The 55,693-nt window shown below is 62.0% G+C and carries 55 protein-coding genes, 1 tRNA gene and 2 pseudogenes (1 of these 58 cut by a window edge); 30 read left to right on the top strand and 28 right to left on the bottom strand.

What is annotated here, in order from left to right:
- Both HX807_RS04925 and HX807_RS04920 read left to right on the top strand, forming a co-directional pair.
- Positions 1-415, top strand: partial view of an ABC transporter ATP-binding protein gene (locus tag HX807_RS04925; protein ID WP_177036923.1) — the end only. Its footprint begins 1,205 nt before the window's first position; 415 of the gene's 1,620 nt are visible here — the last part of the coding sequence; its start codon lies beyond the left edge, outside the window; its stop codon occupies positions 413-415.
- A 9-nt stretch (positions 416-424) separates the two neighbouring features.
- On the top strand, positions 425-1,123 hold the full coding sequence (locus HX807_RS04920; RefSeq protein WP_177049406.1) for an NAD(P)H-dependent oxidoreductase: 699 nt from the start codon (positions 425-427) through the stop codon (positions 1,121-1,123).
- Positions 1,124-1,248: 125 nt separating this feature from the next.
- On the opposite strand, the gene HX807_RS04915 is transcribed toward HX807_RS04920, so the two are convergent.
- Positions 1,249-2,325: a 3-deoxy-7-phosphoheptulonate synthase gene (locus HX807_RS04915; RefSeq protein WP_177049404.1), complete on the bottom strand. Its 1,077-nt coding sequence runs from the start codon at positions 2,323-2,325 to the stop codon at positions 1,249-1,251.
- Positions 2,326-2,663: 338 nt separating this feature from the next.
- Positions 2,664-2,798 carry a hypothetical protein gene (locus HX807_RS31585; RefSeq protein ID WP_256349368.1) on the bottom strand — a complete coding sequence of 45 codons (135 nt, stop codon included), beginning with the start codon at positions 2,796-2,798 and terminating at the stop codon, positions 2,664-2,666.
- Positions 2,799-2,943: 145 nt separating this feature from the next.
- Here HX807_RS31585 and HX807_RS04910 point away from each other — a divergent pair, with 145 nt between their 5' ends.
- Complete coding sequence (locus HX807_RS04910) at positions 2,944-3,696, top strand: carbon-nitrogen hydrolase family protein (RefSeq protein ID WP_177049430.1); 753 nt, start codon at positions 2,944-2,946, stop codon at positions 3,694-3,696.
- A 13-nt stretch (positions 3,697-3,709) separates the two neighbouring features.
- Complete coding sequence (locus HX807_RS04905) at positions 3,710-4,144, top strand: GNAT family N-acetyltransferase (protein WP_008436062.1); 435 nt, start codon at positions 3,710-3,712, stop codon at positions 4,142-4,144.
- Positions 4,145-4,208: 64 nt separating this feature from the next.
- Here HX807_RS04905 and HX807_RS04900 read toward each other — a convergent pair whose 3' ends face one another.
- Positions 4,209-4,448 carry a DNA-binding protein gene (locus HX807_RS04900; protein WP_008436063.1) on the bottom strand — a complete coding sequence of 80 codons (240 nt, stop codon included), beginning with the start codon at positions 4,446-4,448 and terminating at the stop codon, positions 4,209-4,211.
- Between the two features lie 81 nt (positions 4,449-4,529).
- Here HX807_RS04900 and HX807_RS04895 point away from each other — a divergent pair, with 81 nt between their 5' ends.
- The 6 genes from HX807_RS04895 (at position 4,530) to katG (ending at position 10,946) form a co-directional block, all read left to right on the top strand.
- Positions 4,530-4,895 carry a helix-turn-helix domain-containing protein gene (locus HX807_RS04895; protein WP_177049402.1) on the top strand — a complete coding sequence of 122 codons (366 nt, stop codon included), beginning with the start codon at positions 4,530-4,532 and terminating at the stop codon, positions 4,893-4,895.
- Between the two features lie 151 nt (positions 4,896-5,046).
- On the top strand, positions 5,047-5,688 hold the full coding sequence (gene uvrY, locus HX807_RS04890) for a UvrY/SirA/GacA family response regulator transcription factor (protein WP_008436066.1): 642 nt from the start codon (positions 5,047-5,049) through the stop codon (positions 5,686-5,688).
- Between the two features lies 1 nt (position 5,689).
- Complete coding sequence (gene uvrC / locus HX807_RS04885; RefSeq protein ID WP_032899474.1) at positions 5,690-7,528, top strand: excinuclease ABC subunit UvrC; 1,839 nt, start codon at positions 5,690-5,692, stop codon at positions 7,526-7,528.
- A gap of 32 nt (positions 7,529-7,560) precedes the next feature.
- A complete protein-coding gene (gene pgsA / locus HX807_RS04880; RefSeq protein ID WP_003208929.1) occupies positions 7,561-8,121 on the top strand; it encodes a CDP-diacylglycerol--glycerol-3-phosphate 3-phosphatidyltransferase in 561 nt (186 codons plus the stop codon).
- A 63-nt stretch (positions 8,122-8,184) separates the two neighbouring features.
- A tRNA-Gly gene (locus HX807_RS04875) sits at positions 8,185-8,260 on the top strand.
- A gap of 415 nt (positions 8,261-8,675) precedes the next feature.
- On the top strand, positions 8,676-10,946 hold the full coding sequence (katG, locus tag HX807_RS04870; RefSeq protein WP_134326248.1) for a catalase/peroxidase HPI: 2,271 nt from the start codon (positions 8,676-8,678) through the stop codon (positions 10,944-10,946).
- 44 nt (positions 10,947-10,990) lie between these two features.
- On the opposite strand, the gene HX807_RS04865 is transcribed toward katG, so the two are convergent.
- A complete protein-coding gene (locus HX807_RS04865; RefSeq protein WP_177049399.1) occupies positions 10,991-12,751 on the bottom strand; it encodes an EAL domain-containing protein in 1,761 nt (586 codons plus the stop codon).
- 215 nt (positions 12,752-12,966) lie between these two features.
- The gene (locus HX807_RS04860; RefSeq protein ID WP_003208925.1) at positions 12,967-13,806 is read right to left on the bottom strand and encodes an EcsC family protein; all 840 of its coding nucleotides are present in this window, start codon (positions 13,804-13,806) and stop codon (positions 12,967-12,969) included.
- Between the two features lie 163 nt (positions 13,807-13,969).
- Here HX807_RS04860 and HX807_RS04855 point away from each other — a divergent pair, with 163 nt between their 5' ends.
- From HX807_RS04855 to HX807_RS04835, 5 genes are all read left to right on the top strand, one after another.
- Positions 13,970-15,097 carry an alpha/beta hydrolase gene (locus tag HX807_RS04855; protein WP_177049397.1) on the top strand — a complete coding sequence of 376 codons (1,128 nt, stop codon included), beginning with the start codon at positions 13,970-13,972 and terminating at the stop codon, positions 15,095-15,097.
- 142 nt (positions 15,098-15,239) lie between these two features.
- On the top strand, positions 15,240-16,109 hold the full coding sequence (locus HX807_RS04850; RefSeq protein ID WP_003208921.1) for an oxaloacetate decarboxylase: 870 nt from the start codon (positions 15,240-15,242) through the stop codon (positions 16,107-16,109).
- A 165-nt stretch (positions 16,110-16,274) separates the two neighbouring features.
- On the top strand, positions 16,275-17,261 hold the full coding sequence (tauA, locus tag HX807_RS04845) for a taurine ABC transporter substrate-binding protein (RefSeq protein WP_177049395.1): 987 nt from the start codon (positions 16,275-16,277) through the stop codon (positions 17,259-17,261).
- Between the two features lie 2 nt (positions 17,262-17,263).
- On the top strand, positions 17,264-18,097 hold the full coding sequence (gene tauD, locus HX807_RS04840) for a taurine dioxygenase (RefSeq protein ID WP_003208917.1): 834 nt from the start codon (positions 17,264-17,266) through the stop codon (positions 18,095-18,097).
- Positions 18,098-18,111: 14 nt separating this feature from the next.
- A complete protein-coding gene (locus HX807_RS04835) occupies positions 18,112-19,125 on the top strand; it encodes a GNAT family N-acetyltransferase (RefSeq protein WP_177049393.1) in 1,014 nt (337 codons plus the stop codon).
- 2 nt (positions 19,126-19,127) lie between these two features.
- Here the strand turns inward: HX807_RS04835 and HX807_RS04830 are convergent, their stop codons facing one another.
- The 13 genes from HX807_RS04830 to paaG form a co-directional block, all read right to left on the bottom strand.
- Positions 19,128-19,679, bottom strand: coding sequence for a GNAT family N-acetyltransferase (locus tag HX807_RS04830; protein WP_177036940.1), 552 nt, complete (start codon positions 19,677-19,679; stop codon positions 19,128-19,130).
- 257 nt (positions 19,680-19,936) lie between these two features.
- Positions 19,937-21,991: a phenylacetic acid degradation bifunctional protein PaaZ gene (gene paaZ, locus HX807_RS04825; RefSeq protein ID WP_177049391.1), complete on the bottom strand. Its 2,055-nt coding sequence runs from the start codon at positions 21,989-21,991 to the stop codon at positions 19,937-19,939.
- A gap of 29 nt (positions 21,992-22,020) precedes the next feature.
- Positions 22,021-23,667 (bottom strand): cation acetate symporter, encoded by a 1,647-nt coding sequence (locus HX807_RS04820; protein WP_003208909.1) that lies wholly within the window; start codon positions 23,665-23,667, stop codon positions 22,021-22,023.
- Positions 23,664-23,972 carry a DUF485 domain-containing protein gene (locus HX807_RS04815; protein ID WP_003208907.1) on the bottom strand — a complete coding sequence of 103 codons (309 nt, stop codon included), beginning with the start codon at positions 23,970-23,972 and terminating at the stop codon, positions 23,664-23,666. Before HX807_RS04815 ends, HX807_RS04820 begins: the two co-directional genes overlap by 4 nt.
- 161 nt (positions 23,973-24,133) lie before the next feature.
- Positions 24,134-25,210: a 1,2-phenylacetyl-CoA epoxidase subunit PaaE gene (gene paaE, locus HX807_RS04810; RefSeq protein ID WP_003208905.1), complete on the bottom strand. Its 1,077-nt coding sequence runs from the start codon at positions 25,208-25,210 to the stop codon at positions 24,134-24,136.
- A 33-nt stretch (positions 25,211-25,243) separates the two neighbouring features.
- Complete coding sequence (paaD, locus tag HX807_RS04805) at positions 25,244-25,777, bottom strand: 1,2-phenylacetyl-CoA epoxidase subunit PaaD (protein WP_003208903.1); 534 nt, start codon at positions 25,775-25,777, stop codon at positions 25,244-25,246.
- Entirely contained in the window at positions 25,764-26,525 is a 762-nt protein-coding gene (paaC, locus tag HX807_RS04800; protein WP_003208901.1) for a 1,2-phenylacetyl-CoA epoxidase subunit PaaC, read from the bottom strand. Before paaC ends, paaD begins: the two co-directional genes overlap by 14 nt.
- An 8-nt stretch (positions 26,526-26,533) precedes the next feature.
- Positions 26,534-26,815, bottom strand: a complete 282-nt coding sequence (gene paaB, locus HX807_RS04795) for a 1,2-phenylacetyl-CoA epoxidase subunit PaaB (RefSeq protein WP_003208899.1) — start codon at positions 26,813-26,815, stop codon at positions 26,534-26,536.
- 27 nt (positions 26,816-26,842) lie between these two features.
- Positions 26,843-27,832, bottom strand: coding sequence for a 1,2-phenylacetyl-CoA epoxidase subunit PaaA (paaA, locus tag HX807_RS04790; protein WP_003208897.1), 990 nt, complete (start codon positions 27,830-27,832; stop codon positions 26,843-26,845).
- Between the two features lie 413 nt (positions 27,833-28,245).
- A complete protein-coding gene (gene paaK, locus HX807_RS04785; protein WP_177049389.1) occupies positions 28,246-29,571 on the bottom strand; it encodes a phenylacetate--CoA ligase PaaK in 1,326 nt (441 codons plus the stop codon).
- A gap of 101 nt (positions 29,572-29,672) precedes the next feature.
- Positions 29,673-30,884 carry a 3-oxoadipyl-CoA thiolase gene (pcaF, locus tag HX807_RS04780; protein WP_177049386.1) on the bottom strand — a complete coding sequence of 404 codons (1,212 nt, stop codon included), beginning with the start codon at positions 30,882-30,884 and terminating at the stop codon, positions 29,673-29,675.
- On the bottom strand, positions 30,877-31,326 hold the full coding sequence (gene paaI / locus HX807_RS04775) for a hydroxyphenylacetyl-CoA thioesterase PaaI (RefSeq protein ID WP_008431049.1): 450 nt from the start codon (positions 31,324-31,326) through the stop codon (positions 30,877-30,879). Before paaI ends, pcaF begins: the two co-directional genes overlap by 8 nt.
- Positions 31,327-31,340: 14 nt before the next feature.
- Entirely contained in the window at positions 31,341-32,132 is a 792-nt protein-coding gene (gene paaG, locus HX807_RS04770; RefSeq protein ID WP_177049384.1) for a 2-(1,2-epoxy-1,2-dihydrophenyl)acetyl-CoA isomerase PaaG, read from the bottom strand.
- Positions 32,133-32,493: 361 nt separating this feature from the next.
- Here paaG and paaY point away from each other — a divergent pair, with 361 nt between their 5' ends.
- The 3 genes from paaY to feaR (HX807_RS04755) all read left to right on the top strand — a co-directional run bounded on the left by paaY (position 32,494) and on the right by feaR (HX807_RS04755) (position 35,060).
- Positions 32,494-33,084 carry a phenylacetic acid degradation protein PaaY gene (gene paaY, locus HX807_RS04765; RefSeq protein ID WP_177049382.1) on the top strand — a complete coding sequence of 197 codons (591 nt, stop codon included), beginning with the start codon at positions 32,494-32,496 and terminating at the stop codon, positions 33,082-33,084.
- 61 nt (positions 33,085-33,145) lie between these two features.
- Positions 33,146-34,069 (top strand): phenylacetic acid degradation operon negative regulatory protein PaaX, encoded by a 924-nt coding sequence (gene paaX / locus HX807_RS04760; RefSeq protein WP_003208883.1) that lies wholly within the window; start codon positions 33,146-33,148, stop codon positions 34,067-34,069.
- A gap of 76 nt (positions 34,070-34,145) precedes the next feature.
- Entirely contained in the window at positions 34,146-35,060 is a 915-nt protein-coding gene (feaR, locus tag HX807_RS04755; RefSeq protein WP_177049428.1) for a transcriptional regulator FeaR, read from the top strand.
- 130 nt (positions 35,061-35,190) lie between these two features.
- Here the strand turns inward: feaR (HX807_RS04755) and HX807_RS04750 are convergent, their stop codons facing one another.
- From HX807_RS04750 to HX807_RS04725, 6 genes are all read right to left on the bottom strand, one after another.
- Complete coding sequence (locus HX807_RS04750; RefSeq protein ID WP_087694284.1) at positions 35,191-35,712, bottom strand: cytochrome C; 522 nt, start codon at positions 35,710-35,712, stop codon at positions 35,191-35,193.
- Between the two features lie 124 nt (positions 35,713-35,836).
- Complete coding sequence (locus HX807_RS04745; protein WP_003208877.1) at positions 35,837-36,358, bottom strand: methylamine dehydrogenase light chain; 522 nt, start codon at positions 36,356-36,358, stop codon at positions 35,837-35,839.
- Positions 36,359-36,377: 19 nt separating this feature from the next.
- On the bottom strand, positions 36,378-36,998 hold the full coding sequence (mauD, locus tag HX807_RS04740) for a methylamine dehydrogenase accessory protein MauD (RefSeq protein ID WP_003208875.1): 621 nt from the start codon (positions 36,996-36,998) through the stop codon (positions 36,378-36,380).
- A gap of 3 nt (positions 36,999-37,001) precedes the next feature.
- Entirely contained in the window at positions 37,002-37,541 is a 540-nt protein-coding gene (locus HX807_RS04735; RefSeq protein ID WP_177049380.1) for a MauE/DoxX family redox-associated membrane protein, read from the bottom strand.
- Between the two features lie 12 nt (positions 37,542-37,553).
- Positions 37,554-38,702, bottom strand: coding sequence for an amine dehydrogenase large subunit (locus HX807_RS04730; protein WP_003208872.1), 1,149 nt, complete (start codon positions 38,700-38,702; stop codon positions 37,554-37,556).
- A 344-nt stretch (positions 38,703-39,046) separates the two neighbouring features.
- Complete coding sequence (locus HX807_RS04725) at positions 39,047-40,171, bottom strand: sensor histidine kinase (RefSeq protein WP_177049378.1); 1,125 nt, start codon at positions 40,169-40,171, stop codon at positions 39,047-39,049.
- Positions 40,172-40,382: 211 nt separating this feature from the next.
- On the opposite strand from HX807_RS04725, the gene HX807_RS04720 reads away from it, so the two are divergent.
- The 9 genes from HX807_RS04720 (at position 40,383) to feaR (HX807_RS04680) (ending at position 48,226) form a co-directional block, all read left to right on the top strand.
- Positions 40,383-41,531, top strand: coding sequence for an acyl-CoA dehydrogenase family protein (locus HX807_RS04720; RefSeq protein ID WP_177049376.1), 1,149 nt, complete (start codon positions 40,383-40,385; stop codon positions 41,529-41,531).
- Between the two features lie 17 nt (positions 41,532-41,548).
- Positions 41,549-41,920 carry a hypothetical protein gene (locus HX807_RS04715; protein ID WP_003208867.1) on the top strand — a complete coding sequence of 124 codons (372 nt, stop codon included), beginning with the start codon at positions 41,549-41,551 and terminating at the stop codon, positions 41,918-41,920.
- A gap of 3 nt (positions 41,921-41,923) precedes the next feature.
- A complete protein-coding gene (locus HX807_RS04710; protein WP_008431069.1) occupies positions 41,924-42,394 on the top strand; it encodes a nuclear transport factor 2 family protein in 471 nt (156 codons plus the stop codon).
- The gene (locus tag HX807_RS04705) at positions 42,391-43,518 is read left to right on the top strand and encodes an amidase (RefSeq protein WP_177049374.1); all 1,128 of its coding nucleotides are present in this window, start codon (positions 42,391-42,393) and stop codon (positions 43,516-43,518) included. The genes HX807_RS04710 and HX807_RS04705 overlap by 4 nt, the downstream gene beginning before the upstream one ends.
- Positions 43,519-43,542: 24 nt before the next feature.
- The gene (locus tag HX807_RS04700; protein ID WP_003208861.1) at positions 43,543-44,826 is read left to right on the top strand and encodes a Rieske 2Fe-2S domain-containing protein; all 1,284 of its coding nucleotides are present in this window, start codon (positions 43,543-43,545) and stop codon (positions 44,824-44,826) included.
- Complete coding sequence (locus tag HX807_RS04695) at positions 44,823-45,314, top strand: aromatic-ring-hydroxylating dioxygenase subunit beta (RefSeq protein ID WP_008431075.1); 492 nt, start codon at positions 44,823-44,825, stop codon at positions 45,312-45,314. The genes HX807_RS04700 and HX807_RS04695 overlap by 4 nt, the downstream gene beginning before the upstream one ends.
- 139 nt (positions 45,315-45,453) lie before the next feature.
- Entirely contained in the window at positions 45,454-46,194 is a 741-nt protein-coding gene (locus HX807_RS04690) for an SDR family NAD(P)-dependent oxidoreductase (protein WP_003208858.1), read from the top strand.
- Positions 46,195-46,294: 100 nt separating this feature from the next.
- Complete coding sequence (locus HX807_RS04685) at positions 46,295-47,245, top strand: PDR/VanB family oxidoreductase (RefSeq protein WP_177049372.1); 951 nt, start codon at positions 46,295-46,297, stop codon at positions 47,243-47,245.
- Positions 47,246-47,305: 60 nt separating this feature from the next.
- Positions 47,306-48,226 carry a transcriptional regulator FeaR gene (gene feaR / locus HX807_RS04680; RefSeq protein ID WP_023658728.1) on the top strand — a complete coding sequence of 307 codons (921 nt, stop codon included), beginning with the start codon at positions 47,306-47,308 and terminating at the stop codon, positions 48,224-48,226.
- Positions 48,227-48,373: 147 nt separating this feature from the next.
- On the opposite strand, the gene HX807_RS04675 is transcribed toward feaR (HX807_RS04680), so the two are convergent.
- Positions 48,374-48,979 carry a response regulator transcription factor gene (locus HX807_RS04675; protein ID WP_003212609.1) on the bottom strand — a complete coding sequence of 202 codons (606 nt, stop codon included), beginning with the start codon at positions 48,977-48,979 and terminating at the stop codon, positions 48,374-48,376.
- Positions 48,980-49,198: 219 nt separating this feature from the next.
- Here HX807_RS04675 and hpaC point away from each other — a divergent pair, with 219 nt between their 5' ends.
- A complete protein-coding gene (hpaC, locus tag HX807_RS04670) occupies positions 49,199-49,711 on the top strand; it encodes a 4-hydroxyphenylacetate 3-monooxygenase, reductase component (RefSeq protein ID WP_003212611.1) in 513 nt (170 codons plus the stop codon).
- Between the two features lie 130 nt (positions 49,712-49,841).
- On the opposite strand, the pseudogene HX807_RS31915 reads toward hpaC, so the two are convergent.
- From HX807_RS31915 to HX807_RS04660, 3 genes and pseudogenes are all read right to left on the bottom strand, one after another.
- Positions 49,842-50,438, bottom strand: a pseudogene (locus HX807_RS31915) (methyl-accepting chemotaxis protein); the annotation flags it as partial.
- A gap of 258 nt (positions 50,439-50,696) precedes the next feature.
- A pseudogene (locus HX807_RS31910) lies at positions 50,697-51,764 on the bottom strand (HAMP domain-containing protein); the annotation flags it as partial.
- Between the two features lie 272 nt (positions 51,765-52,036).
- The gene (locus HX807_RS04660; RefSeq protein WP_177049368.1) at positions 52,037-53,359 is read right to left on the bottom strand and encodes a hypothetical protein; all 1,323 of its coding nucleotides are present in this window, start codon (positions 53,357-53,359) and stop codon (positions 52,037-52,039) included.
- A gap of 226 nt (positions 53,360-53,585) precedes the next feature.
- On the opposite strand from HX807_RS04660, the gene HX807_RS04655 reads away from it, so the two are divergent.
- Positions 53,586-53,975 carry a cytochrome c family protein gene (locus HX807_RS04655; protein ID WP_003212617.1) on the top strand — a complete coding sequence of 130 codons (390 nt, stop codon included), beginning with the start codon at positions 53,586-53,588 and terminating at the stop codon, positions 53,973-53,975.
- A 13-nt stretch (positions 53,976-53,988) separates the two neighbouring features.
- Complete coding sequence (locus HX807_RS04650; protein WP_008431084.1) at positions 53,989-55,479, top strand: aldehyde dehydrogenase family protein; 1,491 nt, start codon at positions 53,989-53,991, stop codon at positions 55,477-55,479.
- Positions 55,480-55,693: the final 214 nt, after the last annotated feature.

Raw genomic sequence — 55,693 nt, 5'->3', positions numbered from 1 at the left:
GCTGGATCCGGCCACCTTCATGGAGCGTCAGCCTCGTGAGCTGTCCGGCGGCCAGAAGCAACGTATCTGCATCGCTCGCGCCCTGGCGGCCGACCCACAATTGATCATCTGCGACGAAGTGACCTCGGCCCTGGATCAGTTAGTGGCCGAGGGTGTGCTGAAACTGCTCAACCGCATTCAGCAGCAGTTGGGCGTGGCCTACCTGTTTATCACCCATGACGTCGCCACGGTGCGCGCCATTGCCGATGAAGTGGTGGTGATGCAGCGGGGCAGGGTGGTGGACCAGGGCAGCCGCAGCGCGATCTTCACCCCGCCGTATCAGGACTACACCGGCTTGCTGTTTTCATCGGAGCCGGAAATGGACCCCGACTGGCTCGACCATTTGCTGGCCGAACGGGCCGCGCTTACTTCTTGAGGAGTTTTTATGAAGGTGTTGATTGTCCATGCCCATCCCGAGCCGCAGTCGTTTACCGCGGCCTTGCGTGACCAGGCCACGGCTACCCTGCAAGCGCAGGGGCATGAGGTGCAGGTCAGTGATTTGTACGCGATGAACTGGAATCCCGTAGCCAGCGCCTCGGACTTCACCTCGCGGGAGAACCCCGACTACCTGGTGTATGCCCTGGAGCAGCGCCTGGGGGTGAAAAGCCAATCCATCGCGCTGGATATCCGGCAGGAGTTGGACAAGCTGCTGTGGGCCGATCTGCTGATCCTCAACTTCCCGATCTTCTGGTTCTCGGCGCCCGCGATGCTCAAGGGCTGGATTGACCGGGTGCTGGTGTCGGGCGTGTGCTACGGCGGCAAGCGGTTTTATGATCAGGGCGGGCTCGCCGGCAAGAAAGCGCTGGTCACGGTCACCCTTGGCGGGCGCGAGCATATGTTTGGCGAGGGTGCGATTCACGGGCCGTTGGAGGACATGCTGCGGCCGATCCTGCGTGGCACGCTGGCGTATGTCGGGTTTGAGGTGCTGGAGCCGTTTGTGGCGTGGCATGTGCCGTATATCAGCGCCGAGGCCCGGCAGACTTTCCTGCACAGTTACCAGCAGCGATTGGAAGGGCTGGCGGATGACCAGCCGTTGGTGTTTCCGAAGCTCGAGCAGTTTGATGAGGCGCTGTACCCACTTTAGTCAAGTGAATGAAGATCCAGTGTGGGAGCGGGCGTGCTCGCGAAAGCGGCGCGCCAGTTGATGCATGTGCTGGCGGAACCACCGCATTCGCGAGCAAGCCCGCTCCCACATTTGGTCTTCATTTGTCAGGCGCGATTGTGTGCCCGCAACCGTTCGGCAGCGCTGCGTAGCAGCTGTTCCGTGCCGTCCCAGCCCAGGCAGCCATCGGTGATCGACACGCCGTATTTCATCGACGGGCTCAATGGCTGGCAGCCTTCGAACAGGTGGCTCTCGATCATCATGCCGATCAGCGAGGTGTCGCCCTGCAGGCGCTGTTCCAGCACGTCGTTGAACACCGCCGGTTGGCGCAGCGGGTCTTTGCCGCTGTTGGCGTGGCTGCAGTCGACCATGATCCGCGGCGCGACTTTGCTCTTGGCAAGGTCGGCGTGAACCTGGGCCACGCTCTGGCGATCGTAGTTCGGCCCACGATGGCCGCCGCGCAATACCAGATGGGTATCGGGGTTGCCCGGGGTCTGGATGATCGCCGGATGGCCCTGGCTGTCGACACCGAAGTGACGGTGCGGGTGAGCGGCGGAGCGCATGGCGTCACAGGCGATGGCCACGCCGCCGTCGGTGCCGTTCTTGAAGCCGACGGGCATGCCGAGGCCGCTGGCCATTTCGCGATGAATCTGCGATTCGGTGGTGCGCGCGCCAATGGCGACCCAGCTCAGCAGGTCATCGAAGTAGCCGGCAGCCATCGGTTGCAGCAGCTCGGTGGCGACCGGCAGGCCCAGGCGCAGCATTTCCCGCATCAGTTCCCGGGACAGGGTCAGGCCGGCGGCCATGTCGTCGCTGCCATCCAGGCGTGGGTCGTAGGCCAGGCCTTTCCAGCCGATGGTGGTGCGGGGTTTTTCGACGTAGGCGCGGATCACCAGCAGCATCTGGTCACTGACTTCATGGGCCAGTTTTTTCAGGTTGCGCGCGTATTCCATGGCCGATTCCGGGTCGTGGATCGAGCACGGGCCGACAATCACCAGCAGGCGTGAGTCTTCGCCCTTGAGAATGGCGCGCACGGCTTGGCGATGGGCGTGGATCTGTTCGTTGAGGAATGGGCTCAGGGGCAGTTGGTGCTTGAGCTCAAGGGCACTGGGCAAACGCTGGGTCAGCGCTTCATTGGCGCAGGACAGGGTGGAAACAGGCAGAGCGGCGATCGAGGAGTTCATATTCGGGCTTCCTGGGCAAGCAGCGGGCTGTTCCCGCACGCTCTGCCCTACTGGGGTGTTCGACAATTGGCCGTATTGGCTACGTGTGTTGGCTTGCCACCAATAGGTGACCGATCGGAGGCGGCAGGCTGTCCCGAACGGAGCTTGCTAAATCGCCAGGCGGTGGAGGTGTCGTAGCGGTAATAGGTGGCGTAGTTCATGGCGTGAGTCCTTTAAGTGTTCGGTGTGTGGCAAAAATAATAAGGGCTGAAAAAACAAAACCCCCGGTCGGGGAGCCGACCGGGGGTTAGATTTCTCTGGTAGGCGACCCCTTGAGTAGTGGGCGCCGATTTCAGGTATCAGGCGCGCCAGTGGCTAAACCAATACCCAAAATAAAAGCTGACCAGTGCGCTCAAACCGCTCACGCGGACAGCCACGACCGAGCGCTGGGCGCTGGCAGCAGGGCAAACCTGGGTGTGGGTGAGTTGCAACATGGTGTGTCTCCAAATGATGGGGGGAGCTTAACTGAGGCGAGCGGGTGGATTCAATCAGTAATTTCTATTGAGGTTGGGTACTTACGGCTATGACCCAAGTGTCGATATGCTGCACGGACTTCACGATGATTGCCTGGATGCGACCATGACGGCCTTGACGATTGCTGCTGCCCAATCCATTTCCATTGCGGGCGACGTACCCGGAAATATCGCGCGTCACTTGGCTTTCATGCGCGTGGCGGCGGAGCACGGCGTGCAGTTGCTGGTGTTTCCGGAACTGTCCCTGACCGGCTATGAACCGTCACTGGCCGCCGGGCTGGCGATCGCGCCCGGCGATGAAGCGCTGGCGCCGCTGCGGGAGATGGCCCGTGAATTGCGCATTACCGCGGTGGTGGGCATGCCGATTCGCCTGGGGGGCGCCAGTGAGGTGTTGATCGGTGCGCTGGTGCTGGGGCCGGATGGCTCGGTGGCGGTCTATACCAAGCAGCATCTGCATTCCGGTGAAGACGTGGCGTTTGCTGCGGGGCAGGGCGGGGCGGCCCTTGAATGGGGGGACGACCGGATCGCCCTGGCGGTATGCGCGGATTTTTCCCACGCCAGCCACCCTCGACAGGCTGCCGAGGACGGGGCGAACATCTACGCTGCGGGTGTGCTGATCAGCGAAGGCGGCTACGCGCCGGACACCGCCTTGCTACAGGGCTATGCCGCCGAGCACCGGATGCTGGTGCTGATGGCCAACCACGGTGGCCCATCCGGTGGCTGGGCCTGCGCCGGGCGCAGCGCAATCTGGGGCGCCGACGGTGGTTTGATCGCGGCTAGCCCGGGTGTAGGCGATACGCTGGTGATTGCACGACGCGACACCGGCGGCCAGTGGCAGGGAGAACAGGTGGCAATCTAGGGAGTTCAGGCACATGGCGTTTCAACTGCAGGCCGCGACCAGCCAACACCTGGCCTTCGCCCGGACCCTGACCCACCAGGCCATGGGTAATTATTATCGCCAATACGACTTGTCGTGGTCCGATGCCGGTTTCGATACCGCCTGGGCCGGACGAGAAAACTGGCTGATCTGTCGCGATAACGAGGTGCTGGGTTTCATCAGCATCAGTCGTGACCCCAAGGCACTGTATATCCGCGAATTGCACATCCTTGAGGCGTTTCGTCATCAAGGGGCTGGCGGCTGGGTTATCGAGCAGATGGTGTACAAGGCGCGCGCGCAAGGGCTGGGTCTTTTACGGTTGACCGTTTTCAAGACCAACCCGGCGCGAAGGCTCTATCAGCGCAAGGGCCTGGAAATCGTTGGAGCGGAGGATTGCTTCTGGCGCATGGAGCGCAATTGCCGGCCGTGATCGGGTGCGAGTACTGCCAGTTCGAGGAAAACAGGCACTTGGTTTTAATAAGCGCATACTCACTTCAAGAAATGACTTCCTGCTCTTGTCTCACGGTTTCGCCCTCAACCGGGATGATTCCGTCCTTCATGCCCAACAGGACCGCCACCTTGTGGGCTTCTCCACGTCGTCCCTTTTTGCGCCCAGCGAGCACTTGATAGGTGGTTGCCGGGTCCACGCCATGTTCCCGGGCGAACGCTTGAACAGACTTACCTTGATGTTCCAGCCAAGCCTTGGCTTGTGCAGCAGTGCGAATACCGGGCATAGTTCAAAACCGTTCAAGTTTGTGTAAAACGAGATGAGTGTGTCACCTCTTGGGGTGTGCCAAATAGGATCATACATCCAAATGAGTGGAATCGGTTTCCGGTTAAGGCAAGAAAGAGAGCGACTTGGCCTGTCGCAGAAAACTTTTGGTGAAATAGGAGGTGTAGAAGCTAACGCACAGGGGAAATACGAAAATGGCGGCCGCGCGCCCAAGGCCGATTACTTGTCCCGCGTGGCAGAAAGAGGTGTCGATATCCTGTACGTGTTGACCGGCACGCCGACGCCGACCCAACTGGAAAACCTGAGCCAAATCGAAGAAAAAGTGCTGGGCAACTACCGTGCGATGTTCAAGGAAGACCAGGATGCAATCCATCGCCTGACTTCTACCCTGGCCGAGCATTCACTCACCACCAATGGAAAAAACCGGTCATCGGCCCCGGATTCCTGACCTTTTACCCAGGAAATTGAGCCGTCCGCCATTCGGCGGCGGCCCGTTGTGCATTGAAACTCTATATATATGACGCTTGCAGCTAGGTCTGCGCCGTGGTTTTTTGCTAAGGTGTTCAGCAACCTATAAGACCATATCGCGAGGTGTCTGCTTGATTAGGGTGCTAGTAGTCGATGACCATGATCTCGTTCGTACAGGCATTACACGAATGCTGGCTGACATCGATGGCCTGCAAGTAGTCGGCCAGGCCGAGTCAGGGGAGGAATCCCTGATCAAGGCCCGGGAGTTGAAGCCCGATGTGGTTTTGATGGACGTCAAGATGCCCGGGATCGGCGGTCTTGGCGCCACTACAAAGTTGTTGCGCAGCCATCCGGATATCAAAGTCGTGGTAGTGACCGTGTGTGAGGAAGATCCTTTTCCTACACGGCTGCTACAAGCGGGCGCGGCGGGCTATCTGACAAAAGGCGCGGGATTGGCGGAAATGGTCCAGGCCATTCGCCTGGTATTTGCCGGCCAACGCTACATCAGCCCGCAGATTGCCCAGCAGCTGGCGATCAAGTCGTTCCAGCCCACCAGCGACTCGCCGTTCGATGCGCTGTCGGAGCGGGAAATCCAGATCGCCCTGATGATTGTCGGCTGTCAGAAAGTCCAGTCTATTTCCGACAAGCTGTGCCTGTCGCCGAAAACCGTGAACACCTACCGTTATCGGATTTTCGAAAAGCTTTCCATCAGCAGTGATGTTGAATTGACCCTGCTGGCGGTACGCCACGGCATGGTAGATGCCAGCGCCTGAAATGACAGCTCCTGAAATAAAGGTCCAATTCGATCCGAGTGCGTTCCTTGCAACCTGCAGTGGCCGTCCCGGCGTGTATCGCATGTTCGACAGCGAAGCGCGCCTGCTCTACGTCGGTAAAGCCAAGAACCTGAAGAGCCGCCTGGCGAGTTACTTCCGCAAGACCGGCCTGGCAACGAAGACGGCGGCACTGGTGGCGCGTATCGCCCAGGTGGAAACCACCATCACCGCCAATGAAACCGAGGCACTGCTGCTTGAGCAGACGCTGATCAAGGAATGGCGGCCGCCCTACAACATCCTGCTGCGTGACGATAAGTCCTACCCGTACGTATTTCTCTCGGACGGCGACTTCCCGCGCCTGAGCATCCATCGCGGTGCCAAGAAGCAGAAGGGCAAGTACTTCGGGCCTTACCCCAGCGCCGGCGCCATCCGCGAAAGCCTGAGCCTGCTGCAAAAGGCGTTTTTCGTGCGCCAGTGCGAAGACAGTTTCTACAAGAACCGCAACCGCCCGTGCCTGCAGTACCAGATCAAGCGCTGCAAGGCGCCGTGCGTGGGCCTGGTTGAGCCTGCGGAATACGCCGAGGACGTGCGTCACTCGGTGATGTTCCTCGAAGGCCGCAGCAATGCCCTGGCCGATGAGCTGTCCGGCGCCATGGAGCAAGCGGCCAGCACCCTGGATTTCGAGCGCGCCGCAGAGCTACGCGACCAGATCTCCCTGCTGCGCCGCGTACAGGACCAGCAGAGCATGGAAGGCGGCACCGGCGACGTCGACGTCATCGCCGCCTTCGTCAACCCGGGCGGCGCCTGTGTGCACCTGATCAGCGTGCGCGGCGGCCGGGTGCTGGGCAGCAAGAACTTCTTCCCCCAGACCGGTATAGAAGAGGAGGTCGCCGAAGTCATGGCGGCGTTCCTCGGCCAGTACTACGTCAGCAGCCCCGAGCGCGACCTGCCGAGCGAACTGATCGTCAACGTGGTGCACGAGGACTTCCCGGCGCTGATCGAAGCGATTCACGAACTGCGTGGCCGCGAGCTGGACATCAGCCACCGCGTGCGCGGCACCCGTGCGCGCTGGCAGCAGTTGGCCGTGACCAACGCCGAACAGGCCCTGGGCGCACGCCTGGCCAACCGCCAGCATGTCGCCGCGCGGTTTGACGCCTTGGCCGAAGTCCTCAACCTTGACGAACCGCCCCAGCGCCTCGAGTGCTACGACATCAGCCACTCCAGCGGCGAGGCTACCGTGGCTTCCTGCGTGGTGTTCGGGCCGGAAGGGCCGATCAAGTCCGATTACCGGCGCTACAACATCGAAGGCGTCACCCCGGGCGATGACTATGCCGCCATGCACCAGGCCCTGACCCGCCGCTTCAGCAAACTGAAGGACGGCGAGGGCAAGCTGCCGGACATCCTGCTGGTGGATGGTGGCAAGGGCCAGCTGTCCATGGCCCGCGACGTACTCAACGAACTGGCGGTACCCGACCTGATCCTGCTCGGCGTGGCCAAGGGTGCCACCCGCAAGGCCGGTTTTGAAACCTTGTACTTGAATGATGCAGCCCATGAGTTCACCTTGAAGGGCGACTCCCCGGCGCTGCACCTTATCCAGCAGATCCGCGACGAAGCCCACCGTTTCGCCATCACCGGCCACCGTGCCCGACGTGGCAAAACCCGGCGTACCTCAACCCTGGAAGGGGTGGCAGGGGTCGGGCCGACACGGCGGCGGGACTTGTTAAAACATTTTGGTGGCTTGCAGGAGCTGTCCCGTGCCAGCATCGAAGAAATAGCCAAAGCTCCCGGTATCAGTAAAAAGCTCGCAGAGTTGATTTATGCAAATCTGCACAGCGAGTAGAATGCCTTCTCACCTCGTAGCCAGTTGTGCCGATGAATATCCCTAATCTGATCACCGTACTACGCGTCCTGCTCATACCGATTTTCATATTGCTGTTTTACCTGCCGTACGAATGGAGCTACATGGCATCCAGTTCGGTGTTTGCCTTCGCAGCCGCCACCGACTGGCTGGACGGTTACCTGGCCCGTCGCCTGGAACAGAGCACGCCGTTTGGCGCGTTCCTGGACCCGGTGGCCGACAAACTGATGGTAGCGGTCGCCCTGGTGCTGCTGGTGCAGGAACACGGCAACCTCTGGCTGACGTTGCCGGCGGCCGTGATCATCGGTCGCGAGATCGTCGTCTCCGCCCTGCGGGAGTGGATGGCCGAAATCGGCGCCCGAGCCCACGTGGCCGTTTCCAACATGGGCAAATGGAAAACCGCGGCGCAGATGCTTGCCCTGGTGATCCTGCTGGCCAACCCGTCGGATTTCTCCTTCTGGGTATTGCTGGGCTACGCCTTGCTGCTGATCGCCGCGGGCCTGACCTTGTGGTCCATGCTGCAATATTTGCGCGCCGCCTGGCCGCATCTGCGCACCGAGGTTGAAAAGAAATAAAACTTTTTTGAATCAAGGGGTTGACGGGTGATGAGGATTCTATAGAATGCGCATCACCAAGACGCGGGAATAGCTCAGTTGGTAGAGCACGACCTTGCCAAGGTCGGGGTCGCGAGTTCGAGTCTCGTTTCCCGCTCCAAACACAAAGAAAAAGCCACTCTAACGAGTGGCTTTTTTTTGCCTGTGATTTATGCAATAGACGCTTCGGCGTCTTTTTTCGTTTCTGCGAGACGCTTGGCGCCTGCAGGCTCCAGTGCGCTACCTACTCTTTATCGAAGAACTCGGATTTGTCGGGTTGCCATTTCTCACACGCATCGGTGGTCGCCCTCCTGTGGACGTTCAACCCGACCTCTCTCTGAAGTGAATGGCCATTCTGCACGCCCGATCCGCAGGTAAAGATGGCTTCAACGCAAAGAGGCTGCCTATCAAGCGATAACGTTCTGACTATTAGAGTTTTCCGCGATCGAAGCTAATCTCAGCACTCAGCCATCAATGTCTGAGGTGCGCCAGTGGCGCGATGGTACGGATGAACATGACTAAAAGGTGTGCCAAGCATGTCAACTGAATCGAAATGCCCTTTCAACCACGCTGCGGGTGGCGGCACCACGAACCGAGACTGGTGGCCCCAGCAACTGAATCTGAAGATCCTGCATCAGCATTCCTCCCTCAGCGACCCTATGGGTGAGGGCTTCGATTACGCCAAGGCGTTCCAGAGCCTTGACTTTGAAGCGGTCAAGCAGGATTTGCGCGATGTCATGACGCAATCCCAGGACTGGTGGCCGGCGGACTTTGGCCATTACGGCCCGCTGTTCATTCGCATGGCCTGGCACAGCGCCGGGACCTACCGTACCGCCGACGGTCGCGGCGGTGCCGGTTCCGGTCAGCAGCGCTTTGCACCGCTCAACAGCTGGCCTGACAACGTCAGCCTGGATAAGGCCCGTCGCCTGATCTGGCCGGTCAAGCAAAAGTACGGCCGGCGGATTTCCTGGGCCGATTTGATCGTACTCACCGGTAACGTCGCGCTGGAGTCCATGGGGTTCAAGACCTTCGGGTTCTCCGGCGGTCGCCCGGATGTCTGGGAGCCGGACGAGGACGTTTACTGGGGCGCCGAGACCACGTGGCTGGGGGGAGAAGAGCGTTACGGCGTGCAAAAGAAAATGCAGCAGCCGGGTGATGGTCCGTTGGTGGCTGAGCCGCAGAACCATGGCAACGAAGAAAGCCGCACCGGGGGCGGTGAGCGCAACCTGGAAAATCCCCTCGCCGCTGTGCAGATGGGCTTGATCTACGTGAACCCGGAAGGGCCTGAAGGTGTTCCGGATCCGGTCGCCTCGGCGAAGGATATCCGTGAAACCTTCGGTCGCATGGCGATGAATGACGAAGAGACCGTAGCCCTGATCGCCGGCGGTCACGCCTTCGGCAAGACCCACGGCGCAGGTCCGGCGGATAACGTCGGCCCGGAACCGGAAGCGGCTGGCCTGGAAGAGCAGGGGCTGGGCTGGAAAAACAGCTTCGGCAGCGGCAAGGGCGGTGACACCATCACCAGCGGGCTGGAGGTGACCTGGACTTCGACGCCGACAAGATGGAGCAATGAGTACCTCGAAAACCTCTTCGGCTTTGAATGGGAACTGACCAGGAGCCCGGCGGGCGCCCATCAGTGGACACCGAAGAACGGTGCCGGCGCCGGCAAGGTTCCGGATGCCCATGATGCCGGCAGGCGGCATGCGCCGAGCATGCTGACCTCGGACCTGGCGCTGCGTTTCGATCCGGCGTACGAACAGATCTCCCGACGTTTCCTAGCCAACCCGGACCAACTGGCAGACGCCTTTGCCCGTGCCTGGTTCAAGCTTACCCACCGCGACATGGGCCCGCTTGCGCGTTATCTCGGCCCGGAAACCCCCGCGGAAGAGTTGCTGTGGCAGGACCCGATTCCTGCGGTCGATCATCCACTGGTGGATGAGCAGGATGTGGCGGCGCTCAAGCAAAAGATTCTCGCCGCCGGGCTAACGGTCTCACAGCTGGTTTCGACGGCATGGGCAGCGGCGTCCACCTTCCGCGGCTCCGATAAACGCGGGGGAGCCAATGGCGGGCGCCTGCGCCTGGCTCCGCAGAAGGACTGGGCGGTCAACCAGCCTGAGCAACTGTCGGGCGTACTGAAGCGTCTCGAAGCTATTCAGGGCGACTTCAATACCGCACAGACGGGAGGTAAAAAGATTTCCCTGGCCGATCTGATCGTGCTGGCGGGCATTGTGGGGGTTGAGCTGGCGGCCAAAAATGCCGGCCGCCAGACCACGGTGCCTTTCACGGCAGGGCGCACGGATGCTTCCCAGGAGCAGACGGATGTCGAGTCGTTCGGTTTCCTTGAACCGGTCGCCGACGGCTTTCGCAACTACCAGAAGGGGCACTACAAGGTGTCGGCCGAAGCGTTGCTGATCGACAAGGCGCAACTGCTGACATTGACCGCACCCGAAATGACGGTGCTGTTGGGCGGACTGCGGGTCTTGGGTCTAAATGTCGGGGAAAGCAAGCACGGGGTGTTCACCGAGCGCCCGGGAACCCTGACCAATGACTTCTTCAGGAACCTGCTGGACATGGGCGTTGAATGGAAGCCAGTCACCGGCACCCACGATACCTTTGAGGCGCATGACCGCAAGACCGGTGCCGTCAAGTGGACGGGCACCCGGGTCGACCTGGTGTTCGGTTCGCATGCCCAGTTGAGGGCGCTGTCCGAGGTCTATGGCAGTGCCGACGCCGAGGAGAAGTTCGTCGAGGACTTCGTGGCGGCCTGGACCAAGGTGATGAATCTGGATCGCTTTGAACTGGCCTGACACTGGCGCCTGACGTTTACAGGCCCACGCTGTGGGCCTATTCGCTAGCGGCCTGGGCTTATCCAGGTTTCCAGGTCCGTTGCGGTCATGGGCTTTGCTATCAGGTAGCCCTGCGCTTCGGAACATCCCCACTGTATCAAGAGGTCGAGGATTTCCTGGTTTTCTACGCCTTCGGCAACGACTCGGTAGCCGAGCCCTTTCGCCAGGCCTATCAGGGTTTTAACCAACTGCTTGTCATTTTGATTGCTGCCCAGCCCGCTGATCAATGATTGATCCAGCTTGACGGTAGTGGCCGGCAGTTCCTTCAGGTACGCCCAGTTACTGTAGCCCGTGCCGAAATCATCAACCGCGACTTCTATGCCAATCTGCCGAACGCGCTGCAGTTGCCGGATGACTTCCTCAGGGTTGGTCATCAACATGCTTTCGGTAAACTCAAGTTCAAAGTCGGCAGGGTCAAGGTCGTGCCGGTGAAGCTCATGAATCATCGCGTCCACGAACTCGGAGCTTTCCAGATCGCTGACGGTAATGTTCATCGCTATTCGCAGGCGCACGCCTTGTGCTTTCCAGGCTGCAGCTTGCCGGATGATTGCCTTGAGCACCCATAATCCAACGGACGGTATCAACGCGGTTTTTTCGGCCAGGGGGATGAACTCGGCAGGGCTGATGGGGCCAAGCAACGGATGGTTCCAGCGTAGCAATGCCTCTACTGAATCACAGCTTCCCGAGGGCAGTTTGACTTTGGGCTGATACACCAGGCTGAACTGTTTGTCGCAGCTGACCGCTTCCGGCAACGAACTCAGCAACATGAACGCGCGTTGTTGAGCTGCATCAAACTGGGGTTCATAAAGAGACCAGCCCAGCTTGCGGTCACGTGCCTCATCTGCCGCACTCACCAGCAGGCGCAGCCAGTCTTGCTGGCCGGAGTGGTGAATGGGCAGCACGCCAATCCCGACTTGCATGAGGATGGGGATGCCGTGGCATTCAACAGGCTTTCTGAAGTCCTTGAGAATACTTTCGCAGATGTGCTCGGTGGTTTGATTCTCCTCAAGGATGAAGCCAAACCGCGTCGGGCTGATTTTGTAAAGCAGGCACTGCGCGGGTAACAGGTTTTGCAGGCGAGATTTGATCGCCAGAACCAGGTCTCCGGCAAAGCTGTAGCCCAGGGCCTTTACAATATCGTTGAGAAACTTCGGCGAGATAATGTCAACTGCGTACACATGGCACGCGTTTTCAAGCTTAAGCGCTTGACGTATATCTTCCTCAAGCCTGAGTCGATTGAATAGCCCAGTCGGTTGGTCTACGAAGTTGCGGGACCGCATGCCCTGTATGCGCATCATGACCAGCTCGGCAAAGTCGTTGAGCATTGCACTGTCACGCTCGCTCATGGGAGGGCGGGGGACAGTATCAATGATGCAGAGACTTCCCAGGGTAAAGCCATCCTCCGTGATCAATGGCGCGCCCGCGTAATAACGAATATGCGGCGGCCCCGTGACCAGGGGATTGTCTTTAAAGCGGGCATCCAGCGTTGCGTCCGACACCTCCAGCAGGGCGTTGTCCAGGGTAGAGTAGGCGCAAAAAGACACTTCTCGCGGTGTCTGCGTTTCTGTAATTCCCACGCGTGCCCTGAACCATTGCCGGTGTTTATCGACAATTGAAATCAGTGCGATGGGGGCGTTGTAATAGGCAGACGCCATCTCGACGATCTTTTCAAATACATCATCACTATCGCTGTCGGTTGGACAAAATTTCGCGACCTCTTTTAGCCGTTCAATTTCATTCGGCGGAATAGGAGCGCCTTCGCCCATGACAATCCTCAAAGTGGTTATGTTCGTACAACAAGGTATCAGACAGTGCCATCATTATGATGTTGTTTTTCTATTCATCAGATAGCTCAAGGGTATGGCGTCCGGTGATCTCTTCCTGCGTATCTCCCTAATTCTTGCGCCCTGCGGATGAATGTACGCGCGGGGCAGCGAAGTGGATGCACGGCATTAAAAATTTTTCCGGCATTTCCGCGCTTCTAGTTCACCCGGGGCGCCGCCTTGATGGCCATGTACGCATCCTTGATGGGCTCAAAACCATATTTCTCTTCCAGCCGTTTCACGATGAAGTGCCCCCGCGCCATGTCCTGGTAGAAGTGGGTGAACAGCGTATTGATCGTCGCCCCGGTAAAGGCGCCCATCACCGGAACGGCCTGGGCTGCGAACTTGCTGGAAATGGTAAAGCCAAAACGTGTCGCGACTTTATCGATCAGGATCGCCAGCCATTTCCCGGCTTGGCCCGGGGACAAGCTGCTGATGGCCTTGGAGCCCTGCTTGGCGGCGATCCCCGCCAGTTCCTTGGACAGTTGTTGCATGGCCTGGGTGGTGAAGCTGCGGGTCATGTAGTAACCGGTCTCCGTTGCATCGTCGGCCTGGCTGGTGCCACCCATGGCAAACACCTCGATGCAGGCTTGTTTGGTCGAAAAGTCGCCCAGGTCGAAACCCTCGCTGCGCGCCACGTCGGCGACCGCGCGCATCATGATGGTGGTGGAGATCGGCAGCTCGATAAACAGCGCCGCGAAACCGAAGGCCCCGCCGATGGCGCCCGAGGTGGCCGCAAAAGCCTTGTGCAGCCGGGTCGAGGCCGGTTTTCTCGGACTGTTGTCCAGGCTTTTCAGCGCCGCGCCGGCGGATGAATGCAGCGCTGCCGCCACCGCGCCATTGATCCGTTTGGAAACCACCCCCGGCAATGCCTTTACCGCGCTTTCAATCGGGGAGCCGATCATGCCGGACAGCCTGGCCGTCAGGGAGGGTGACTCCAGTAAACCGACGGCCCGCTTGAGATCCTGATAGTCCTCGGGATTGTCTCTGATGCTCACAGGCGTCTCCTTGAAATTTTTCCGGCTTTGATAAAACAAAGACCCGCGAAGAGGGCCATCGTGCCGTCACGCTTTACCCATTCTTTACCTGCGCGGGTGCTGCGTTCGCCGGCGGGTCGGTTAGGCTGCCAGTTACCTTGAACTGAACGGCGGTGTGAATCGAATGAACCTTCAACCTCGGTACTGGCTGGCGGTGAGCGCCCTGGTGGGCAGCCTGGGATTGATTGCGGGGTGTGCGGGCGATCCGCCAAACCCGCGGGCCGAATTCAGCGAGCGGGTCAACAAGGAACTGAGCACCGCGTATCAACCGTCCCATTATGAAACGTCCGGCTGGGGCGCGACCTGGCAGCTCGACAAGCAATCGGTGAACGTTGCGTGGCTGGCACCGGTGACCCATGAGCGCCTGCCGCTGATTATCTACTTGCCGGGTTTGGGTGAGCCGGCCTCGGGCGGGGTGGCGTGGCGCAAGGCTTGGGCGCAGGCCGGTTATGCGGTGTTGTCGGTTCAGGAACCCGCCCATGATCAGTCGATCTTTGCCTCGCAGCAGGCGTTATATGGCGACTTTCGCGGGATGGCGAGCAGTCATTACTCCGCCGCCGCCCTGCGTGACAGGCTGTCGACCTTGCAGAAAGTCCTGAGCGAAGTTCGGGCACGGGCCGCCAAAGGCGACGCGCAACTGGCGGCCATCGACTGGAACCAGGTGGTGGTGGCCGGCTTTGATTTTGGCGCGCAGACCGCTGAGGCACTCGCCGGGGCGTTGGAGCCCGGGGCCACCCCGGGTGTCGGGCTTCAACCCAAGGCGGTGTTGCTGCTCAGCCCTTATGTGGACGCCGATGCCCGGCCGGACGTGTTCGCCCGGATAACGGCGCCCGTGCTGTCGATGACCGGCCAGCAGGATGAAGACCCGTTCAACTGGGTCAGCTCTTACCGTCAGCGAGAGGTGTTGGGCGAGTCGGTGACAGCGGCGGGCAGTGTTCAGCTGGAGTTGAACAGTGCGACGCACAAGACCTTGTCCGGGAGCGAGCTGTTCAGCCGGCCGGCGAAAAGGGCCGACAAGGGCAGTGCTTCGTCTGGCGACGCGCCCAAGGGGCGGGGGCACAAGCACGGCGCCAAACCTGGCGGCGGCGGCCCGATGGCGGGCGAACCGGCGCCGGACCCCAAGCAGGTGGCCGCGATTCAGGCCATGGGTGTGGCGTTCCTGGATAGCCGGGTCAAACACAATCCCGCCGCCACCGAATGGTTGCAACAGGGCGCGTCAACCTGGCTGGGTGAGGCGGGACGGTTGAAGTAATGGCGGCGGGCTTCCCCCCGCCAAGCGTGATGTATAAGTTTCTCAAACGTCATCAACCATCTTTTTCCGGCGTGATACGCTAGCCTTACTTTTGAATTGGCACTGGTCGTTCCCGCGTATACGGCGACAGTGAGGAGTGAACATGTCGAAAATTTCCCACCAGGATCTACGGCGCTCGTTTCGCGAGCTGCTGGCCTCCCAACACTGCTTTCACACCGCCTCGGTGTTCGACCCGATGTCCGCCAGGATCGCTGCAGACCTGGGCTTCGAAGTCGGCATCCTGGGAGGCTCGGTGGCGTCATTACAGGTCCTGGCTGCACCGGACTTCGCGCTGATTACCCTGAGTGAGTTCGTCGAGCAGGCCACCCGCATCGGCCGGGTGGCGCAGCTTCCGGTGATCGCCGACGCCGACCACGGCTACGGAAATGCACTGAACGTGATGCGCACCGTCCAGGAACTGGAGCGTGCTGGCGTCTCTGCGCTGACCATTGAAGATACCCTGCTGCCCGCGCAGTTCGGGCGCAAATCCACCGACCTCATCAGCACGGAAGAGGGCGTGGGCAAGGTCAAGGCGGCCCTGGAGGCCCGGGTCGATCCGCAGCTTTCGATCATCGCGCGGACCAACGCCGCCGTGTTGCCAGTGGAAGACGTTATCCATCGCACCAAGGCGTATCAAGAAGCTGGTGCAGACGGCATCTGCATGGTGGGTGTCCGTGACTTCGACCACCTTGAACAGATCGCCGAAGGCCTGACGGTGCCGTTGATGCTGGTGACCTACGCCAACCCGCATCTCAATGACAACGAACGCCTGGCCAAATTGGGTGTGCGGATTGTGGTTGCCGGCCACGGCGCGTACTTCGCCTCGATCAAGGCCACCTACGACAGCCTTCGCGAACAGCGCAACCTGACGCGCAGCACGTCAAACCTGACCGCCAGCGAACTGACCCACACCTACACGTTCCCCGACACCTACGTGAGCTGGGCCAAAGAGTTCATGGATGTCCAAGAGTGACATGACCCTGCAGGAGCGAGCTTGATCGCTCCTGCAGAAGCTCTAAGCTAATTCCATAAAATTATTTATTTTATTTTTTATAGATCAATATCATCTAACTGAGTTGACCCTTGGAGAGCCGGAGTCCGCGCTGTTCAAGTCTTATCCGCTCAGGAATCTATAAAAATGAACACGCTGAAACTGGCCCGCAACCTCCTCTCGGCCGTGGGCCTCGCTGTCCTCTCCCTAAGCGCTCAATCCGCTGACCTCACCATCGGCTACATCAACGGCATCGACCCGATCAAACGCGCCATCGCCGATGGCGAATATGAAAAAGGTATCGGCCAGAAGATCGATTGGCGCAGATTCGACGCGGGCCCGGCCGTCCTGGCCGCCATGGCTTCCGGTGATGTGCAGATCGGCAACCTGGGTTCCAGCCCGTTGGCCGCGGCGGCTTCGCGAAACATGCCGCTGGTGGCGTTCATTGTCAGCGCGCAGATTCGCAGTTCCGAGGCCCTGGTGGTTCGCGACGGCAGCGGGATCAAGACCCCTGATGACCTGATCGGTAAAACCATCGCCGTGCCCTTTGTGTCGACCTCCCATTACAGCCTGCTGGGTGCGCTGAAGCACTGGAACCTGGACCCGCGCAAAGTCAACATCGTCAACCTGACACCGGCACAAATCACCGCCGCCTGGGCCCGCGGCGATATCGACGGGGCGTTTACCTGGTCGCCTGCCCTGGGTGAAATCCGTAAGACCGGCAAGATCCTCACGGATGCTGCCGAAGTTTCCAACTGGGGCGCCCCGACCTTTGAGGTGTGGGTAGCGCGCAAGGATTTCGCTGAAAAGAATCCGCAGGTCGTTGCCGATTTTGCCAGGGTCAGCCTGGCGGCGATTGCCGATTACGCCGCGCATAAAAAAGACTGGACCGCTGATTCTGCCCCCGTGAAAAGCATCGCCCGACTCACAGGCGCCAACGCTGCGGACATTCCCGAGCTGCTCGAAGGCTCGTCGTTCCCGACGGCCGCCGAACAAAAAAGCGCGCAATACCTCGCCGGTGGCACCGCCAGGGAAATCGGCAAGACCGCCGAATTTCTGAAAGAGCAGGGAAAAATCGAAAAGGTCCTGCCTGACTATTCTGCCTTCGTCAGCGACAAGTTCATCGGAGAATAATCATGGGCCTGACGCTTCATCCCCTTGGCCCTACCATCGGCGCGGAGGTTGAGGGGCTGGATATGGCCCTGCCTCTGACGGATCAACAACACGACTGGGTGGAGCAAGCACTGCTGCAGCACCAGGTGTTGTTCTTCCGTAACCAGGCCATTACCCCCGGGCAGCACGTGGCATTTGCCGCGCGGTTTGGTGATTTGCACCGGCATCCGATTTACCCGCACGTTGACCGGCACCCGGAATTGCTGCTGATCGACACCGCCGTGACCGATGTCCGCGACAACGCCATCTGGCACACCGATGTGACCTTCCTCGCCGCACCGGCGATGGGCTCTGTGTTGGCGGCCAGGCAAGTGCCTGCGTTCGGCGGGGATACGTTGTGGGCCAATGGCGTGGCTGCGTTTGAAGGGTTATCGGCCCCCGTCAGGCAACTGCTCGACGGCCTGACCGCCACCCACGAATTGACCAAATCATTTCCCACCGAGCGCTTCGGCAGCACGCCCGAAGCATTGGCGCGCTACGAAAAAGCCCGGAAGGATCACCCGCCGCTGTCACACCCGGTGGTCAGGACGCATCCTGCCACCGGGCGCAAGGCGTTGTTTGTGAATGAAGGCTTTACCACGCGGATCAATGAGCTTGAGGCGGCGGAAAGTGATGCGTTGTTGCGGTTATTGTTCAGCCACGTGAGCCGTCCGGAATTCACCGTGCGTTGGCGATGGAAGGCGAATGATGTAGCGTTCTGGGATAACCGCATTACCCAGCATTACGCGATTGATGATTACCGACCGCAAAGGCGGGTGATGCACCGCGCGACGATGTTGGGCGACGTGCCTTTTTGATGGAGGATCGGTCGATGGACTTGCCCTTGGTGATCAACCCTGACGACTATCTGGAAACCGAGTTCGGCAGGGAATTCACGCCTGAACGAAATCGACAGGCATGGCAGCTCGCGTATGCGCGGTTGAGGCAAGAGCTGTCACAGGCGGCAAAGGGCACTCATGTGTACGTGGTCATGGGCGTGCAGGGGGCGGGCAAGTCTCGCTGGGTGGCGGAAAACCTTGAGCGGTTGGGGCACGGCGCAATCGTCTTCGATGCTGCTTTGCCGGCGCGGCGTCATCGGCAGGAGCTGCTGTCCATCGCGAGGGACTATGCAGTCCCGGTGATCGGCATCCTGGTGAGCGCACCGCTGGAGCTGGCGTTATCGCGAAATGCCCAACGCAATGCTGACAAAAAGGTGCCGGAGGACGCGCTGAAAAGCGTGTTCAGCATGCTCGAGCCACCCAGTGAAGACGAAGGATTCGTGTGGGTGCAAACCATTGAACAGCAGGCGCCGCTGCCCACAACCCTGCAAACTGATCGGATGACCCTGGTTGCGCCTGATGTGGCGCTCGCTGAAAAACTCGCCGATGCCTTGAACGCCAGCTACGCACTGCACCGCCGGTTTCTCGTATGGAGCAAGCCGCACTGGACGCTGGAGGACACGCAGGAAAGCCTGCAGCGCGCGGCCAAAGACTTCGATGCGCCTGTCGGGGAGAAACGGTATTTCCTGTTATCTCGCGACGATCCCCAGGCATTGGTGGGCTGTATCGGCCTGCTGCCGCTGGCCGATGAGATTCACAGCTACGAAGTTGGCTATTGGGGCAATCAGGCACACGCCGGTCATGGGCTGATGAGGGAGGCATTGACCGCTCTGGTTTCGCAGTTGAGCGGGCACACACTGCGCCTGACCACTTCTTCGGCGAACATATCCAGTCAACGACTGGCTGAGGCAACGGGGTTTGAATGGGTGGAAACCCTTCAAGGTGCGCGGCGCTGCGAGTACTTCGGCGTACGCGATACGCTGGTTTACCGCCGGACCGCGCGCTGACACTAAAGGTACTCACACTCCCCACGCAGCAGCGAAAGCTGAACCAGGTCTTGATGAGCTGCGTTCCAGTAACCCGCCTGCCTCAACGTTCCTTCACGCACGAACCCGGCTTTCTCAAGCAGGTTCAGTGACCGAGCGTTGTCAGGATGAACCAGCGCCTCGATCCTGTTGAGTTCCATGTGCTGGAACGCCCATCGAAGGGCGGCGTAAACCGCCTCCTTCATGAGCCCCTGTCCCTGTGCCGATTGCGCCATCTCAAACCCGATGGCACAACTGCGCCACATACGATTCCATTTGAAGAAACCACAGGTACCGATCAGCGCTGCCGTGGCTATGTCTTCAATCCCCCAGCGAATCCCCGGATTGGGTGAGGTGCGCCAACTGGCAAACAGCTCGATCAGTTGCTCCGCTTGATGAGGCTCGGTAATTGGGTCGGCACCGAACCACTTCATTGCTTCAGCGTCGCTATGAATCGCAAACAACCCCACCGCATCCTCCTGTGTAAGTTCTCTGAGGGTCAGGCGTTCGGTTTTGAGCGTCGGAAAATCGGACACTGCGGGCGTCACCTTTTGGAAAAAGATTCGCTAAGGTGTGTCGTGCGGAATAAAAAATCAATCTGTTCAGTGGTGACGCAGGGCGTCACGGGATACGAATACACGCTCCTGATCAACTGAGATCAACTGAGACCAACTGTGGGAGCTGTCGAGCCCCAGCGAGGCTGCGGTGCAGGCGCCGCGGTCTGGCAGGTACGGCGCGGTGATCCCATCGCAGCCTCGCCGGGGCTCGACAGCTCCCACATTGGTCTCAGCACTCACTCCTCGCGTTTGACCACCAACGTCAAGATGTCATAACTGGCCACCAGCTCACCCAACTGGTTGGTCACCTCCACATCCCACGCCACCACGCCTTGCGGAATGCCCTGGGGGCTCTTCTTGCCCTGGTCGATCTTGCGCTTGCAGGTCAGCCGCGCCTGGATGGTGTCGCCAATGCCCACCGGGTTGATAAACCGCAGGGTGTCCAGCCCGTAGTTCGCCAGCACCGGCCCCGGTGCCGGAGACACAAACAGCCCGGCCGCCGCCGACAGCACAAAGTAACCATGGGCAATGCGTTTGCCGAATTGCGATTCCTTGGCGGCGATGTCATCGAAGTGCATGTAGAAGTGATCGCCCGACAGGCAGCCGAAGTTCACCAGGTCGGCCTCGGTGACGGTGCGGCGGTGGGTCAGCAGCGATTCGCCAATCTGCAGGTCCTGGAAGAAGCGGCGGAACGGGTGCACTTCGGTCTCGATGACCTTGGCGCCGCGTACGTACTCGCGGGTGACCGCCGCCAGCATGGTCGGTGAGCCCTGTACTGCTGCGCGTTGCAGGTAGTGTTTCACGGCGCGCAAGCCGCCGAGTTCTTCGCCGCCACCGGCGCGGCCCGGGCCGCCGTGCTTGAGTTGCGGCAGGGGCGAGCCGTGGCCGGTGGATTCGGCGGCGGATTCGCGGTCGAGCACCAGCAGGCGGCCGTGCCACGCGGCAGCCACCGGGATGGCTTTGGCAGCGATCTGCGGGTCTTTGGTGATCAGGCTCGCGACGAGGCTGCCTTTGCCGCGTGCGGCCAGGGCCAGGGCTTCGTCGAGGTCGTCGTAGGCCATCAGCGTGCTGACCGGGCCGAAGGCCTCGATGTCGTGGGCGCCGCCTTCCGCATGCGGGTCGCGGGCTTGCAGCAGGGTCGGGGCGAAGAACGCGCCCTGGCTGACGTTTTCACCGCGGGGTTCAAAGCCGTCGCGGGCGCCGAACAGCATGTCGCTGCTCTGCAACAGGCTTTCCAGGCGTTCGGCCACGTCTTTCTGCTGGTCGTGGGAGGCCAGTGCGCCCATGCGCACGCCTTCCACCGACGGGTCGCCCACCACAACTTTTTTCAGGCGGTCCCGCAGGCGGGTGGCGACGGCGTCGATATGTTTGGCCGGCACGATGGCGCGGCGAATGGCGGTGCATTTCTGCCCGGCCTTGGTGGTCATTTCCCGGGCGACTTCCTTGATGAACAGCTCGAACTCTTCGTCGTCCGGGCTTACGTCCGGGGCGAGGATCGCGCAGTTCAGCGAGTCGGCCTCGGCGTTGAACGGCACCGAGTTGCGGATCAGGTTCGGGTTGACCCGCAGCTTGGCGGCGGTGTCGGCTGAGCCGGTGAAGGTCACCACGTCCTGGCCTTGCAGGCGGTCGAGCAAGTCGCCGGTGCTGCCGATCACCAGTTGCAGGCTGCCGGGTGGCAGCAGGCCGGATTCGTCCATCAGGCGCACCACGGCTTCGGTCAGGTAGCTGGTGGCGCTGGCCGGCTTGACGATGCATGGCATGCCCGCCAGGAAACTCGGGGCGAATTTTTCCAGCATGCCCCAGATCGGGAAGTTGAACGCGTTGATGTGCACCACGAGGCCGCCACGAGGCACCAGGATATGGGTGCCGGCAAAGCTGCCGAGCTTGCTCAGCTGCATCGCCGGGCCTTCGTGGACGATATTGCCCGACGGCAATTCCCGCGAGCCCAGGCTGGCGTAGGTGAACAGCGTGCTGTTGCCGCCTTCGATATCGATCCAGCTGTCGGCACGGGTCGCGCCGCTGTGGTGGGAGAGGGCGTAGAGCTGTTCCTTGCGCTCGCTCAGGTACAGCGCGATGGCCTTGAGGCGCTGGGCCCGCTGCTGGAAATCCAGGGCCATCAGCCCGCTGACACCCTGGCGGCGCCCGTGTTCGATGGCTTCGGCGAAGTCCGGGCGCTCCTCGTGAGTGCGTGCCAGCTCGTGGCCGTCAATGGCGCTGCGCAGCACCTGGGCGCCGTGTTGGCCGATCCAGCGGCCAGCGATAAAACTTTGCAGGGTAGGGGCGTGAGACATCACGATTCCTCCGGGTTGGAAAATGAGAGTTAGTGTTTGCTGGCGCCTGCGGCACCAATGCCGGTCATGGAGCGAATGAACTGCGCCAGGTAACGCCCGCGTTCAACGGCAGCGCGGGGCGAGCGGTCGGTGACGGAAAAGACCCAGGCGCTGAAAAACGCCAGGCTCATGGAAAACAGGGCAGGGTTGGAATAGGGGAACAGCGCCTTGTCGTAATGCAGTACGTTGACCCACACCGCCGGGCTCAGCACCAGCAGCACGATGGCCGAGACCAGTCCCGCCAGGCTGCCGGTCACCGCGCCACGGGTGGTCAGGCCCTTCCAGTACATCGAGAGGAACAGCACCGGGAAATTCACCGAGGCGGCGATTGCCAGTACCAGGCCGGACAGGAACGCGATGTTCTGCGACTCAAACAGCAGGCCGAGGATGATCGCCAGCACGCCGATGCACAGCGTGGCGATGCGCGACACGCGGATTTCCTGCTGCTCGCTGGCCTGGCCCTTGCGGATCACGCAGGCATACAGGTCGTGGGACACCGCCGACGCGCCGGACAACGCCAGCCCGGCGACCACGGCCAGGATGGTCGCGAAGGCCACCGCCGAAATGAACCCGAGGAACAGGTTGCCGCCCACGGCCTGTGCCAGGTGCACGGCGATCATGTTGCCGCCGCCGATGATCGCGCCGTTGGCATCCCGGAAGCTTGGGTCAGTACCCACCATGACGATGGCGCCGAAGCCGACGATGATCAGCAGCAGGTAGAAGTAGCCAATGAAACCGGTGGCGTAGAACACGCTCTTGCGCGCTTCCTTGGCGTCGCTGACGGTAAAGAAGCGCATCAGGATATGCGGCAACCCGGCGGTGCCGAACATCATGCCCAGCCCCAGGGAAATCGCATCGATCGGGTTCGACAGCAAGCCCCCCGGCGCCATGATCGCGCTGCCCTTGGCATGCACGGCGGTGGCCCCGGCGAACATCGCCTCGGTGCTGAAACCAAAGTGCTTGAGCACCATGAATGCCATGAAGGTGGTGCCGAACAGCAACATCACCGCCTTGATGATCTGCACCCAGGTGGTGGCGAGCATGCCGCCGAAGGTCACGTAGAACACCATCAGCACGCCCACCAGCATCACCGCGTACAGGTAGTCGATGCCGAACAGCAGCTCGATCAGCTTGCCGGCGCCCACCATCTGCGCCACCAGGTACATCAGCGCCACGGTCAGGGTGCCGAAGGCCGAGGTCAGGCGCACCGGGGTCTGCTCCAGGCGGTAGGACACCACATCGGCAAACGTGTACTTGCCCAGGTTGCGCAGGCGCTCGGCGATCAGGAACAGGATGATCGGCCAGCCGGCCAACACGCCCAGGGCGTAGAGCAGGCCGTCATAACCGTTGAGGAACATCATCGCCGAGATGCCGAGGAATGACGCCGCCGAGATCATGTCGCCGGCAATCGCCAGGCCATTCTGGAAGCCGCTCATGCCGCCGCCGGCGGTGTAGAAGTCGCTGGCGGAACGGGTGCGCAGGGCGGCCCAGCGAGTCACGCCGAGGGTGAACAGCACGAACACCAGGAACATGCCGATGGCGTTCCAGTTCAGTGGCCGGGATGCGCCGTCGGCGGCGACTGCAAGGTCCGTGGCCAATGCCAGCGGCAGGAGAAACCACGCTACCAGCCGGCTCATGCTGTGCACTCCTGCTTGAGTTTGTCGTTCAGCGGGTCGATCACATGGTTGGCGCGGTACACATAAAAGCCGGTCAGCGCGAACGCCAGCAGCACAATCACCACACCCACCAGCATGCCCACGGTGGTCACGCCACCGCTCAACGACTGCCCGAGGGTAGCCGGGGAGAACGCCACCAACAGCACAAACCCGAAATAGATCACCAGCATGATCAGCGACAGCGACCAGTACAGGTTCTGTTTGCGGCGTACCAACTGGATGAAATCGGGATGTCGACGGATGCGCTCGATATCGTCGGGGGTCATGGTGGTGTGCTCCTTTTTATTGTTGTTGTGGTTAAACCTGCGTCCTGTAGGAGCGAGCTTGCTCGCGAAAAACCTGAGGGCGCCGCGTTGATTCAGGCTACCCGCGTCATCGTTAACGATCTTCGCGAGCAAGCTCGCTCCTACAGGGGAGCGGTGTGTCCTTAAAGCTGATCGAAATCCAGTACCACCTTGTCGCTGACCGGGAATGCCTGGCACGACAGCACATAGCCGGCGGCCACTTCGTAGTCTTCGAGGGCGTGGTTGCTGTCCATCTCCACTTCGCCTTCGATGACTTTGCATTTGCAGGTGGAGCACACGCCGGCCTTGCACGAATACGGCAGCTCGGCGCCCTGGGCATTGCCCGCGTCGAGGATGCTCTGAGTGTTGCGGGGCAGGTCGAAGGCGAGGGCGCGGCCATCGCTGATCACCGTGATCTGGCTGACCGCCGCATCCACTTGCCGCGCCGCTTCGCGGGCCTCGCGCTTGTGCTGGCTGCCGGCGGCGGCGAACAGTTCGAAATGGATGCGCTCCGGCGCCATGCCCTTGGCCTTGAGGCTGTCGCGCACGGTCTCGGTCATCTCCTGCGGGCCGCAGATAAAGGCCGCGTCGAGGGCTTTCACGTCGAGCCAGCGGGAGAACAGTTGCTCGCACTTCTCGGCATTGATGCGGCCGTTGTAGAGGTCGACATCCTGCTGCTCGCGGCTGAACACGAAGATCAGGTTCAGGCGCTGCAGGTAGCGGTTCTTCAGGTCTTCGAGCTGTTCGCGAAACAGCGCGCCGGAGCTGGAACGGTTGCCGTACAGCAGCGTCACGCGACTGTGGGGCTCGGTTTGCAGGGTGGTCTTGATGATCGACAGGATCGGCGTGATACCGCTGCCGGCCGCCACTGCCAGGTAATGGCCGTGGCGAGCCGGATCAAGGTCCACATGAAAATGCCCGGCGGGCGGCATCACTTCCAGGCTGTGCCCGGCCTTGAGCTGCTCATTGGCAAAGGCGGAGAACCGTCCACCGGCCACGCGCTTGATGGCGATGCGCAGTTCACCGTCATTGACCCCGGTGCAGATCGAATAGGAACGGCGCACTTCCTCGCCATCCAGCTGGGTGCGCATCACCAGGTGCTGGCCCTGGGTGAAGTGGAAGCTGTCTTGCAGGTGCTGCGGAATCTCGAAGGCGATGGACACCGCGTCACGGGTCTCGTTGCGCACATCCTTGATGGTCAGGCTGTGAAATTTGCTCATTGTTGTTCTCCAACCAAGCGGGCCGCTGGCCCCTCAGATGCACTTGAAATAGTCGAACGGTTCCAGGCAATCGCGGCAGCGGTGCAGCGCCTTGCAGGCGGTGGAGCCGAATTCGCTGAGCACTTCGGTGTGGGTGCTGCCGCATTGCGGGCAAGCAATCACCGGGCTTTCTCCCAGCAGGCTGCGTTTGCTGCTACTGCCTTGGGGCGGTGCGATGCCGTAGGCCCGCAGGCGTTCGCGGCCGCTGCTGGTGATCCAGTCGGTGGTCCAGGCCGGGGTCAGCTTGCGTTCCAGTTGCGGCGCGCGGAAACCTGCCAGCTCCAATGCATCGCGGATGTCGCCCTCGATCACTTCGGTGGCGGGGCAGCCGGAGTAGGTCGGCGTGACCACCACATGCAAGTGGCCGGCCTGCCAGTCCAGGTCGCGCACTATGCCCAGGTCGACCACGCTCACCACCGGCACTTCCGGGTCCATGACCTGCGCCAGGGTGGCCCACGCGGCAGCCAGGTCGGTGGGTTGCGCCGGGCGTGCGCCCTGGTCGCTGGCGATCAGTTCACCAGGTTGCATCGGGGTACGCTCGGGGCAAAAACTGCATTTCCGCCAACAAAATTCCCAGGTGCTCGCTGTGCAAACCGCGGCGTGCATCCAGGTAGAAATAGCTCGCAGCAGGCGGCAGGGGCAGGGTGGCGCTGGTAAAGATTTCGCTGACCTGGGTCTGCCACGCTGCGGCAACCTGAGCGGCGTCCGGCGTAATGCCGGCGGCGTGCAGGCGCTGTTCACTGTCGTCGGCGCCGGTCAGTTCCACGGTGAACCGCCACAGCTCGGGGATCGCCGCGAGCATGCGTTTATGGCTTTCCTCGGTGCCGTCTCCCAGGCGCTCCACCCACTCGCCGGAGCGGCGCAGGTGATAGGTGACTTCCTTCACCGCCTTGGCCGCGATGCCGGCGATGCGTTCGTCGCTGGATTGGGCCAGGCCGCTCAACACCGGCAAGTGCCAGGCGTCATACAGGAATTGCTTGAGGATGGTCACCGCGTAGTCGCCATTGGGTTGTTCCACCAGCAGCAGGTTGCGATAGGCCCGCTCATCCCGGCGGAAGGCCAGGTGATCGGCGTCGCGCCCGTCGTCCAGCAGCTCGGCGGCGTATTCCAGCCAGTTGCGCGCCTGGCCCACCAGGTCGAGGCCGACGTTCATCAGCGCCAGTTCTTCTTCCAGCGCCGGCGCATGGCCGCACCACTGGCACAGGCGTTGGCCCTGGATCAGGGCGCTGTCGCCGAGGCGCAGCAGGTATTCGATCAGATCGGTTTCAGGGTTCATGGTCGACCTCACATATGCCCGACTTCGGCCGGCAACTCGTAGAAGCTGGCGTGGCGGTAGACCTTGTCATCGGCCGGGTCGAACAGCGGGTCTTTCTCGTCCGGCGACGAGGCGGTGATCAGCGCGGAAGGCACTACCCACAGGCTCACGCCTTCACTGCGGCGGGTGTACAGCTCCCGGGCATTCTCGATGGCCATGGTGGTGTCGGCGGCATGCACGCTGCCCACATGCTTGTGATTCAGGCCGTGCTTGCTGCGCACGAAGACTTCAAACAGGGTCCATTCAGACATAACGGTGACTCCACATCAGGTGGCCGATCAGGCGGCGTTCTTGTTCTGTTTTTTACGGGCGTGGGCGACGGCGGCTTCGCGTACCCAGGCACCGTCTTCAATCGCCTTGCGGCGGGTGGCGACGCGTTCCTGGTTGCACGGGCCGTTGCCCTTGAGCACTTCGTAGAACTCGCTCCACTGGATCTCGCCGAAATCGTAATGGCCGCGTTCGGCGTTCCACTTCAGGTCCGGGTCGGGGCAGGTGCAGCCCAGCAGCTCCAGCTGCGGGATGGTCTGGTCGATGAAGCGCTGGCGCAGTTCGTCGTTGCTCTGGCGCTTGATTTTCCAGGCCATGGACTGGGCGCTGTTGGGGGAGTGTTCGTCGCTGGGGCCGAACATCATCAGCGATGGCCACCAGAGGCGGTTGATTGCGTCCTGGACCATGTCTTTTTGCGCCTGGGTGCCCTGGCGCATCATGGTCAGCAGCAGTTCGTAGCCCTGGCGCTGGTGAAAGCTTTCTTCCTTGCAGATGCGCACCATGGCCCGGGAGTAGGGGCCGTAGGAGGTGCGCTGCAGTACCACCTGATTGACGATGGCGGCGCCGTCTACCAGCCAGCCTACTGCGCCCATGTCGGCCCAGTTCAGGGTGGGGTAGTTGAAGATGCTGGAGTACTTGGCCTTGCCGCTGTGGAGCTTGGCGATTTCTTCGTCGCGGTCGGCGCCCAGGGTTTCCATGGCGCTGTAGAGGTACAGGCCGTGGCCGGCTTCGTCCTGGATCTTGGCCATCAGTTGCAGCTTGCGTTTGAGGGTGGGGGCGCGGGTGACCCAGTTGCCCTCGGGCAGCATGCCGACGATTTCCGAGTGGGCGTGTTGGGAGATCTGGCGGATCAGGGTTTGACGGTAGGCGTCGGGCATCCAGTTCTTGGCTTCGATCTTGATTTCGGCGTCGATTTTTTCCTGGAAGGCGCGTTCCTGGTCGGACATCTCGGAGAGGTCCTTGATGCGCTTTACTCCGGTTTCTACAAGCTGTGCGTACATGGGGGGTCTCCCGCCTTGTGTTTTGTCGTAGGCATGGAGGACTTTATAAGCGATACGGAAATTAATATCAAACACAAAATTACGTGTCGTTATTTGATTTTGTATCGCTTTGCGGGAAGGGAGCAGATATCTGTCGCTACGGTAACGGCGGCATAGGGTTCCCGGTCATCGTGGTAAGCAGGGCCAGTAGGCAAAAAACAGGGCCGCTTTATGTGGGAGCGGGCTTGCTCGCGAAGAACCTGAGTGCGCCGCGTTGAATCAGGATGCCCGCGTCATCGTTAACGACCTTCGCGAGCAGGCCCGCTCCCACATTTGAACCGTGTGCGCCTTTGATTTTGCTGGTGCTCTACCCCCCACCCCAAAAAACGAGCAAAAAAAAGCCCCGCAAATGCGGGGCCAAAAAGGTGCAGCAGTCATGCCTTAGGGCGACGATCCATCACATGGCAAGCCTTGCCCTCAGACCGCTTGATCGAATGCAGCGGCTGCAAAACGATGCGCGAGCTGATCCCGATATACGTCTTGATGTGCCTGCTCAGTTCGCTGGAAACGGCTTTCTGTTGTTCATCATTGAGGTGCTGATGCTCAGCCTTGAGCTCCACATGCACATCCACACTGTCCAGGTTGCCATTACGATACAGATGTATCTCATAACACTCTGAAAGCTGTTTTATTTTAAGCACCTGCTCCTCGATCTGCGTGGGAAACACATTAACCCCGCGAATGATCAGCATGTCATCACTGCGCCCGGTGATCTTGTCGATCCGCCGCATCGGCCGCGCAGTCCCCGGCAGCAACCGCGTCAAATCCCGGGTGCGGTAGCGAATCATCGGCAGCGCCTCCTTGCTCAAGGAGGTAAACACCAGTTCACCCATCTGCCCGTCCGGCAGCACCTCACCCGTCACCGGGTCGATGATCTCCGGGTAGAAGTGATCCTCCCAAATGGTCGGGCCATCCTTGGTTTCCGCACACTCCATGGCCACCCCAGGCCCCATGATTTCCGACAGCCCGTAAATATCCAGCGCCGTAATCCCCAGTCGCGCCTCGATTGCACTGCGCAGCTCGGCAGTCCACGGCTCGGCCCCAAAGATCCCCAGTCGCAACGCCAGCTTCTGTGGATCAATGCCCTGGCGCTCGATTTCATCGGCAATGTTCAGCATGTACGAGGGCGTGACCATGATGATGTCCGGCTGGAAATCCTTGATCAGTTGCACCTGTTTTTCCGTCTGCCCGCCGGACATCGGAATCACCGTACAACCCAGGCGTTCCGCGCCGTAGTGGGCACCAAGGCCGCCGGTGAACAGCCCGTAGCCATAGGAAATATGCACCTTGTCGCCACGCCGCCCACCGGCCGCGCGGATCGAGCGGGCCACCACATTGGCCCAGGTGTCGATGTCGTTCTGGGTGTAACCCACTACCGTCGGCTTGCCGGTGGTGCCGCTGGACGCATGCAGGCGCACCACCTCGTTCATCGGCACGGCAAACATGCCGTAGGGGTAACTGTCCCGCAGGTCGCCCTTGGTGGTGAACGGGAACCTGGCCAGGTCGTCCAGGGACTTGATGTCATCCGGGTGCACCCCCTGCGCGTCGAAGCGCTGACGGTACAGCGGCACATTCTGGTAGGCGTGGCGCAGGCTCCAGCGCAGGCGCTCCAGTTGATGGGCGCGCAGTTCGTCGACGCTGGCGGTTTCCAGCGGGTCCAGCACAGGGTTAAGCACGGCGTTTGGAATAGGCATGTTCATGAGTTCACTCGAATTATTTTTGTGTATCAGCCCACCGCACACCGTGGGCTTTGAGTGCATGCCCCAAGGATACCGCTAGGCTCCCCGGGAATCGCGAATCTTTAGTCGGACAGGCGCTCGATGATCAGCGCGATGCCCTGGCCCACGCCGATGCACATGGTGCACAGGGCGTAGCGGCCGCCACGTTCCTCCAATTCATGCAGGGCGGTAGTTACCAGCCGTGCGCCGCTCATCCCCAGTGGATGGCCGAGGGCGATGGCGCCGCCGTTGGGGTTCACCCGTGGGTCGTTGTCCCCCAGGCCCAGCTCGCGCAGCACCGCCAGGCCCTGGGCGGCGAAGGCTTCGTTGAGCTCGATCACGTCCATGTCCGCCAGGCTCAGGTTGGCCAGTTCCAGCACCTTGCGGGTCGCCGGCACCGGGCCGATGCCCATGATGCGCGGTTCCACGCCGGCGGTGGCCATCGCCACCACCCGGCCGCGGGCGACCAGGCCGTGACGCTTGGCAACTTCCGCGCTGGCCAGCAGCAGGGCGCAGGCGCCGTCGTTGACCCCGGATGCATTGCCGGCAGTGATGCTGCCACCCTCGCGGAATGGCGTGCCAAGTTTCTGCAGTTGCTCAAGGGTGGTGTCGCTGCGGGGGTGTTCGTCGTGTTCCACCACCTTGGCCGGGCCTTTGCGCTGGGGGATCTGCACCGCGACGATTTCCCTGGCCAGGCGCCCGCTGGCCTGGGCGGCGGCTGCACGTTGCTGGCTGCGCAGGGCAAACGCGTCCTGGTCGGCACGGGAGATATTGAACTGCTCGGCGACGTTTTCAGCGGTCTCCGGCATCGAGTCGATCCCGTAGGCCTTTTTCATCAGCGGGTTGACGAAGCGCCAGCCAATGGTGGTGTCGTATAGCTGCGCATCGCGAGAAAACGCCTGTTCCGCCTTGCCCATTACCAGCGGCGCACGGGACATCGATTCCACGCCGCCCACCAGCATCAAGCCAGCCTCGCCACAGCGAATCGCCCGGGCCGCGCTGCCGATGGCGTCCAGCCCCGAGCCGCACAAACGGTTGAGGGTGGTGCCCGGCACGCTCACCGGCAGCCCGGCCAGCAGCGCCGACATGCGCGCCACGTTGCGGTTGTCTTCGCCGGCCTGGTTGGCGCAGCCGTAGATCACATCGTCGACGCTGCTCCAGTCCACTTGCGGGTGGCGGCGCAGCAGTTCGCGCAGCGGCACCGCTCCGAGGTCGTCGGCGCGCACGCTGCTCAAGGCGCCGGCGTAGCGGCCGATCGGGGTGCGGACTGCGTCGATGATCAAGGCGTCATTCATTCGGATTCTCCTGCGCCAGCACCGTGCCGCGCACTTTGTAGGATTTGCCATGGAACAGCGCAATCAGCTGGCCCAGTTGGTTTTCGATACGGACGTCGTAGTTGCCGGTGCGACCCGAGCGGCTTTGCTCGCGGCAATCGGCACTCAAGGTGTCGCCCAGGTGGGCCGGGGCGATGTAGTCGATGCTGCAGCCGAGCGCCACGGTGGCGTCGTTGTAGCTGTTGCAGGCCAGGGCGAATGCCGAGTCCGCCAGCGCAAACAGGTAGCCGCCGTGGCAGGTGCCGTGGCCCTGGATCATGTCGGCGCGCACGCTCATGCCCAGTCGTGCGCAACCCGGCGCCACCGAGAGCAGGCGCATGCCCATGCCCTGGCTGGCGGCATCGCGGCTGAACATGGCCTGGGCGCACTGGTTGGCCAGGTTCATGGCTTCATGGTTGGTCATGTGGTGCGCTCCTTTCAGCGGCCCTTGAAGCTTGGGCTGCGTTTTTCCATGAAGGCGGCGACGCCTTCGCGGTAATCCTCGCTGCGCCCGGCCAGGCGTTGCAGGTCGCGCTCCAGCTCCAGCTGTTGGTCAAAACTGTTGCTCAGGCTGGCGTTCAGGCTGCGCTTGATCAGCGCCAGGCCGTAGGTTGGTTGCGTGGCCAGGTGGCGGGCCAGGGTCAGGGCTTCGCTGCGCAATTCGGCGTCGTCCACGCAGCGGTAGATCAGGCCCCATTGCTCGGCCTGCTCGGCGCTCAGGCGGTTGCCCAGCAGGGCCAGCGCCTTGGCGCGGGCCATGCCCACCAGGCGCGGCAGGGTCCAGGTGCCGCCGGAATCGGGGATCAGGCCGATCTTGCAGAAGGCTTGGATGAAGTTCGCCGAGCGTGCTGCCAGCACCAGGTCGCAGGCCAGCGGGATGTTCGCGCCGGCACCGGCCGCCACGCCGTTGACCGCGCAGATCACCGGCAAAGGCAGGTCGCGCAGTTGGCGGATCAGCGGGTTGTAGAACTTCTCGATGGATTCGCCCAGGTCCGGCACCGCGCTGCCGGGTGCCACGTTGCGGTCGCTGAGGTCTTGCCCGGCGCAAAAGCCGCGGCCTTCACCGGTCAGCAGCAGCACGCGCACGTCGGGGTTTTCCTGGACTTGCTTCAACGCCTGCTGGACTTCGCCGTGCATCTGCGTGTTGAAGCTGTTGAGCTGGTCGGGGCGATTGAGGCTGAGCAGGGCGACGCCGGCCTCGATGGAAAACAGGATGTGTTCGAAGTTCATGGTCGTGAGGCCCTCACGGTGCACGCTCGGCGGTCAGCCGGCTCATTATTGGATCGGCGTGGTCAGCCGGTTTTGCCGGAGTATAGCTTTAACGTGATACATAAATGCAACGATAAAATTGATTTGGTGTGTCTTGTTTTGAGTTTGATGAAAATGAACTGCTCGCTGTGCTGGTCGGTAAATACCTGATAAATCCCCTATTTTATTGGCTTTACGTCGATTATCAGCGGCCCCGTATCAAGCCACGGCGACACATGATTCAAGCGATACGCTTTTTCAGCTTTGTGCTTGTAAAAATGATGTGATACAAAATAAGCCAAGATCGGCATCGCTTTGCGAATACGCCATAAAAGGAATCCCCATGACTTGCTACAGCCTCGACGGCCTGACCCCGGTGGTCGACCCCACGGCCTACGTCCATCCCTCGGCGGTACTGATCGGCGACGTGATCATCGGCCCCCATTGCTATGTAGGGCCGCTGGCGAGTTTGCGCGGCGACTTCGGGCGCATCGTCCTCGAAGAAGGCGCCAACCTGCAGGACACCTGTGTGATGCACGGCTTCCCGGACAGCGATACGGTGGTCGAGCGCAACGGCCATATCGGCCACGGCGCCGTGCTGCACGGTTGCCGGATCGGCACCGATGCGCTGGTGGGCATGAATGCGGTGGTGATGGACAACGCCCGTATCGGCGCTCGCTCATTCGTCTCGGCGGCGGCGTTCGTCAAAGCCGGTTTCGAGTGCCCTGAGCAGTCGTTGGTGATGGGCGCGCCGGCCAGCGTCAAGCGCAGCCTCAGTGATGAAGAGGTGCACTGGAAACAAACCGGCACCCGTGAATACCAGCGCCTGGCTCAGCGTTGCCTGGAGCAGATGCAGGAATGCCCACCCCTGAGCGCACCGGAAGCCGATCGCCCACGCATCAGCGACAGCGGCCTGCGGCCCAAGGGCAGATGAATTGCCTGCATCCCGACGCCGCTAAAAACGGTATATTTTCTCTTTTTGCCTCGGTACGCCCATGTCGTCACTGACACCCCTGAACCAACTGATTACCCGCTTCCAGGAGCAGACGCCGATTCGCGCCAGTTCCTTGATCATCACCTTGTACGGGGACGCCATCGAACCCCACGGCGGGACGGTGTGGCTGGGCAGCCTGATCCAGTTGCTCGAACCCATCGGCATCAATGAACGGCTGATCCGCACCTCGATCTTCCGCCTGACCAAGGAAGGCTGGCTGACCGCCGAAAAAGTCGGGCGCCGCAGCTACTACAGCCTGACCGGTGCCGGGCGTCGGCGTTTCGACAAGGCCTTCAAGCGGGTCTACAGCTCCAGCGTGCCGGCATGGGATGGCTCGTGGTGCCTGGTGATGCTCACGCAGTTGACCCAGGACAAGCGCAAACAAGTGCGTGAAGAGCTGGAGTGGCAAGGTTTTGGTGCGATTGCCCCGACCGTGCTGGCCTGCCCACGCAGCGACCGCGCCGACGTCAACGCCACCTTGCTCGACCTCGGCGCCCAGGAAGACACCATCGTCTTCGAAACCACCGCCCAGGATGTACTGGCCTCCAAGGCCCTGCGGGTGCAGGTGCGCGAGAGCTGGAACATCGAGGAGCTGGCGGCCCATTACAGCGAGTTCATCCAACTGTTCCGACCGCTCTGGCAAGCGCTTCGCGAGCAGGAACAGCTACAGCCTGCGGATTGTTTCCTGGCACGGGTCCTGCTTATTCATGAGTACCGCAAACTGCTGCTGCGCGACCCGCAATTGCCCGATGAATTGCTTCCCGGCGATTGGGAAGGCCGCGCCGCCCGCCAGTTGTGCCGCAATATTTACCGGTTGATCTACGCCAAGGCCGAGGAATGGCTGAACAGCGCGCTGGAAACTGCCGACGGCCCGTTGCCGGACGTTGGCGAAAGCTTTTACCGGCGGTTCGGAGGCCTGAAATAAGGAGCGACGCTGTTCAGGAGAACGGGTGGAGTAATGTGGCGTAGAGAATAAAAATAAGCCTGCGTGAGGCCTGAACATTATGTCTTCAATTGCACAGCGCTGTGATGGGTTCGACCAATGGATCCATCAGATCAATCAGATCTGTGGCGCATTCGATGGGCAGATCCTGGGGGATGGTTTTTCCGGGCAGATCCGCGAGTACCAGAGCGGCGCGCTGAAACTCAGCTTTGTCGACGCCTGCCAGGCGCGGCTGTTTCGTACCTCCAGCCAAATCGCGGCGGGCGAGGGCGGCAAGTACTTTGCCGTGTTCCAGCTCGACGGCACGGCCGGCATGGCCCAGGGTGACAGCAAGGCGCTGTTGCGCGCCGGCGACATTACCCTGATCGATGCGGCGCACCCCAGCGACTTCACCTACAGCGAGAATTCGCGGCAGTTGTCGTTGATCCTGCCGTCGTACCTGGTGGAGCAGACCTCGCGTTTCAACCCGGTCAAATGCGGGCACCGGATCGAGGCGGCGTCGCCGATGGCGATGCTGTCCCGGCAGCTGATTCTGGAGGCCACCCGGCAAGACAACCTGACCTTGCAGGAAAGCGAGGCGACGCTGGAGGCGATCATCAACCTGCTGCGCCCGGCGATCAGCCAGGCGGGCGAGGGCAGCGACGCCCATGAGCGGGTGTTCCGCAAGACGCTGGAGTGCATTGACCAGCACATTCGCTCCGAAGAGCTGTGCCCCGAGTGGCTGGCGCGGGAGGTGGGGATGTCGGTGCGCGGGCTGTACCGGATCTTTGCCCGCAAGGGCCTGGTGGTGGCGCGGTACATCAAGAACCGACGGCTGGATTTGTGTGCTGAATCCCTGCGCCAATCCAGGGTGGAGGAAAAGCTTTCGGTGCTGGGGTACTCGTGGGGGTTTTCGGATTCGAGTTATTTTTCGACGGCGTTCAAGTCACGGTTCGGCATTGCGCCGGGTGAGTACCGCAAACAACACGCCTGATCAGGGGATACGCCGATCAAAAATGTGGGAGCAGGCTTGCTCGCGAATGCGGTGGTTCAGTTGATGCATTGGGTGACTGACACACCGCATTCGCGAGCAAGCCTGCTCCCACATTTGGATCGCGTTTCGTTCAGTTGGGCATTCCGTCTTCAATCGCAATCCCTTGCGCCCGCATCTCCTTGATCAACCCCGCCCTTGTGCCCGGCAGATTGAGCATCGCTTTGTGCCGCAATTCAGTGACTTCCTCGGCGCTATAGGGCTTGTAATCCACCGGCGTACTCTTGCCCGCCATCCCGTCCGGGCGCATCAGCCAGTTCAGCAAATCCGCCAGTTGCCCATCGTTCAGCGCCGACTGCGACATCCCCGGCACCCGTACCAAAAACTCCCGCCCGCCTGGCACCTTCAGAAAGTTGCCGACAAACCCGGTCATCCTCGGTGTGTCGTTTGCCGCCGAGCCCATGCCGCTGCCCAGATGGCAGCCGGCACACTGCAGCTGATAGTTGGTCGCCACGCTGTACCCGGCCTGGGCGATCGGCGTTTGCGGCGACTCATTCCCCGGTGCGTGCTTCTGGTTTGGATTGGGAATGGCCCGAGCCTGGGCGAGCGGGGTGGCGAAGACACACATCAAGCTCAGCAAAAACAACGTACGCATGACAAGCCTCTTGCACTGACCTGTGGCGAGGAAGCTTGCTCCCGTTGGGCTGTGCTGCGGCCCCAAGATCTTTGGGAGCGCTTCGCACTCCAACGGGAGCAAGCTCCCTCGCCACAAGGGTGGGTTAAACTGCGACGCCGCGAATGATCGAGACCGTGCAGTGGTAGATGTGGGATTTGGCCGCCAGGCACCAGTTCACATCGTTGTTGTTGAACGGCCGGTATGCCGGTTCCTCACTGTCGTTACGCGTGCACGCGCACTGGGCGCAGCTTTGCTTACCGCAGCAGTCGTTATAGGAAATGATGTAGTCCTTGCCATCCGCCGGGTTGCGGCAGGTGCCGATCCAGGTCACCTGGGACGCCTCGGTGCCCGGTGGGCAGGAGGTCACCGAACCGCCACAGCAACTGCACAGGAAACCGTCGATGGAGCAGTAGCGCCAGTAGTCGCAACTGTTCGGGTCGCCCGGGTCACCGGCTTTCGGATTATCGGCAGCCAGCGCCTTGCTGGTACGGTCCAGGGGCAGCAGCAGGGGCAACGCGGCGCCTGCGACCATCAGCGAACCCATACGGGCCAACAGTTTGCGTCGCGACGTGGTGTCGGCCAGGCGACGGGTCGAGCGCTCGAATAACAGATCCAGCAATTTCATGAGAGTCTCCCTGCCTTAATCAGTGGCTATGGCCGTGGCTGTGGTCGTGGGGCTGCGGCTGGCTGTTGAGGTATTCCTGCAGCGTCGCGCTTTTCAGGTGTTCGACTTCGAACAGGCTGTCCAGGTGCTCGCGGGAATTGACCAGGCCCTTGGCGCGCAAGGTGCCGCTCTTGTCGATCAGCGCGGCATACGGCAGCTTGCCGATCTGGTAGGTCATGCCGACTTCCGGGCCGACCACGTAGGTGACGTCGTCCAGTTTGTGTTCGGTGATCAGCGCGTGCTGGGCTTCCATGTCGCCGTCGCTGATAAACACCACATCGAGTCGGTCAGCCTGTTCCCTGGCGATGGACTTGATCGCCGGCAACAGGGATTTGCAGATCGGGCAGGTGGGCGAGAGGAAGAACAGCAACTGGTTCTTCTCACCGGCATAGCCGAAGTTCACCGGGCGGCCTTTACGGTCGGAAGCGGTGACTTGCGGGGCCGGCTCATTCACCGCCACGCCCTTGTCGACCATCAGTGCGCCGGCCGGGGCGATGCGCCCGTGCAGCACACCAATCTGGCGCACCAGGCCCATCACGGCAAACGCCAGCGCCAGCAGCAGTACCCACAGCAGTACGTTGGAAACAATAAGGCCTTCCATTGATCACCTACCAATCAGTTTGAGCAGAAGAGGGGAGTTCGCCAGCAGGCCATCGGCTGCGGCGTAAATCAGCAGCGCGACGGCGCTGGCGGCGACGGTGACGAAGCCGTCGAAAAAACCCAGGTCACGGGCAATCGGCAGCACGCTGGCCAGCAGGGCCACGGCCACCAGTGCGCCGTTGCGCAACAGCAGGATCGGCCGCAATGGCTGCGCCTGGTCGGGGCCTGCGCAGCCGCAGTCGATGTCCCGGCGGCCGCGCCACAGGTTGATGCCAATGGCGGCGGCGTACAGCGCAATCAGGCCGGCGGCGCCGAGGGCGGCCCAGGAACGGCTGGCCGGCACCAGCAGGGCAAAGGCAATCACCAGTTCCAGCACCGGGATTACCCGGGCGGTGGGGCGAGTCACTGCCTCTGGCAGCAACTGGTAATCGGCCAGTTGCCGGGCGAAGCGTGCCGGTGCGCGCAACTTGTGGGTCGCGGCACTGGCCAGCAACACCGCGATGGCGAGGGCGCTGGCAATGATGAAGATCGGGTCGATATGCATGGCCGAACCTCTTTAGTAGCTCATGATCTGGGTCGCGGTCTTCGCTACCTTGGCCATGCTACCGGTGAGTTTATTGGTCTTGAGGTCGAAGATCTGCAAGCCGCCTTCGACGTCGGCGCCCAGCAACAGGGGCTTGTCGTCGCCGGTGGCCTGCATGCTCCAGACCGGGGTCGGGGCTTCCAGGGTGGCTATCTTCTTCATGGTCTTGAGGTCATAGGCCCAGATGATGGTGCTCGGGTCTTCCCACTTCATCGGCTCGTGGTTGTCGTGCATCAGCACGTACATGCGGTTGAGCTTTGGTGCCACAGCCATCAACTGCCAGCCACCCGGGGCCCAGCCGGTTTTCTTTTCCGCATCGGTGGTGAGTGACCAGGACGGCAGGATTTTCGGCTCATCGCCGGAGAAATCTACCGGGCGGATGGTGCCGGTGGTGGTGGTGAAGTAGTAGGTGTCGCCCACGTTCACCGCGCGTTCGTTGAGCTTCTCGGCGTTGGGGTCGAAGAAGTGCGTGCGGTTGCGCGAGGTTTCCTGGCCCTGCTCGTTCAGCGTCACCACTTGCAGGCTGCCGTCGCCGCACAGGGAGGCGAAGCGGCGAGTGCCGACCGGGTAATTGAGTACGCAGCCCGGGATCGCGATTTCGGCGGTGACGGAGCGGGACTGTGTGTCGACCACGGTCACCGAGGTGGAGGGTGTGAAGTTGTAGACGTAGACGAAGCGGTCATCGCCGCTGGTCTTCAGGCCATAGCGCTGGGTCAGGGATTCGGCGCGTTTGTTCGGGATCAGCACTTCCCAGGCGGGCGACAGGCTGGAGCTGTCCCAGGCGGTGAGCACATCGGTGCGATCGCCCCGGGTGCCGCGGGAATAGTAGATGTCGGCGCTGTACAGGGTCTTCTGGTCGTGGCTCAGGGCCGAGGGCGCGGCGAAGCCGGTGGGGACCATGCCGAGGACGCGCTTCTTGTCGGGATCTACCACGGTGACGCGGCCGACCACGAAGCTTTCGAATTCGACGTCTACCACGAATGCGCGGTGGGCTTCCGGTGGAAAGGCCAGGGTGGTCTGGCCGATGGTGTCTGGCGGTAAATCCGCCTGGGCGCTGTTCAAGCCGAGTACAAGCAGGCCCAGACCCAGCGCTGACTGTACGTTGATCCTGTTGCTTCGCATTAGGGGCACTCCCTGAATTATTGTGTTTTGCTAATCGCGGGTGCTTTGGCAGATTCTTGCAAGTGGATTCTGCCTTGTGGGGCGATTGCAAGAATTGTTGTGTCTGCCAAGTGGTTGTGTGTCTGTGCCAATGGTTTGGGGTAGGGTGTATATCCGTTATTTTTGTTATGGCAGAAACGGGTTCCGCTCTTGCAGCGGCTCACTTTTGAACAGCCCTGTAGGCGCTGGCTTGCCGGCGATGGTCGTTAACGATGACGTTGGCATCCTGAATAAACGCGGCGACCTCACGTTTTTCGCCGGCAAGCCGGCTCCTACAGAAAAGCCGCTTCGCAAATGCCCCAATCTCACGACCCCACCAAAGGCAACGAAAAACTGAACACCGCCCCACACGGCTCCAGATTCTGCGCCCAGATATCCCCCTGATGCCGACCAATGATGTTCTTGCACAACGCCAGCCCAATCCCGTTACCACCCACCTTCGACGAAAAGAACCCGTCAAAGATTTTCTCCCGCGCCACGGCCTGAATCCCGCGCCCACAATCCTCGACACTCAACCGCGCCACGTTTCCATCCCGGCAGGCATGCAACCGCAGCACCCGACGCTCCACGGGCAGCTCACTCATCTCTTCAATGGCATTGAACGCCAGGTTCAGAATCACCTGCCCAATCAGCACCCTCTCGCACTGCACCATCAGCGGTTGCGCGCTCGGGACGATCTCCAGCCGCACCTGACTCGGCTCGGCCCGCAGGCTGATGAAATATCGGGTTTCCTGCAGCAACTCATTGAGGTCCACCCACTCCGCGCTCTGCTCCAGCTTGACCACATAATCACGCACACTCTTGATGATCGTTGACGCATGCTCGACCTGCCGCACGGCACTTTGCAGCCCCCAGTTCACCCCCTGGTCGGCACTGCGGGTATCGCCCAGGCGAATCAAAACCCCCTCGATAAAATTGCGCGTGGCCGCCAGTGGCTGGCTCAACTCATGAGCAATCGCCACCGCCATCTCGCCCATGGCGTTGTATCGGGCCAGGTATTCAAGCTGCTGTTCACTGACACGCCGGGCTTCCTCGGCGCGGATCAGGTCCCGCTTCACCTTGTCTTCCCGGGAAATATCCCGGAACTGCACCATCAGCACGTCGCGCCCGTCCAGGTGCACCAGCGTCGCGACCGCTTCCGAAAGAATCTCCACCCCGGCCTTGGAGCGATAACACCACTCGATGGTGCGCTGGCCACTGCGGGCCGCGCGCTCGAGCCAACGCAGGCCGATGGAGCGCTTGTACTTCGGTGCGTCCCGGGTCATGTCCGGGGCCTTGAGCGGGATCAGTTCTTCCAGGGTAAACCCCAGCGCCGACAGCGCCGCGGTGTTGGCCCAGAGGATGTCCTTGCTCTGCGCATCGTGAAGGATGGTGCAGATCGGCATGGCTTCGATCAGGGTGTGGAAATCATTGTTATTGGGTAGGTACATCGCGTAGCCCTTGGCGGTGGAGGGGACGACTACGGTGGCAAGTTATACCGGTTTGCATCCGCGGGCACGCTCAGAAGTAATCGGGGGCGCACTAGGGGATTTCTTTAGCCGGTGGGCTGCACGCCCCAATAGTTGACGGTGGTCGGGCTTTTTACACTGGACCTATCAACGCCCGACACGGCGTCCATAACAACTACAACGGAGAAAGCCCATGCTGCGTTCGGCCCTCGTGCAACCAGACGCTTTACCCGACGTGCAGCCCACGCTGTTCCAGCAGGTGCTCGATGAAGTGCGCCAGCGCCGCGACGAGTTCGACGCCGGCTCCCACGTGCCACGGGACATGATCGAACGCTTCAAGCAGGTGGGCATCTACCGGGCGGCCACGCCCCGTTGTTTCGGCGGCGATGCCCTGGCCCCCGCAACGTTCTTGCAGATGATCGAGCGCATATCCGAAGCCGATGGCTCTGCCGGCTGGGTCGCCAGCTTCGGCAGCGCCGGCGTCTATCTTGCGGCCTTGCCCCAGGAAACCCTCGCCGAACTGTACGCCGACAGCCCCGACCTGGTGTTTGCCGGTGGCCTGTTCCCGCTGCAGCCGGCGGAAACCGTCGAGGGCGGCTGGCAGGTCAACGGCACCTGGAAGTTTGCCAGCGGCTGCAAAGGCGCCGACCTGCTGGGCGTGGGCATCGGTGCGTCGGGCGGCAAGCCACGCACTGCCGTGTTCAAGCCCGGCCAGGTTGAAATCATCGAAAACTGGGACGTGGTCGGCCTCAAGGGCACCGGCAGCCATGACCTGCGAGTTACCGACCAATACATCGACGAGCGCTGGACCTTCATCCGTGGCGGCGCCGCCACCATCGACGAGCCGCTGTTTCGTTATCCCTCGATTGCCTACGCCGCCCAGGTGCTGGCGGTGGTCAACCTCGGCCTGGCCCGCGCGGCCCTCGATGAAATCAGCGCCATGGCCAGCGGCAGCGGCATCACCGGCGCACCGAAACTGGCGGACCGCGCCTACGTGCGCATCGAAATCGCCAAGGCCGAAGCCCGGCTGAGCGCCGCTCGGGGCTTTTTCTACGGCGCCACCGAACAAGTGTGGAACTCGATCCTCGCCGGCAACCCGGTCACGGCCGAGCAAACCAGCTTGCTGCGCCTGACCGCCATTCACGTGTCCCAGGCCGGCGCCGCCGTGGTGCAGAGCGCCTACAGCCTGGCGGGCACCACCGCGATCTACCTGCGCCACCCGCTGCAACGCTACCTGCGCGACGCCATGGTGGTGACCCAGCACGCCTTCCTCAGCGAAGGCCTGTACGACGGCGCGGGCTCGGTGTTCCTCGGCGTTCCTCCATTTCCTGGCTACATCTGACTTTCAAGGATCAACCCATGTCCCAAGCCACTCAAGAACCGCTGCGCGTCGTCTTCTGCATCGGCATCACCCAGAACTTTTTCGACCTGCCTACCGGCGAAGGCCTGAGCGTGTGGAAAGGCTTCAGCCAGATGATGGGCGACCTCGGCGCCATGCCGGGCATCAACGTGCTGGGGGCGATGGATGACGACCGCTTGATGGTCGGCCCGTCGACCACCTCGCCGTGGACCGTCTACATCATGGCCGACGTCGACTGCCACCAGTCGGTGATCGACGCCTGCAACCTGTTCCGTACCACGCCGGTGGGTGAATACAGCCTGTGGCGCTACGCCAAGGTCGAAGCACGGATCGGCCGCCCGCTGACCATTCCCGAAGCGGCCAGGGTGTGAGCCATGGACCTGTTGCAGCGTGTTGAAACCCTTGAAGGGGAGAGCCAGGTAAGGCGCTTGATGGCGCGCTACATGGACCTGTGCGACGTGCCCCGGGCGGCGACCAACGTTCGCGAGTTGGCCGAGTTGTTCACCGTGGATGCGGTGTGGGAAGGCATTGGCACAAGTACCGCGCAGACCTTCGGCCAGCATCGGGGGCGCGACGCGGTGGCGGCGTTTGTCGGCAGCTACCTGCCACCGTCGGAACACTTTGCGCTGAACCTGCATTACCTCACCAGTGAGTCGATCCAGGTAGACGGCAGCGCGGCTGCAGGGCAGTGGATCATGCAACAGATTTCCACCTACGCCGACCAGCGCAGCGAGTTGTTCGGCACGCGGCTGACCATCGATTTTCGCCGTGTCGACGGCACCTGGCTGATAGCGCATTTCCGTACGCAGCGCCTGTTCAATAGCATGTTGGGGGTGAACCCATGAGTACCTTCGTCAGCGAATTTTTACTCGGTGGCAGCGGCCGACGCGTGGCCATCAAGGATTCCATCGACATCGCCGGGTATCCGACCCGCTCGGGCAGTCGTGCCTTTGCCGATGCTCCGCCGGCGACGCGGCATGCGCACGTGGTGCAGGCGGTCCTGGATGCCGGCTGGCAGATCGTCGGCAAGACCAGCCTGCATGAACTGGCATTTGGCGTCACCGGCATCAACGACTGGAGCGGTACGCCCGTCAATCCCCAGGCGCCAGACCGCGTGCCGGGCGGCTCCTCCAGCGGTTCGGCCGCGGCGGTTGCGGCGGGCCTGGCGGATATCGCCATTGGTACCGACACCGGCGGCTCGGTGCGGGTGCCGGCGGCGTGCTGCGGGATTGCCGGGTTGAAACCGACCTATGGCCGAGTCAGCCGCATTGGCGCGCAACCGGCGGTATCCAGCCTCGATTGCGTCGGGCCGTTCGCCGCGAACATGCAGGACCTGATTGCCGCGATGCAGGTGATTTGCCCGGGTTTCCAGCCACAGGCGGCGCCGTCCGGCAGCGTGCCGGTGGGCTTTCTGGATGTGGCCTGTGAGCCATGGCTGAAGGCGAGCCTGATGGCTGCCGTCGACGCGGCCGGCTGGCGTCAGCAGCGTCTGCATCTGGACGACTTTGACACGGCGTTCGGCGCCGGCCTTACGGTGATTAACGTCGAAAACTGGGCAGCCTTCGGTCACCTCACCGGCAAGGGCCTGATCGGTGCGGATGTCGAACAACGCTTGTTGGCTGCCAGCCGCACCAGCGCTGCTGATTTGGCCGCAGCCGAAGTCGTGCGCACCCGCTTCAGTCATCAGGTGGACGCCGCGCTCGAAGAATTCTCCGTGTTGCTGCTGCCGACGATGCCAGACCTGCCGCCGACCCTGGCCGAAGCCCGCAACGGCAGCCAGGCCGTGGCCCGCATGACGCCATTGGTGCGGCCATTCAACCTCAGCGGCCACCCGGCGTTGACGGTGCCGGTGACCCTGGCCGCCAGCGAGCTGAAGGTGGGGCTGCAGATTGTCGGCCGCAAGGGCCAGGACGAATGGGTGTGTGCCCTCGGCGCACAACTGCAACAGAGCATCACGGCTCGCCAATAAGAACAACGCCTTGAGGAGGGCTCCATGAGTACCCATGAATACCGGCTGATTGCCAAATCGAAAAGCCTCGACGAGTTGGTCAAGCACGATCGCGTCGACGTCTCGCTGTACAACGACCCGGCGCTGTTCGAGGCCGAACTGGAAAAGATCTTCTACCGCACCTGGGTCTGGGTCGCCCATGAAAGCGAAGTGCGCAACAGCGGCGACTTCAAGACCGCGACCATCGGCCGGCGCCCGGTGATTGTGGTGCGCGACAAGAAAGGCGCGATCAACGTGCTGGAAAACCGCTGCCGCCACCGTGGCGCCACGGTTTGCGAGAAGCACAAGGGCAATGCCACCGGCTTCACCTGCCCGTATCACAGCTGGTCCTATGGCTTGGACGGCAAGCTGCGGGCGCTGCCTTACCCGGACGGCTACGAAGGCATCCTGGAAAAGTCCGAGTTACCCCTGACCAGCCTGCGGGTGGACAGCTACGCCGGGATGGTATTCGCCAGCTACAACGACGATATCGAACCGTTGGCCGACTTTCTCGGCGGCGCCAAACACTGGATGGACCTGTTCATGAAGCAGGGCGCCGGCTACCCGATCAAGACCCAGGGCGAACACAAGTTCAGCTTCAAGGGCAACTGGAAGATCCAGCTGGAAAACACCACCGACGGCTACCACTTCCCGATCGTGCACAAGTCGTTCATGTCGTCGGTGGACGCCGAGACCTCGGAAATGCTCTCGTTCATGACCGACGAGCAGGCCGTCACCCATTCCCTGGGCAATGGCCACAGCGTGATGGTGATGGTGCCCGAGCATGTCGACCTGGACCACGACGACGGTACCGAGCAGTTGCAGGAGCGTTTCGCCCACGTCACCGAAGAACTGTCGAAAACCATGGAGCCGGCCCAGGTGCGACGCATCGTGCGCTCGCTGCACGGCGCCGGGTTCAACCTCAACCTGTTTCCCAATGTCGCCATGTCGATGTCGTTCTTCCGGGTGCTGCGCCCGGTGTCGGTCACCGAGACCGAAATCCGCCACGTCGCCCTGGGCATGGAGGGCGGCCCACAGGTTGCCAACCGCGAGCGCCTGCGCATCCACGAACACTTCCAGGGCCCGTTCGGCTTTGGCAGCCCCGACGACGCCGAAGCCTGGGACCGGGTGCAACGCGGCTCGTATGCCGGCGTGGACGCACCGATCCTGGTCAACCGTGGCCTGAACCGCGAAGTGCTGGCCGACAACGGCGACAAGGTATCCCACGCCACTGATGAAGGCGGCATGCGCGGGGCCTATGACATGTGGAAAAGGATGATGAGCCAATGAACACCCTGACTGGTTTTACCGCACCGCTGGCCCAGGCCATCGAATTCATCTGGCGTGAAGCCGAACTGCTGGACCACAAGGACTACGTGCAATGGGCCGCGTTGTGGAGCGAGAGCGGGCGCTACGTCGTGCCGATCGACCCGGACACCGAGGATTTTGAAGCCAACCTCAACTATGCCTATGACGATGCGCGCATGCGTGACCTGCGCATCGAACGGCTGACGGCGGGGTATTCACCGTCAGCGGTGGATGCGGCGAAAACCGTGCGCAGTGTCTCGCGATTCACCCTGGTGGAAGCGGCGGGCGAGGTGGTGGAGGTTAACTGTGCGCAGCTGCTCTATGCCTACAAGCGCGGGGTGCACACGCCGTTCGTGGCCGACCTGAATTACCGCATCCGGTTCAGCGCCGGGGTCGCGACCCTGGAGCGCAAGGTGGTGCGGCTGATCAATTCCACCGACAGCCTGAGTGCACTCGGCTTTCTGTTGTAAGCACGATTCAAACAACGACACAAAACCAATGTGGGAGCGGGCTTGCTCGCGAATGCGGTGGATCAGTCGCCACATGCATTGACTGACACACCGCATTCGCGAGCAAGCCCGCTCCCACAGTTGAGATGAGGACATCCTGATGAACCGAATCGCGCTTGTAACCGGCGCCTCCCGTGGCCTCGGCGAATGCATCGCCCGGCGCCTGCACGCCGCAGGCTACCGCGTGGGCCTGGCGGATGTGCACCTGGACGGCGTGCAGCGCCTGGCCTCTGAACTCGACAACCGCGGCGAAACCGCCGTCGCCATCGAGCTGGATGTGCGCAACAAGGCCGATTTTATTCGCGCCCGGGACCTGCTCAGCGAGCGCTGGGGCGGCACCGATATCCTGGTGAACAACGCCGGGGTGTCGAAAGTTGCGGCGCTGATGGACATCACACCCGAGGAATTCGACGAATCGATGGCGATCAACCTGCGGGGCACGTTCGTGGCCTGCCAGGTGTTTGGTGCGCATTTCGCCGAACGAGGGTTCGGGCGCATCGTCAATATCGCCTCCCTCGCCGGGCAAAACGGCGGAACTGCCACTGGCGCGCATTACGCCGCGGCCAAGGGCGGCGTGGCTACGCTGACCAAGGTCTTCGCCCGTGAACTGGCGCCCCGGGGCGTGACGGTCAACAGCATTTCGCCAGGCCCGCTTGATTTGCCGGTGGTGCGCGAAACCGTGGCGCCGGAGCGCCTGGAGCAGATCCTCAAGATTATCCCGACGGGCACCCTCGGCGACCCGCACACCATCGCCGACACCGTGCTGCTGTTGATCGCCGACCACGCCGCCTCGATCACGGGCGCGTGCTGGGACATCAACGGCGGGCTGTTCATGCGCTAGTCATCGCCGAAGAGAGTGGGCCTGCTGCGCAGTCCAGCGGGAGCAAGCTCCCTCGCCACAGGTTAGCGTTCAACCGAAACAACAGGATTCAGGTGCTGCAATGATGAAGGTGAAGATCGAACGCATCGTCGATGAAGCGCTGGATATCCGTTCCTTTCGCCTCGTGCGCAGTGACGGCCAGCCCCTCGACAGTTATGAGCCCGGGGCCCATGTGGACCTTACCGGGCCAACCGGCGTCACCCGCCAGTATTCGCTGTGCAGCCCGCCCCACGATGGCCGCGCGTACCTGGTGGCGGTGAAGAAAGAGGCGCAATCCCGTGGCGGCTCCCTGGCACTGCATGAGCAGGTGCAGGAGGGCATGGAGCTGGAGATGGGCGCGCCGCGCAACCTGTTCCGCCTCGACCCGGAGGCGCCGGCCCATGCGCTGTTTGCCGCCGGTATCGGGGTGACGCCGCTGTTGAGCATGGCCTATCGACTGGCCGACAGCGGCCAGCCGTGGCGCCTGCACTATTTTGCACGTTCGGCGCAGTACGCGGCGTTTACCCAGCTGTTGGCCGATACATTCGGCGAGCATGTGCAGTTTCACTATGGCGTCGAGCCGGACGCGCTGGATGCGGCCTTGAGCGCCTGCCTGGACCAGGCGGGCGCGGCTGCCCACGTCTACACCTGCGGCCCCGCACCGTTCATGCACAAGGTGGTGGAAGTGGCGGCCTGCAGCCGTCCCGAGGAAGCGATCCACCTGGAGCACTTCCAGGCCGACCCAGCGGTGAATGTCGGGCCCAGCGGTGGTTTCGAGGTGGAGCTGGCCAGCTCCGGCGTGGTGCTGCAAGTACCGGCGAATACCAGCCTGGTGGACGTATTGCAGGCCCACGGTTGCGACATCGACACCGAGTGCCGCGAAGGCCTCTGCGGCACCTGCATTGTCGAGGTGCTGGAAGGCGTGCCCGAGCACCGTGACAATTGCCTGTCGACCAAGGAGAAGGCCGCCAACCGGCAGATTTGCGCGTGTGTTTCCCGGGCGGTATCCGCTCGTCTGGTATTGGATATTTGATCGGCGCTACCCGTAAGATTGCTGGGACCAAAAAAATAAAAAACGTGAGGCCTTGCGGTCATGATGAGTTCAACGGTGCAACGTAACGAATCGTTCGAGCGTTGGTTACAGCAGGTTAACCAGGCCTGTGGACGCTTCGATGCCAGGGCCCTGGGCGCGGGGTTTTATGGGGAGTTGAGCGAGTTTCGCAGCGGCGCGATCAAGCTCAGCGTGGTCGATATGGCCCAGGTGCATCTGTATCGCAGCAGCAAGGAGGTCAGTACGGGCAATGAAGGGCACTACTACGCGGTGTTCCAGTTGCAGGGCAGCGCACAGCTGGAACAGGGCGACAACCGTGCGCAACTGGGCTGCGGTGACATCGCCCTGATCGACGCCTGCCGCCCCAGTGACATGACCTACCACGACAACTCCCGGCAATTGTCGCTGATCCTGCCGCGCCAGGTGGTGGAGCGCGGTTCGCACTTCACGGCGGTCAACTGCGCGACGCGGATCTCGGCGCGCACGCCGTTGGCGCTGATGGCCAGCCAGATGGTGCTCGACACCCGCCAGCAAAACGACCTGGGCATGCAGGAAAGCGAAGCCGTGCTGGATGCATTGGTCAGCCTGCTGCTGCCGGGGATCAGCGCCCGGGACAACGGTGTGGACACCCAGGAACGGCAGTTTCGCAAGACCATCGCCTACATCGATGCGCACATCGGCGCCGAAGAACTCTGCCCGGAGCTGATCGCCCGGGAAGTCGGGGTATCGGTGCGCGGGCTGTACCGGATGTTTTCCAAGCGCGGGCTGGTGGTGGCGCAATACATCAAGCACCGACGCCTGGATTTCTGCGCCGAAACCCTGCGCCATTCGCCGGCGGAGCAGAAGCTGTCGGCACTCTGTTATGCCTGGGGCTTCTCCGACTCCAGCTACTTCTCATCGGCGTTCAAGTCGCGCTTTGGCGTGTCACCGGGCGAGTACCGCAAGCGCTATAGCCATCATTGATGCGTGCCGCTCCCGAACCTGGAATGCATTTTCCTGTGGGAGCCGGGCTTGCCCGCGATGCAGGCCACTCGGTCTGACAGGTACACCGCCGCGATCCCTTCGCAGCCTCGCCAAGGCTCGACAGCTCCCACATTCAATCATCGCGCCCTAGGGATACAGCACCTCGCGGACCAGCATGGCGATGCTGGTCACGCCCATCTTTTCCTTGATCTTGGTGCGGTGCACGTCAACGGTCTTCACGCTGATGTTCAGCTCGCGGGCAATCACCTTGCTCGCCTTGCCGTCCACCACCAGCATCAACACTTCTCGCTCCCGGCTCGTCAGCAGCGCCAGCTTGCCTTGCAGGTGCTCGCGCTGTTCCTGGTCGGCCTGGGCCTGTACAGCGGTCTTCAGCGCGGCCTGGATGCGGTCGATCATCTGTTGCGGGTTGTAGGGCTTCTCGACGAAATCCAGCGCGCCGTTTTTCATTGCGGTGACCGACATCGGTATGTCGCCGTGGGCCGACACGAAGATGGTCGGCAAGGTGCTGCCGCGCCGGTTGAGGATCTCCTGCAACTGGAAGCCGCTGGTCTGCGGCATGCGCACGTCCAGCACCAGGCAGGCGGGCTGGCGCGGGTCGTAGTGCGCAAGGAACTCTTCGGCCCCAGCGAAACATTGGGCCTTTACGCTGACCGACTCCAGCAGCCAGGCCAGCGAGGTACGCAGGTCTTTGTCGTCATCAACGATGTAAACAATCGGTGTGCGAATTTCCATCAGGGACTGCCACGAGAATTTCTAATTATTGTTTTCGCACGCGGGCACGCTGCGGCGGACATTGGCTCATCTGTGGAGCCTTGCCAGCAGAATACCCAGTGTGAACGGCCCTGACGATAAAGAAACCACCTAGTCGGCATGGGGATCGTCTGAATGGTCGCGCCGCACGGGGCGTCTTAGTCTTGTGGCATCACCCACGGACCGTAAAGGGGCACCGACATGGCCGACCTGAGCCAGCAGCAAATCGACTTTCGCAACGCCATGGCGCAACTGCCGGCCGCGGTGAACATCATCACCACCAACGGCCCCGGCGGGCGTTGCGGGATCACGGCGAGTGCGGTGTGCTCGGTGACGGATTCGCCCCCCACGGTGTTGGTGTGCGTGAACCGCGGGAGTGCGACCCATGATGTGTTCCGTACCAATGGGCAGCTGTGCGTGAACGTGCTGTGCGGGGAGCAGGAAGAGCTGGCGCGGCACTTTGCCGGGATGACCCAGGTGCCCATGGCGGAGCGGTTTGCCTGGGACCTGTGGGACGGAGGCGAGGCGGGGGTGCCGGTGCTGCGGGATGCGCTGGTGCAGCTGGAAGGGCGTATCAGTGAGTGCAAGGAGGTAGGGTCGCATTCGGTGATGTTCGTGGAATTGTCGCGGGTTGGGGTGCGGGGGCAGGGCGACAGCCTGGTGTATTTCAACCGGCTGTTTCACCGGATTGAGCATGCTGGCGCCCATTGCTGAAGATGCAGGGGACCAAATGTGGGAGCGGGCTTGCTCGCGAAGGCGGTGTATCAGAAACCTATTCAGTGGCTGACACTCTGTCTTCGCGAGCAAGCCCGCTCCCACATGGGGCCTGCGGGGCAGTTGTTGGTCAGATGCGAAAGCTGCCCACCAGCTGATTCAAGCGTTCCGCTTCACGCTCAAGCTCGGTACAGGCCAGCAGCGTCGACTGCAGGTTTTCCACCCCGGCCTGGTTCAGCATATTGATCTCGGTAATGTCCATATTCAGCGCTTCCACCACCGACGTCTGTTCCTCGGTCGCCGCCGCCACCGACTGGTTGACGTTATCAATCTCGCCAATCCTCTGCGTCACACTGGCCAGCCGCGTACCCGCCAGGTTGGCGATACTCACGCTTTCCTCGCTGTGCTGCTGGCTCTCGGTCATGGTGCTGACGGATTCCCGTGCGCCCACCTGCAACTCTTCGATCATCTGCTGAATCTCCAGCGCCGACTCCTGGGTGCGATAGGCCAGGCTGCGCACCTCATCGGCCACCACCGCAAACCCGCGCCCGGCCTCACCGGCCCGGGCCGCTTCAATGGCGGCGTTCAGTGCCAGCAGATTGGTCTGCTGGGAGATGCCCTTGATCACCTCCAGGATTTGCCCGATGTTCACCGTCTTGTGATTCAGCGCATCGATGTGCACGCACGAGGCGCTGATCTTGCCCGACAGTTCATTCATCACGGCAATCGTGCGCTCCACCACCTGGCGCCCGTCCTCAGCCTGTTGCCGGGCGCCGGAGGCTTGCTGCGACGCATCGGAGGCATTACGGGCGATTTCCTGGGCGGCGGCGCCCAGTTCGTTGATCGCCGCCGCGACACTGTTGGTGCGGGTCGCCTGTTCATCGAAGTTGTTCAGCGAGGAATTCGAGGCCAGCAGCACCCGCTTGACCACCTGGTTGACCCCGAGCCCCGCTGAAGACACTTCGCGGATCGACTGGTGGATGCGTTCGACAAAACGGTTGAAGGCGCTGGCCAACTGGCCGATCTCGTCCCGGGATTGCACCTCCAGCCGCCGCGTCAGGTCGCCTTCGCCACGGGAAATGTCCTCCATCACCCGGGTCAGGGTTTGCAGCGGCCGGGTGATGCGCAGCGCGGCGTACCAGATCAACAGCAGGCCGAGCAGGGCCGAGCCGCCACCCAGCAGCAGTTCCAGGGCGGTGCTTTTCACCCCTTGGGCATCGAGTTGCTGTTGCAGCGCAGTGACCGGCGCCAGCAGCACCGACTGCGGCACGCCCACCAGAACGCCCCACGGTGCTGCACCGGCAATCGGTGCCAGCGGTTCGAGTAGCTTGATTTGCTGTTGATCGACAAAGGTTTGCGGTTGCCCCTGGCGCAACGCGTCCAGTACCTGGGCGCCATCGTGCATGACTTCGCTGATCGGCTGCCCGAGGCGGCTGGCGTCCTCGCTGTAGGCGGAAATCACGCCTTTGGGGCTGACGATGCTGACTTGCCCGTGGCCGTCGAACAGTTGCCCGGCGCTGGTTTGGCTGGCCTGTTGCAAGGCCGCCAGGTTGATGTCCAGGCCAATCACCGCGATCACCTTGCCGTGCTCCATCAGCGGGAACGCAATGCTGGTCACCAGCTTGCGGCTGCCGGAAGCCTCGTCGAAATACGGCTCCAGCACACAGGCCCTGGCGGTGTCGCGGGCGCAGGTGTAGAAGGCGTTGTACGGCGCGCCGCTGGGGCCGGGCGAGGTATTGGCCAGCAGCGCTTCGTCGCCGACTACCGCTGTCAGTTCACCCGGGGTGGCCTGCACCCAGTATTGGGCGAAGCGCCCGGCCTCGTTGCTGCCGACGGCGGCCTGGTCGACGAAGTGGGCATCGTCACCGTCCAGGGCATTGGCTTCGAAAATGACGTAAATCCCGAGCAGGTCGGGCTTGTCGACCAGGGCCTGGCGCAGCTGGGTATTCAGCTCCTGGCGCAACTCTGGGCGGGTCAGTTTGCCCTGTTGTTGCAGTTGCCGCAGGTACAGCACATAACGCGACAAGCCCTGGCCGTATTCATGGGTTTGCATGAAGGTGCGTTGCACCTGCATGGCCTGAACTTGCCCCAGGGCCTGCATGTGTTCCTTGGCGGCGGCAGCGAGCATGTCGCTGCTGGCCTGGGCCACGTGCTGGCTGCTCTGGTGGGTCTGGTACAGCGACAGGCTCATCAGCAGGCCGACCACCAATAACAGGCAGAGGCCGGCGAGCAGGGCGATCTTGCTCTGGATCGTGAGGAATTTCTTGTGCATTGCGAAGGCCTTGGCCAGGCGGGGCGATGGCGGCGCCACCGCCCCGGCCGGGCTTAGAAGTTAGTGGCGAACACCACTTGGCTGTAGAGGTTTTTATCGTGGTTGCCCAGCTGCGTGCCGCCTTGCTCGGCGCTCTTGTCCGGCTGGTACAGGCCGATCAGCGGCATCACCGTCAGGTGGTCGTTGACGTGCCATTCGGCATACAGGTCCAGCTCGTGGCCGTCGTTGTTGCCGAGGTTGCGGTCGATGGTCTTGAAGTCGAACAACACCGCGCCGACGTTGAGGTTCTGCAGGGGCGAAACCTTGAACGTGACGTTCTGGATGCGTGAGTTGTTGTTGAACGGCCCGGCGTAGTTGCCCGCCACTTCACCCTGGAACCAGGTGCCGTAGCCACGGCTGAAACCGTAGAACAGCGGGTCGAAGCCTTCCGAGAAGCGGCTGTAGCGGTAGCTCACATACGGCGTCCAGGTCACGTCGGAGAAGGTCCAGCCAGCTTCCAGGTACCAGGCGTCTTCGTTGCCGGTGTGGGGCTTGTCCTGCCAGGCGTATTCGCCGGACAGGAACAGGTTGGTCACCCCGGCATTGCCCGTGGCCCGCAGGCTGTAGGTCTTCATGCCATCGCGTTCCAGCTGCGTGGGGGAGGCGTACTGCTTGTCGACGTCGGTGGTGTCGATGTACGTCAGCCCCACGGTGCCTTCGGCGGCCACGTGTTCGAGGGTGGCGACGTACATCTCGGTCTTGGCCTGGGCACGGTTATCGGACTTGAGCCACATCAGGTCGCTGCGCCAGCCTTCCTTGCCGCCCAGGCGCAACACGGCGGTTTCGTCGAAGGCCTTGCGGGCGGCGATGTAGTAGCCGCCGCCGCGATTGAGGTCGCCATCGGCCACGCCCTTGCCGAAGTTCAGCGCGTCGCCGTCAATCAGGAAACCGTCGCCGACCACGATGTTCTGGCGGCCGAAGGACAGGTCCACGCCATTCTCGCCCAGGGCCTCAAACAACTTGCCCGAGCGCCAGCCGAGGTAGGCGTCTTCGAATTTTGTGGTGCGCTCCGAACCGTCGCTGAAACCTGCGGCATCGCCGTCGCCCCAGGTGCCGGAACTCAGCAGGTTGGCCGCACCGTAGGTGGTGCCGGCGCCGCTGAAGCTTTTGTCGAAGCTCAGGCCGTACTTCACGTAGCCCTCGCGCCAGGACGAGGAGCCCTTGGCCAGGCGGCCGGATTGACTGTAGTTCTGCTGGCTGTGGAAGGCACCGAATACCGCTTCCAGCGTGGCGTTCAGATGACTGCTGTCATCGGCGTACAGCTCATAAGCGCCGGCCGGGTTGGCACCGATCATCAGCGCGAGGGTCGAGAGACGAAGCAAGGGGGACTTGAGCATGGTGTGGCATCCATTCTTGTTCATGACCACAGGGTTGGGGTCTGCCGCGATACTAATGCTGGCGAAGTGACGTGCCTTTTGTCTGGTTGCCAAAGACTTGACTGTGCTTGCCAGAATCCACGGTTTGGCAGCCCGGCCAATACGACTGGCACGCAGGGCAAAACCCGAGCGACCTTGAGCCCTGACAATCGTCGGCAACTTCGATGATTTCCAAGGTCGTTTTTCTATGTTCACTGCACACAGATTTTCCCTGGCCGGCCTGCTGTCGCTGGTCCTGGCCCACAGCGCATTCGCCGCTGAATGCAGCCCTGACCAGAGCCGTGGCGCCCAGGTTTTCGCCAACGAATGCAGCGTGTGCCATGCGGTGGCGAAGGGCGGCGCGACAATGATGGGGCCGAACCTGGCAGGCGTTTACGGGCGTAAATCCGGCTCCCTGGCGGGCTTCAGCTACTCCCAGGCGATGCGTGACAAAAACGTCGAGTGGCAAGCCGAGACCATCGCGCAATTCATCACCCAACCCCAGGCGTTTGTGCCCGGCACCTACATGCCCTACATGGGCCTGGCTTCGGCCGACGATCGCCAAGCGGTCGCCTGCTTTCTCAAAGAACAACATTGAATACAGGTGAATCATGAGCAACGTTGAAATCCTGCCGCAGGTGGCTGCATTCCTGGACCGTCGTCATGGCTGCTTTATCGATGGCCAATGGGTATTTGCCGAGGGCGAACACATCAAGGTGATCAACCCGGCCACCGGGCAAACCCTGTGCGAAACCCTCGACGCGCCGCTGCACGTGGTGGAGCAGGCGGTGCAGTCGTCCCATGCGGCGTTCAAGTCCCGCGTGTGGTCGGGATTGCGCCCGGCCGACCGTGAGCGGATTTTGCTGAACTTCACCGCATTGGTTGAGGCCCATGCCGAGGAGCTGGCGCAGCTGGAAACCCTGAGCCAGGGCAAGTCGATCAACCTGGCGCGGGGGCTGGATCTGAACGCCACGGTGGAGTTCATGCGCTACATGTCGGGCTGGGCGACCAAGATCGAAGGGCAGACCTTTGACGTGTCCATCCCTTTGCCGCCGGGGGCCAGGTTCACTGCGTTCACCAAGCGCGAGCCGGTGGGCGTGGTGGTGGGCATCGTGCCGTGGAATTTCCCGCTGCTGATTGCGGCCTGGAAATTGATGCCGGCGCTGGCGACCGGGTGCACGGTGATCATCAAGCCGGCGATGGAAACGCCGCTGACGGCGATGCGCCTGGCGGAGCTGGCGCTGGAGGCGGGGATTCCGGCGGGGGTGTTCAACGTGGTGACCGGCGGCGGTGCGTCGGTGGGGGGCGTTCTGACTGCTCATCCGTTGGTGAGCAAGGTGTCGTTTACCGGTTCGACTGCGGTGGGCAAGAGCGTGGGGGTGGCGTGCATGGAGAACATGACGCGGTTTGCCCTGGAGTTGGGGGGCAAGAATCCGATGATCGTGTTGGCGGATGCGGATATTGATAAGGCGATCCAGGGGGCGATCCTGGGTGGGTTGCTGAACAACGGGCAGGTGTGTGCGGCGGCTTCGCGCTTTTATGTGCATCGTTCGGTGTATGACCGGTTTGTCGAGGGGTTGGCGGCGGCGGTGTCGGCGATGCCGTTGGGGGCGGGGATGGATGGTGAGGCGGCGATTAATCCGTTGGTGTCGCGCAAGCAGCAGCAAGGGGTACTGCGCCATATCGAGCAGGCCCGGGCTGAAGGGGCGCGGGTGGTGATCGGTGGGGATGAGGTTGCGGGTGAGGGGTTTTATGTGCGGCCGACGATTTTGGCGGATATCGATCATGGGATGGCGGTGGCCCGGGAGGAGGTGTTTGGGCCGGTGTTGGGGGTGATGGCGTTTGATGATGAGGATGCGGTGATTGAGTTGGCCAATGACAATCGGTATGGGTTGGCGGCCAGTCTTTGGACCAATGATCTGGGGAAGGCGATGAACCTGGTGCCGCGGATCGAGGCGGGGACTGTTTGGGTGAATGCGCATGTGTTGCTGGACCCGGCGATGCCGTTTGGCGGGGTGAAGCAATCGGGGATGGGGCGGGAGTTTGGGCGGGCGGTGATTGAGGCTTATACCGAGCTGAAGTCGGTGTGTATTGCGCATTGATTGGGGGCATATCCGTTATTTAGGTAACGGCCACCTATGGTTTCGCTCTTACAGCGAGTCACTTTGCAAAAGCGGCAAAGTAACCAAAGCGCTCTGCCCCGCCTGTCGGCGCCTCGCCTAGGCTCGGCGTTCCCTCACTCCGGCATTGCTCCGCGGGCCGCCGCGACGGGCCATCCATGGCCCGGCGCGGCTAAACCGGCGTCCTGCCGGTTTA

The sequence above is a fragment of the Pseudomonas sp. D8002 genome, from assembly GCF_013385695.1.
Classification (GTDB): domain Bacteria; phylum Pseudomonadota; class Gammaproteobacteria; order Pseudomonadales; family Pseudomonadaceae; genus Aquipseudomonas.
Note: the sequence above shows the minus strand (reverse complement) of the source record. Positions and strands in the feature narration are given on the sequence as shown.

What these genes read in the sequence shown, in the direction of transcription:
- HX807_RS04920 (WP_177049406.1), top strand. Translation starts at nt 425, where the DNA reads ATGAAGGTGTTGATTGTCCATGCCCATCCCGAGCCGCAGTCGTTTACC.
- HX807_RS04915 (WP_177049404.1), bottom strand. Translation starts at nt 2,325, where the DNA reads ATGAACTCCTCGATCGCCGCTCTGCCTGTTTCCACCCTGTCCTGCGCC.
- HX807_RS31585 (WP_256349368.1), bottom strand. Translation starts at nt 2,798, where the DNA reads ATGTTGCAACTCACCCACACCCAGGTTTGCCCTGCTGCCAGCGCCCAG.
- HX807_RS04910 (WP_177049430.1), top strand. Translation starts at nt 2,944, where the DNA reads ATGACGGCCTTGACGATTGCTGCTGCCCAATCCATTTCCATTGCGGGC.
- HX807_RS04905 (WP_008436062.1), top strand. Translation starts at nt 3,710, where the DNA reads ATGGCGTTTCAACTGCAGGCCGCGACCAGCCAACACCTGGCCTTCGCC.
- HX807_RS04900 (WP_008436063.1), bottom strand. Translation starts at nt 4,448, where the DNA reads ATGCCCGGTATTCGCACTGCTGCACAAGCCAAGGCTTGGCTGGAACAT.
- HX807_RS04895 (WP_177049402.1), top strand. Translation starts at nt 4,530, where the DNA reads ATGAGTGGAATCGGTTTCCGGTTAAGGCAAGAAAGAGAGCGACTTGGC.
- uvrC (WP_032899474.1), top strand. Translation starts at nt 5,690, where the DNA reads ATGACAGCTCCTGAAATAAAGGTCCAATTCGATCCGAGTGCGTTCCTT.
- pgsA (WP_003208929.1), top strand. Translation starts at nt 7,561, where the DNA reads ATGAATATCCCTAATCTGATCACCGTACTACGCGTCCTGCTCATACCG.
- katG (WP_134326248.1), top strand. Translation starts at nt 8,676, where the DNA reads ATGTCAACTGAATCGAAATGCCCTTTCAACCACGCTGCGGGTGGCGGC.
- HX807_RS04865 (WP_177049399.1), bottom strand. Translation starts at nt 12,751, where the DNA reads ATGGGCGAAGGCGCTCCTATTCCGCCGAATGAAATTGAACGGCTAAAA.
- HX807_RS04855 (WP_177049397.1), top strand. Translation starts at nt 13,970, where the DNA reads ATGAACCTTCAACCTCGGTACTGGCTGGCGGTGAGCGCCCTGGTGGGC.
- HX807_RS04850 (WP_003208921.1), top strand. Translation starts at nt 15,240, where the DNA reads ATGTCGAAAATTTCCCACCAGGATCTACGGCGCTCGTTTCGCGAGCTG.
- tauA (WP_177049395.1), top strand. Translation starts at nt 16,275, where the DNA reads ATGAACACGCTGAAACTGGCCCGCAACCTCCTCTCGGCCGTGGGCCTC.
- tauD (WP_003208917.1), top strand. Translation starts at nt 17,264, where the DNA reads ATGGGCCTGACGCTTCATCCCCTTGGCCCTACCATCGGCGCGGAGGTT.
- HX807_RS04835 (WP_177049393.1), top strand. Translation starts at nt 18,112, where the DNA reads ATGGACTTGCCCTTGGTGATCAACCCTGACGACTATCTGGAAACCGAG.
- paaZ (WP_177049391.1), bottom strand. Translation starts at nt 21,991, where the DNA reads ATGTCTCACGCCCCTACCCTGCAAAGTTTTATCGCTGGCCGCTGGATC.
- HX807_RS04820 (WP_003208909.1), bottom strand. Translation starts at nt 23,667, where the DNA reads ATGAGCCGGCTGGTAGCGTGGTTTCTCCTGCCGCTGGCATTGGCCACG.
- HX807_RS04815 (WP_003208907.1), bottom strand. Translation starts at nt 23,972, where the DNA reads ATGACCCCCGACGATATCGAGCGCATCCGTCGACATCCCGATTTCATC.
- paaE (WP_003208905.1), bottom strand. Translation starts at nt 25,210, where the DNA reads ATGAGCAAATTTCACAGCCTGACCATCAAGGATGTGCGCAACGAGACC.
- paaD (WP_003208903.1), bottom strand. Translation starts at nt 25,777, where the DNA reads ATGCAACCTGGTGAACTGATCGCCAGCGACCAGGGCGCACGCCCGGCG.
- paaC (WP_003208901.1), bottom strand. Translation starts at nt 26,525, where the DNA reads ATGAACCCTGAAACCGATCTGATCGAATACCTGCTGCGCCTCGGCGAC.
- paaB (WP_003208899.1), bottom strand. Translation starts at nt 26,815, where the DNA reads ATGTCTGAATGGACCCTGTTTGAAGTCTTCGTGCGCAGCAAGCACGGC.
- paaA (WP_003208897.1), bottom strand. Translation starts at nt 27,832, where the DNA reads ATGTACGCACAGCTTGTAGAAACCGGAGTAAAGCGCATCAAGGACCTC.
- paaK (WP_177049389.1), bottom strand. Translation starts at nt 29,571, where the DNA reads ATGAACATGCCTATTCCAAACGCCGTGCTTAACCCTGTGCTGGACCCG.
- pcaF (WP_177049386.1), bottom strand. Translation starts at nt 30,884, where the DNA reads ATGAATGACGCCTTGATCATCGACGCAGTCCGCACCCCGATCGGCCGC.
- paaI (WP_008431049.1), bottom strand. Translation starts at nt 31,326, where the DNA reads ATGACCAACCATGAAGCCATGAACCTGGCCAACCAGTGCGCCCAGGCC.
- paaG (WP_177049384.1), bottom strand. Translation starts at nt 32,132, where the DNA reads ATGAACTTCGAACACATCCTGTTTTCCATCGAGGCCGGCGTCGCCCTG.
- paaY (WP_177049382.1), top strand. Translation starts at nt 32,494, where the DNA reads ATGACTTGCTACAGCCTCGACGGCCTGACCCCGGTGGTCGACCCCACG.
- paaX (WP_003208883.1), top strand. Translation starts at nt 33,146, where the DNA reads ATGTCGTCACTGACACCCCTGAACCAACTGATTACCCGCTTCCAGGAG.
- HX807_RS04750 (WP_087694284.1), bottom strand. Translation starts at nt 35,712, where the DNA reads ATGCGTACGTTGTTTTTGCTGAGCTTGATGTGTGTCTTCGCCACCCCG.
- HX807_RS04745 (WP_003208877.1), bottom strand. Translation starts at nt 36,358, where the DNA reads ATGAAATTGCTGGATCTGTTATTCGAGCGCTCGACCCGTCGCCTGGCC.
- mauD (WP_003208875.1), bottom strand. Translation starts at nt 36,998, where the DNA reads ATGGAAGGCCTTATTGTTTCCAACGTACTGCTGTGGGTACTGCTGCTG.
- HX807_RS04735 (WP_177049380.1), bottom strand. Translation starts at nt 37,541, where the DNA reads ATGCATATCGACCCGATCTTCATCATTGCCAGCGCCCTCGCCATCGCG.
- HX807_RS04730 (WP_003208872.1), bottom strand. Translation starts at nt 38,702, where the DNA reads ATGCGAAGCAACAGGATCAACGTACAGTCAGCGCTGGGTCTGGGCCTG.
- HX807_RS04725 (WP_177049378.1), bottom strand. Translation starts at nt 40,171, where the DNA reads ATGTACCTACCCAATAACAATGATTTCCACACCCTGATCGAAGCCATG.
- HX807_RS04720 (WP_177049376.1), top strand. Translation starts at nt 40,383, where the DNA reads ATGCTGCGTTCGGCCCTCGTGCAACCAGACGCTTTACCCGACGTGCAG.
- HX807_RS04715 (WP_003208867.1), top strand. Translation starts at nt 41,549, where the DNA reads ATGTCCCAAGCCACTCAAGAACCGCTGCGCGTCGTCTTCTGCATCGGC.
- HX807_RS04710 (WP_008431069.1), top strand. Translation starts at nt 41,924, where the DNA reads ATGGACCTGTTGCAGCGTGTTGAAACCCTTGAAGGGGAGAGCCAGGTA.
- HX807_RS04705 (WP_177049374.1), top strand. Translation starts at nt 42,391, where the DNA reads ATGAGTACCTTCGTCAGCGAATTTTTACTCGGTGGCAGCGGCCGACGC.
- HX807_RS04700 (WP_003208861.1), top strand. Translation starts at nt 43,543, where the DNA reads ATGAGTACCCATGAATACCGGCTGATTGCCAAATCGAAAAGCCTCGAC.
- HX807_RS04695 (WP_008431075.1), top strand. Translation starts at nt 44,823, where the DNA reads ATGAACACCCTGACTGGTTTTACCGCACCGCTGGCCCAGGCCATCGAA.
- HX807_RS04690 (WP_003208858.1), top strand. Translation starts at nt 45,454, where the DNA reads ATGAACCGAATCGCGCTTGTAACCGGCGCCTCCCGTGGCCTCGGCGAA.
- HX807_RS04685 (WP_177049372.1), top strand. Translation starts at nt 46,295, where the DNA reads ATGATGAAGGTGAAGATCGAACGCATCGTCGATGAAGCGCTGGATATC.
- feaR (WP_023658728.1), top strand. Translation starts at nt 47,306, where the DNA reads ATGATGAGTTCAACGGTGCAACGTAACGAATCGTTCGAGCGTTGGTTA.
- HX807_RS04675 (WP_003212609.1), bottom strand. Translation starts at nt 48,979, where the DNA reads ATGGAAATTCGCACACCGATTGTTTACATCGTTGATGACGACAAAGAC.
- hpaC (WP_003212611.1), top strand. Translation starts at nt 49,199, where the DNA reads ATGGCCGACCTGAGCCAGCAGCAAATCGACTTTCGCAACGCCATGGCG.
- HX807_RS04660 (WP_177049368.1), bottom strand. Translation starts at nt 53,359, where the DNA reads ATGCTCAAGTCCCCCTTGCTTCGTCTCTCGACCCTCGCGCTGATGATC.
- HX807_RS04655 (WP_003212617.1), top strand. Translation starts at nt 53,586, where the DNA reads ATGTTCACTGCACACAGATTTTCCCTGGCCGGCCTGCTGTCGCTGGTC.
- HX807_RS04650 (WP_008431084.1), top strand. Translation starts at nt 53,989, where the DNA reads ATGAGCAACGTTGAAATCCTGCCGCAGGTGGCTGCATTCCTGGACCGT.